The organism is Pseudomonas fluorescens (assembly GCF_902497895.1).
Taxonomy (GTDB): domain Bacteria; phylum Pseudomonadota; class Gammaproteobacteria; order Pseudomonadales; family Pseudomonadaceae; genus Aquipseudomonas; species Aquipseudomonas fluorescens_BP.
The window spans coordinates 57,672-115,342 of the sequence record NZ_CABVHQ010000010.1 but is presented as its reverse complement, the minus strand read 5'-3'; the positions used below and the strand labels follow the sequence as shown (position 1 = coordinate 115,342).

The 57,671-nt window shown below is 59.7% G+C and carries 53 protein-coding genes and 1 tRNA gene (1 of these 54 only partly in view); 44 read left to right on the top strand and 10 right to left on the bottom strand.

Annotated elements, in window-relative coordinates; all coding sequences use genetic code 11:
* Positions 1-108: 108 nt before the first annotated feature.
* Positions 109-193: transfer RNA gene (locus F8N21_RS07740), tRNA-Leu, on the bottom strand.
* A gap of 108 nt (positions 194-301) precedes the next feature.
* Between F8N21_RS07740 and queA the strand changes: the two genes are divergently transcribed.
* From queA to F8N21_RS07710, 6 genes are all read left to right on the top strand, one after another.
* Entirely contained in the window at positions 302-1,366 is a 1,065-nt protein-coding gene (queA, locus tag F8N21_RS07735; RefSeq protein ID WP_150641560.1) for a tRNA preQ1(34) S-adenosylmethionine ribosyltransferase-isomerase QueA, read from the top strand.
* Positions 1,367-1,371: 5 nt separating this feature from the next.
* Positions 1,372-2,487, top strand: coding sequence for a tRNA guanosine(34) transglycosylase Tgt (tgt, locus tag F8N21_RS07730; protein WP_150641570.1), 1,116 nt, complete (start codon positions 1,372-1,374; stop codon positions 2,485-2,487).
* A gap of 42 nt (positions 2,488-2,529) precedes the next feature.
* On the top strand, positions 2,530-2,865 hold the full coding sequence (gene yajC / locus F8N21_RS07725; protein WP_150641559.1) for a preprotein translocase subunit YajC: 336 nt from the start codon (positions 2,530-2,532) through the stop codon (positions 2,863-2,865).
* A 62-nt stretch (positions 2,866-2,927) separates the two neighbouring features.
* Complete coding sequence (gene secD, locus F8N21_RS07720) at positions 2,928-4,796, top strand: protein translocase subunit SecD (RefSeq protein WP_150641558.1); 1,869 nt, start codon at positions 2,928-2,930, stop codon at positions 4,794-4,796.
* 9 nt (positions 4,797-4,805) lie between these two features.
* Positions 4,806-5,720 carry a protein translocase subunit SecF gene (secF, locus tag F8N21_RS07715; RefSeq protein ID WP_150641557.1) on the top strand — a complete coding sequence of 305 codons (915 nt, stop codon included), beginning with the start codon at positions 4,806-4,808 and terminating at the stop codon, positions 5,718-5,720.
* A 122-nt stretch (positions 5,721-5,842) separates the two neighbouring features.
* Complete coding sequence (locus tag F8N21_RS07710) at positions 5,843-6,391, top strand: glycine zipper 2TM domain-containing protein (RefSeq protein ID WP_150641556.1); 549 nt, start codon at positions 5,843-5,845, stop codon at positions 6,389-6,391.
* Between the two features lie 304 nt (positions 6,392-6,695).
* Here F8N21_RS07710 and suhB read toward each other — a convergent pair whose 3' ends face one another.
* A complete protein-coding gene (gene suhB, locus F8N21_RS07700) occupies positions 6,696-7,511 on the bottom strand; it encodes an inositol-phosphate phosphatase (protein WP_150641554.1) in 816 nt (271 codons plus the stop codon).
* A gap of 145 nt (positions 7,512-7,656) precedes the next feature.
* On the opposite strand from suhB, the gene trmJ reads away from it, so the two are divergent.
* The 21 genes from trmJ (at position 7,657) to F8N21_RS07595 (ending at position 26,839) form a co-directional block, all read left to right on the top strand.
* The gene (gene trmJ, locus F8N21_RS07695; protein WP_150641553.1) at positions 7,657-8,427 is read left to right on the top strand and encodes a tRNA (cytosine(32)/uridine(32)-2'-O)-methyltransferase TrmJ; all 771 of its coding nucleotides are present in this window, start codon (positions 7,657-7,659) and stop codon (positions 8,425-8,427) included.
* A 2-nt stretch (positions 8,428-8,429) separates the two neighbouring features.
* On the top strand, positions 8,430-9,194 hold the full coding sequence (cysE, locus tag F8N21_RS07690) for a serine O-acetyltransferase (protein WP_150641552.1): 765 nt from the start codon (positions 8,430-8,432) through the stop codon (positions 9,192-9,194).
* Positions 9,195-9,452: 258 nt separating this feature from the next.
* Complete coding sequence (gene iscR / locus F8N21_RS07685) at positions 9,453-9,944, top strand: Fe-S cluster assembly transcriptional regulator IscR (protein WP_150641551.1); 492 nt, start codon at positions 9,453-9,455, stop codon at positions 9,942-9,944.
* A gap of 51 nt (positions 9,945-9,995) precedes the next feature.
* Complete coding sequence (locus tag F8N21_RS07680) at positions 9,996-11,210, top strand: IscS subfamily cysteine desulfurase (protein WP_150641550.1); 1,215 nt, start codon at positions 9,996-9,998, stop codon at positions 11,208-11,210.
* Between the two features lie 78 nt (positions 11,211-11,288).
* A complete protein-coding gene (iscU, locus tag F8N21_RS07675; protein ID WP_003443374.1) occupies positions 11,289-11,675 on the top strand; it encodes a Fe-S cluster assembly scaffold IscU in 387 nt (128 codons plus the stop codon).
* A 34-nt stretch (positions 11,676-11,709) separates the two neighbouring features.
* Entirely contained in the window at positions 11,710-12,033 is a 324-nt protein-coding gene (iscA, locus tag F8N21_RS07670; RefSeq protein WP_150641549.1) for an iron-sulfur cluster assembly protein IscA, read from the top strand.
* An 8-nt stretch (positions 12,034-12,041) separates the two neighbouring features.
* The gene (hscB, locus tag F8N21_RS07665; RefSeq protein ID WP_150641548.1) at positions 12,042-12,563 is read left to right on the top strand and encodes a co-chaperone HscB; all 522 of its coding nucleotides are present in this window, start codon (positions 12,042-12,044) and stop codon (positions 12,561-12,563) included.
* A 51-nt stretch (positions 12,564-12,614) separates the two neighbouring features.
* A complete protein-coding gene (gene hscA, locus F8N21_RS07660) occupies positions 12,615-14,477 on the top strand; it encodes a Fe-S protein assembly chaperone HscA (protein ID WP_150641547.1) in 1,863 nt (620 codons plus the stop codon).
* A gap of 3 nt (positions 14,478-14,480) precedes the next feature.
* Positions 14,481-14,822: an ISC system 2Fe-2S type ferredoxin gene (gene fdx, locus F8N21_RS07655; RefSeq protein WP_150641546.1), complete on the top strand. Its 342-nt coding sequence runs from the start codon at positions 14,481-14,483 to the stop codon at positions 14,820-14,822.
* A gap of 14 nt (positions 14,823-14,836) precedes the next feature.
* Complete coding sequence (gene iscX, locus F8N21_RS07650) at positions 14,837-15,037, top strand: Fe-S cluster assembly protein IscX (RefSeq protein ID WP_150641545.1); 201 nt, start codon at positions 14,837-14,839, stop codon at positions 15,035-15,037.
* Between the two features lie 214 nt (positions 15,038-15,251).
* Positions 15,252-15,683, top strand: coding sequence for a nucleoside-diphosphate kinase (gene ndk / locus F8N21_RS07645; protein WP_150641544.1), 432 nt, complete (start codon positions 15,252-15,254; stop codon positions 15,681-15,683).
* Between the two features lie 23 nt (positions 15,684-15,706).
* Positions 15,707-16,855, top strand: coding sequence for a 23S rRNA (adenine(2503)-C(2))-methyltransferase RlmN (gene rlmN / locus F8N21_RS07640; protein ID WP_150641543.1), 1,149 nt, complete (start codon positions 15,707-15,709; stop codon positions 16,853-16,855).
* A 12-nt stretch (positions 16,856-16,867) separates the two neighbouring features.
* On the top strand, positions 16,868-17,626 hold the full coding sequence (gene pilW, locus F8N21_RS07635) for a type IV pilus biogenesis/stability protein PilW (RefSeq protein WP_150641542.1): 759 nt from the start codon (positions 16,868-16,870) through the stop codon (positions 17,624-17,626).
* Positions 17,626-18,630 carry a helix-turn-helix domain-containing protein gene (locus F8N21_RS07630; protein ID WP_150641541.1) on the top strand — a complete coding sequence of 335 codons (1,005 nt, stop codon included), beginning with the start codon at positions 17,626-17,628 and terminating at the stop codon, positions 18,628-18,630. The genes pilW and F8N21_RS07630 overlap by 1 nt, the downstream gene beginning before the upstream one ends.
* 3 nt (positions 18,631-18,633) lie before the next feature.
* Complete coding sequence (gene ispG / locus F8N21_RS07625) at positions 18,634-19,743, top strand: flavodoxin-dependent (E)-4-hydroxy-3-methylbut-2-enyl-diphosphate synthase (RefSeq protein ID WP_150641540.1); 1,110 nt, start codon at positions 18,634-18,636, stop codon at positions 19,741-19,743.
* Positions 19,744-19,780: 37 nt separating this feature from the next.
* On the top strand, positions 19,781-21,070 hold the full coding sequence (hisS, locus tag F8N21_RS07620) for a histidine--tRNA ligase (protein WP_150641539.1): 1,290 nt from the start codon (positions 19,781-19,783) through the stop codon (positions 21,068-21,070).
* Between the two features lie 40 nt (positions 21,071-21,110).
* Entirely contained in the window at positions 21,111-21,752 is a 642-nt protein-coding gene (locus F8N21_RS07615) for a tetratricopeptide repeat protein (protein ID WP_150641538.1), read from the top strand.
* Complete coding sequence (gene bamB, locus F8N21_RS07610; RefSeq protein WP_150641537.1) at positions 21,745-22,896, top strand: outer membrane protein assembly factor BamB; 1,152 nt, start codon at positions 21,745-21,747, stop codon at positions 22,894-22,896. Before F8N21_RS07615 ends, bamB begins: the two co-directional genes overlap by 8 nt.
* Before the next feature lie 227 nt (positions 22,897-23,123).
* Positions 23,124-24,593, top strand: a complete 1,470-nt coding sequence (der, locus tag F8N21_RS07605; protein WP_150641536.1) for a ribosome biogenesis GTPase Der — start codon at positions 23,124-23,126, stop codon at positions 24,591-24,593.
* A gap of 318 nt (positions 24,594-24,911) precedes the next feature.
* Positions 24,912-26,060 carry a pyridoxal phosphate-dependent aminotransferase gene (locus tag F8N21_RS07600; protein ID WP_150641535.1) on the top strand — a complete coding sequence of 383 codons (1,149 nt, stop codon included), beginning with the start codon at positions 24,912-24,914 and terminating at the stop codon, positions 26,058-26,060.
* On the top strand, positions 26,048-26,839 hold the full coding sequence (locus F8N21_RS07595) for an amidohydrolase (protein ID WP_150641534.1): 792 nt from the start codon (positions 26,048-26,050) through the stop codon (positions 26,837-26,839). The genes F8N21_RS07600 and F8N21_RS07595 overlap by 13 nt, the downstream gene beginning before the upstream one ends.
* A gap of 331 nt (positions 26,840-27,170) precedes the next feature.
* Here the strand turns inward: F8N21_RS07595 and leuA are convergent, their stop codons facing one another.
* From leuA to F8N21_RS07570, 4 genes are all read right to left on the bottom strand, one after another.
* On the bottom strand, positions 27,171-28,844 hold the full coding sequence (leuA, locus tag F8N21_RS07590) for a 2-isopropylmalate synthase (RefSeq protein WP_150641533.1): 1,674 nt from the start codon (positions 28,842-28,844) through the stop codon (positions 27,171-27,173).
* A 486-nt stretch (positions 28,845-29,330) separates the two neighbouring features.
* The gene (locus F8N21_RS07580) at positions 29,331-30,152 is read right to left on the bottom strand and encodes a M23 family metallopeptidase (protein ID WP_150641532.1); all 822 of its coding nucleotides are present in this window, start codon (positions 30,150-30,152) and stop codon (positions 29,331-29,333) included.
* A gap of 3 nt (positions 30,153-30,155) precedes the next feature.
* Positions 30,156-31,535, bottom strand: a complete 1,380-nt coding sequence (gene xseA / locus F8N21_RS07575; RefSeq protein WP_150641569.1) for an exodeoxyribonuclease VII large subunit — start codon at positions 31,533-31,535, stop codon at positions 30,156-30,158.
* A 365-nt stretch (positions 31,536-31,900) separates the two neighbouring features.
* The gene (locus tag F8N21_RS07570; RefSeq protein ID WP_150641531.1) at positions 31,901-32,833 is read right to left on the bottom strand and encodes a LysR family transcriptional regulator; all 933 of its coding nucleotides are present in this window, start codon (positions 32,831-32,833) and stop codon (positions 31,901-31,903) included.
* Between the two features lie 102 nt (positions 32,834-32,935).
* On the opposite strand from F8N21_RS07570, the gene F8N21_RS07565 reads away from it, so the two are divergent.
* From F8N21_RS07565 to F8N21_RS07545, 5 genes are all read left to right on the top strand, one after another.
* Positions 32,936-33,703 (top strand): sulfite exporter TauE/SafE family protein, encoded by a 768-nt coding sequence (locus tag F8N21_RS07565; protein ID WP_150641530.1) that lies wholly within the window; start codon positions 32,936-32,938, stop codon positions 33,701-33,703.
* A gap of 79 nt (positions 33,704-33,782) precedes the next feature.
* The gene (locus tag F8N21_RS07560; RefSeq protein ID WP_150641529.1) at positions 33,783-34,331 is read left to right on the top strand and encodes a sugar ABC transporter ATPase; all 549 of its coding nucleotides are present in this window, start codon (positions 33,783-33,785) and stop codon (positions 34,329-34,331) included.
* Positions 34,332-34,514: 183 nt separating this feature from the next.
* Positions 34,515-35,984, top strand: a complete 1,470-nt coding sequence (guaB, locus tag F8N21_RS07555; protein ID WP_150641528.1) for an IMP dehydrogenase — start codon at positions 34,515-34,517, stop codon at positions 35,982-35,984.
* Between the two features lie 104 nt (positions 35,985-36,088).
* Positions 36,089-37,666: a glutamine-hydrolyzing GMP synthase gene (gene guaA, locus F8N21_RS07550; protein ID WP_150641527.1), complete on the top strand. Its 1,578-nt coding sequence runs from the start codon at positions 36,089-36,091 to the stop codon at positions 37,664-37,666.
* Between the two features lie 497 nt (positions 37,667-38,163).
* Positions 38,164-38,682, top strand: coding sequence for a helix-turn-helix transcriptional regulator (locus F8N21_RS07545; RefSeq protein WP_150641526.1), 519 nt, complete (start codon positions 38,164-38,166; stop codon positions 38,680-38,682).
* Between the two features lie 10 nt (positions 38,683-38,692).
* Here the strand turns inward: F8N21_RS07545 and treR are convergent, their stop codons facing one another.
* The gene (treR, locus tag F8N21_RS07540; RefSeq protein ID WP_150641525.1) at positions 38,693-39,397 is read right to left on the bottom strand and encodes a trehalose operon repressor; all 705 of its coding nucleotides are present in this window, start codon (positions 39,395-39,397) and stop codon (positions 38,693-38,695) included.
* Between the two features lie 205 nt (positions 39,398-39,602).
* Between treR and treP the strand changes: the two genes are divergently transcribed.
* From treP to F8N21_RS07515, 5 genes are all read left to right on the top strand, one after another.
* Positions 39,603-41,045: a PTS system trehalose-specific EIIBC component gene (gene treP / locus F8N21_RS07535; RefSeq protein WP_150641524.1), complete on the top strand. Its 1,443-nt coding sequence runs from the start codon at positions 39,603-39,605 to the stop codon at positions 41,043-41,045.
* A gap of 152 nt (positions 41,046-41,197) precedes the next feature.
* A complete protein-coding gene (treC, locus tag F8N21_RS07530; RefSeq protein WP_150641523.1) occupies positions 41,198-42,844 on the top strand; it encodes an alpha,alpha-phosphotrehalase in 1,647 nt (548 codons plus the stop codon).
* A 155-nt stretch (positions 42,845-42,999) separates the two neighbouring features.
* A complete protein-coding gene (locus tag F8N21_RS07525) occupies positions 43,000-44,223 on the top strand; it encodes a maltoporin (protein ID WP_150641522.1) in 1,224 nt (407 codons plus the stop codon).
* A gap of 189 nt (positions 44,224-44,412) precedes the next feature.
* Positions 44,413-46,950 (top strand): phosphoenolpyruvate--protein phosphotransferase, encoded by a 2,538-nt coding sequence (ptsP, locus tag F8N21_RS07520; protein ID WP_150641521.1) that lies wholly within the window; start codon positions 44,413-44,415, stop codon positions 46,948-46,950.
* Positions 46,951-46,952: 2 nt separating this feature from the next.
* Positions 46,953-47,249 (top strand): PTS transporter subunit EIIB, encoded by a 297-nt coding sequence (locus F8N21_RS07515; protein ID WP_150641520.1) that lies wholly within the window; start codon positions 46,953-46,955, stop codon positions 47,247-47,249.
* 69 nt (positions 47,250-47,318) lie between these two features.
* On the opposite strand, the gene F8N21_RS07510 is transcribed toward F8N21_RS07515, so the two are convergent.
* From F8N21_RS07510 to F8N21_RS07500, 3 genes are read right to left on the bottom strand one after another with little or no spacing between them, the layout of a single operon-like run.
* Positions 47,319-47,732, bottom strand: a complete 414-nt coding sequence (locus F8N21_RS07510) for a DNA polymerase III subunit chi (protein WP_150641519.1) — start codon at positions 47,730-47,732, stop codon at positions 47,319-47,321.
* Between the two features lie 7 nt (positions 47,733-47,739).
* A complete protein-coding gene (locus F8N21_RS07505; RefSeq protein WP_150641518.1) occupies positions 47,740-48,168 on the bottom strand; it encodes a DNA polymerase III subunit chi in 429 nt (142 codons plus the stop codon).
* Between the two features lie 60 nt (positions 48,169-48,228).
* Positions 48,229-49,719, bottom strand: coding sequence for a leucyl aminopeptidase (locus F8N21_RS07500; RefSeq protein WP_150641517.1), 1,491 nt, complete (start codon positions 49,717-49,719; stop codon positions 48,229-48,231).
* A gap of 316 nt (positions 49,720-50,035) precedes the next feature.
* On the opposite strand from F8N21_RS07500, the gene lptF reads away from it, so the two are divergent.
* The 7 genes from lptF to recO all read left to right on the top strand — a co-directional run.
* Positions 50,036-51,157 carry an LPS export ABC transporter permease LptF gene (gene lptF / locus F8N21_RS07495; RefSeq protein ID WP_150641516.1) on the top strand — a complete coding sequence of 374 codons (1,122 nt, stop codon included), beginning with the start codon at positions 50,036-50,038 and terminating at the stop codon, positions 51,155-51,157.
* Positions 51,150-52,211 carry an LPS export ABC transporter permease LptG gene (lptG, locus tag F8N21_RS07490; RefSeq protein WP_150641515.1) on the top strand — a complete coding sequence of 354 codons (1,062 nt, stop codon included), beginning with the start codon at positions 51,150-51,152 and terminating at the stop codon, positions 52,209-52,211. The genes lptF and lptG overlap by 8 nt, the downstream gene beginning before the upstream one ends.
* Positions 52,212-52,492: 281 nt before the next feature.
* Positions 52,493-54,292: a translation elongation factor 4 gene (lepA, locus tag F8N21_RS07485; protein ID WP_150641514.1), complete on the top strand. Its 1,800-nt coding sequence runs from the start codon at positions 52,493-52,495 to the stop codon at positions 54,290-54,292.
* 5 nt (positions 54,293-54,297) lie between these two features.
* Complete coding sequence (gene lepB / locus F8N21_RS07480; protein ID WP_150641513.1) at positions 54,298-55,152, top strand: signal peptidase I; 855 nt, start codon at positions 54,298-54,300, stop codon at positions 55,150-55,152.
* A gap of 229 nt (positions 55,153-55,381) precedes the next feature.
* The gene (rnc, locus tag F8N21_RS07475) at positions 55,382-56,071 is read left to right on the top strand and encodes a ribonuclease III (protein WP_150641512.1); all 690 of its coding nucleotides are present in this window, start codon (positions 55,382-55,384) and stop codon (positions 56,069-56,071) included.
* A complete protein-coding gene (gene era / locus F8N21_RS07470) occupies positions 56,064-56,966 on the top strand; it encodes a GTPase Era (RefSeq protein ID WP_150641511.1) in 903 nt (300 codons plus the stop codon). Before rnc ends, era begins: the two co-directional genes overlap by 8 nt.
* 227 nt (positions 56,967-57,193) lie before the next feature.
* A protein-coding gene (recO, locus tag F8N21_RS07465) for a DNA repair protein RecO (RefSeq protein ID WP_150641510.1) crosses the window boundary here: on the top strand, positions 57,194-57,671 show its 5' portion. 212 nt of this gene lie beyond the right edge of the window; the window shows 478 of its 690 coding nt (coding positions 1-478); it begins with the start codon at positions 57,194-57,196; its stop codon lies beyond the right edge, outside the window.

Below are 57,671 nucleotides of genomic sequence, written 5' to 3'. Positions count from 1 at the left end.
CTACAGGGGGACGTGTGCGTGGTGTCATTGGGGTGCGCGCAGGGCAGGGAGGAACACTTTTCTGCGGGCATAAAAAAAGGCCTTGCAATGCAAGGCCTTTCTTAATTTTGGTGCCCCGAGGGAGACTCGAACTCCCACTTCTTTCGAAAACGGATTTTGAATCCGCCGCGTCTACCAATTCCGCCATCAGGGCTCAATGGCGGCGAAGTATAGAGATGAGATTACCGTTGGTCAATCACGTTTCATGGTCAATTTTGACTATTTCCGCTAAACTTCCCGGCCCTGCTAGACGAACCCCATCATGCGCGTTGCTGACTTTACCTTCGAGCTCCCTGATTCCTTGATCGCTCGCCATCCTTTGGCTGAGCGGCGTGGCAGTCGCCTGTTGACCCTGGATGGGGTTAGCGGCGCCCTGGCACACCGTCAATTCACTGATTTGCTTGAGCTTTTGCGCCCGGGCGATTTGATGGTGTTTAACAATACCCGGGTGATTCCGGCGCGGCTGTTTGGCCAGAAGGCTTCCGGCGGCAAGCTGGAAATCCTGGTCGAGCGGGTGCTCGACAGTCATCGCGTGCTGGCCCATGTGCGTTCCAGCAAGTCGCCCAAGCCAGGTTCGAAGATCCTGATCGACGGCGGGGGCGAGGCCCGGATGCTGGCGCGCCATGATGCATTGTTCGAGCTGGAGTTTGCCGAGGAAGTGCTGCCGCTGCTCGATCGCGTCGGGCATATGCCGTTGCCTCCTTATATAGACCGCCCGGATGAAGGCTCGGACCGCGAGCGTTATCAGACGGTGTATGCCGCGCGTTTGGGTGCGGTGGCGGCGCCGACTGCCGGGCTGCATTTCGATCAGCCGCTGATGGAGGCGATTGCCGCCAAGGGCGTCGAGACGGCGTTTGTGACCTTGCACGTTGGCGCCGGGACGTTCCAGCCGGTGCGCGTCGAGCGTCTCGAAGATCACCACATGCACAACGAATGGCTGGAAGTCAGCCAGGAAGTGGTGGATGCGGTGGCGGCCTGCCGGGCCCGTGGCGGGCGGGTGGTGGCGGTCGGCACCACCAGCGTGCGTTCGCTGGAAAGCGCGGCCCGCGATGGCGTGCTCAAGCCGTTCAGCGGCGATACCGATATCTTTATTTTCCCGGGCCGGCCGTTCCATGTGGTCGATGCCCTGGTGACCAACTTCCATTTGCCTGAATCCACATTGTTAATGCTGGTTTCGGCGTTCGCCGGTTATCCCGAAACCATGGCTGCCTATGCCGCGGCCGTCGAGCATGGGTACCGCTTTTTCAGCTACGGTGATGCGATGTTCATCACCCGTAACCCCGCGCCAACTGCCCCCAAGGGTTTGGCCCCTGAGGATCATGCATGAGTCGTATGTCTTTTGAGTTGCTCGCCACTGATGGCAAGGCTCGTCGTGGTCGTCTGACCTTTCCCCGCGGTACTGTTGAAACCCCAGCGTTCATGCCGGTCGGCACTTACGGCACGGTCAAGGGCATGCTGCCGCGGGATATCACCGCCACCGGCGCCGAGATTATCCTGGGCAACACCTTTCACCTGTGGCTGCGCCCTGGCACGGAAGTGATCAAGAAGCACGGCGACCTGCATGATTTCATGCAGTGGAAAGGCCCGATTCTGACCGACTCCGGTGGTTTTCAGGTGTTCAGCCTGGGCGCCATGCGCAAGATCAAGGAGGAGGGCGTGACCTTCGCCTCGCCGGTCGATGGCGCGAAAGTCTTCATGGGCCCGGAAGAGTCGATGCAGGTCCAGCGCGACCTGGGCTCGGACATCGTGATGATTTTCGACGAGTGCACCCCGTACCCGGCCGATGAAGACGTGGCGCGAGTGTCCATGGAGCTGTCGTTGCGCTGGGCCCAGCGTTCGAAGAATGCCCATGGCGAGAATACCGCCGCACTGTTCGGTATCGTTCAGGGCGGGATGCACCAGGACCTGCGCATGCGCTCCCTCGAAGGCCTCGACCAGATCGGCTTCGATGGTCTGGCGATCGGCGGCCTGTCGGTGGGCGAGCCCAAGCACGAGATGATCAAGGTGCTGGATTACCTGCCGGGCCTGATGCCTGCTGACAAACCTCGTTACCTTATGGGCGTTGGCAAACCGGAAGATCTGGTGGAGGGTGTGCGCCGCGGTGTGGACATGTTCGATTGCGTGATGCCAACCCGCAATGCCCGCAATGGGCATCTATTCATCGATACCGGTGTGCTGAAGATCCGTAACGCGTTCCATCGCCATGATGATTCGCCGCTGGATCCGACCTGTGATTGCTACACCTGCCAGAACTTCTCCCGCGCTTATCTGCATCATCTGGACAAATGCGGCGAAATGCTGGGTAGCATGTTGAATACCATCCATAATTTGCGCCATTACCAGGTGCTTATGGCTGGTTTGCGCGAGTCTATTCAACAGGGTACATTGGCCGCCTTTGTCGATGCCTTTTATGCCAAACGCGGATTGCCTGTTCCGCCTTTGGACTGAGTTTTCTGACCCTAAGATTCAATATTGCAACTGGAGTGCTAAATGAGCTTTTTTATCTCTAATGCCATGGCTGATGCCGCTGCACCTGCTGCCGGCCCAATGGGCGGTGGTTTTGAGTGGATTTTCCTGGTCGGCTTCCTGGTCATCTTCTACCTGATGATCTGGCGTCCACAGGCCAAGCGCGCCAAAGATCAAAAAGCGCTGCTGGGTAACCTGCAAAAAGGTGACGAAGTTGTGACCACTGGCGGTATCGCCGGCAAGATCACCAAAGTGGCCGATGACTTCGTGGTTCTCGAAGTTTCCGACCAGGTAGAGCTGAAGTTCCAGAAAGGCGCTATCGCCGCCACGCTGCCAAAAGGCACGCTCAAAGCGATCTAAGTTCCAACTTTTACCAATCGACGGGGCGCGCAAGGCGCCCCGCGTCATAAGCGGGCGGCGTGATGCTGAACAAATACCCTCTGTGGAAATACATACTGATCCTGGCTGTGCTGGCGATCGGCTCTATTTATTCCGCTCCCAATTTATACCCTGACGATCCGGCCATTCAGATCAGTGGTGCAAGTACTGCGCTGCAGGTCACTCAGGCTGATCTGGATCGGGCGAGCAAAGCGCTCTCCGACGCCGGGATCAACGTCAAGGCTGCCAGTCTGGCGGAGAAAGGCAAGGGCGGTTTGTTGCGTCTGATCAAGCAGGAAGATCAACTTCCGGCCAAAGACGTAGTGCGCAAGACCCTGGGCGATGACTATGTCGTTGCGCTGAACCTGGCACAAACCACTCCACAATGGCTGCGCAGCCTTGGCGCGCACCCGATGAAGCTGGGTCTGGACTTGTCCGGTGGTGTGCACTTCCTGCTGGAAGTGGACATGGATAAAGCCCTCGATGCCCGCCTGAAAGTCTACGAAGGCGACGTCAAGAGCCTGTTGCGCAAAGAGAAACTGCGCTATCGCAGCCTGCCGCAACTCGAAGGTGCCATTCAGCTGGGCTTCACTGATGAGCCTGCCCGCGAACAGGCCCGTGCACTGATCCGCAAGAATTTCAACGATTTCGAAGTGACACCTGCCGACCTCAACGGTCAACCGGTGCTGCGTCTGGCGATGACCCCGGCCAAGCTGGCGGAAATCCGTGAATACTCCATCAAGCAGAACTTGACCACGGTACGTAACCGCGTCAACGAGCTGGGTGTTGCCGAACCTATCGTTCAGCGTCAGGGTGCCAACCGTATCGTGGTTGAGCTGCCGGGCGTGCAGGACACCGCTGAAGCCAAGCGGATCCTCGGCAAGACTGCCAACCTTGAATTCCGTCTGGCCGCCGATGCAGGTGCTTCCAAAGCCAGTTCCGAGTCGTTCGAGTTCCGTGAGGGCGGTCGTCCGCCTGCGCAGATCGAGCGTGGCCTGATCATCACCGGTGACCAGGTGACTGACGCTCAGGCCGGTTTCGATGAGCAAGGTCGTCCGCAGGTGAACATCAAGCTTGATGGCCACGGCGGCGAGCTGATGAGTCGTTCGACTCGCAGCAACGTCGGTCGCAGCATGGCGGTGATCTTCATCGAGCAACGGCCGATCACCACCTACACCAGGCAGGTGGTCAACGGTGTCGAGAAAGACGTGCCGGTGCAGACCTTCAAGGAAGAGAAGAAGATCATCAGCCTGGCGACCATCCAGTCGCCACTGGGTAGCCAGTTCCGCATTACCGGCCTGACTGGTCAGGGCGAGTCTTCCGAGCTGGCCCTGCTGCTGCGTGCCGGTGGTCTGGCGGCGCCGATGTACTTCGCTGAAGAGCGCACCATCGGCCCGAGCCTGGGTGCCGACAACATCGTCAAGGGTATCGATGCTTCCCTGTGGGGCATGCTGTTCGTTTCGCTGTTCATCATCGCCATCTACCGCTTCTTCGGCATCATTGCCACGGTTGCGCTGGCGGTGAACATGGTGATGCTGCTGGCCCTGATGTCCTTGCTGGGTGCGACGCTGACCCTGCCAGGTATCGCCGGTATCGTGCTGACCATGGGTATGGCGGTCGACGCCAACGTACTGATCTTCTCGCGGATACGTGAAGAGATCGCTGCCGGCATGTCCGTGCAGCGGGCAATCAACGAAGGCTTCGGCCGGGCTTTTACCGCGATTCTCGATTCCAACCTGACCACCTTGTTGGTCGGCGGGATTCTCTTTGCCATGGGCACCGGCCCGGTCAAAGGTTTTGCGGTGACCATGTCCCTCGGGATCTTTACCTCGATGTTCACGGCCATCATGGTGACCCGCGCGATGGTCAACCTGATCTTCGGCGGTCGGGACTTCAAGAAGTTGTGGATTTAAGGGGCTGCCATGTTACGTACAATCAACTTCATGGGCGTTCGCAACATTGCGTTCGGCATCACATTGCTGCTTACCGCGCTGGCGTTGTTCAGCTGGTTCCATAAGGGCATTAACTACGGTCTGGACTTCACCGGCGGTACGCTCATCGAGCTGACCTACGAGCGTCCGGCCGATGTCTCCAAGGTGCGTGCCCAGCTGGCTGAGGCCGGTTACAGCGACGCCATCGTGCAGAGCTTTGGCGCGACGACCGATCTGCTGGTGCGCATGCCTGGCGAGGACCCGCAACTGGGTCATCAGGTCGCTGAAGCGCTGCAGAAGGTCGGCGGCGACAATCCGGCCGTGGTCAAGCGCGTCGAGTTCGTCGGCCCGCAGGTGGGTGAAGAGCTGCGCGACCAGGGCGGCCTCGGGATGCTGATGGCGCTGGGCGGTATCATGATCTACCTGGCTTTCCGCTTTCAGTGGAAGTTCGCGGTCGGTGCCATCGTCTCGCTGATCCACGACGTGGTGGTGACCCTGGGTATCCTGTCGTTCTTCCAGATCACCTTCGACCTGACGGTGCTGGCGGCGGTATTGGCGATCATCGGTTACTCGCTGAACGACACTATCGTGGTATTCGACCGGGTTCGTGAGAACTTCCGGGTCCTGCGCAAGGCGACCTTGATCGACAACATCAACATCTCGACCACGCAAACCCTGCTGCGGACCATGGCGACCTCGATCTCCACCTTGCTGGCGATCGCGGCGCTGCTGTTCTTCGGCGGCGACAACCTGTTCGGCTTCTCCATTGCGCTGTTCGTCGGTGTGATGGCGGGTACCTACTCGTCGATCTACATCGCCAACGTGGTGCTGATCTGGCTGAACCTGAGCACTGAGGATCTGATTCCTCCGGCCGCCACTGACAAGGAAGTGGACGACCGCCCATAACGGCAAACGTCGCTTCTGGCTTTACCCGAAAAGGCGCGAGTATTGAACTCGCGCCTTTTTTTGTGCTCCAAGGCTGGGAGAAGCGCGGGCCTGTCCCGCATGTGATGGTCAGGAGGTTCATGATGAACAAGTCGATGCTCGTTGGTGCTGTGCTGGGTGCTGTCGGCGTTACCGCCGGGGGTGCTGTTGCCACCTATAACCTGGTTAAAAGCGGCCCTGAGTATGCGCAAGTGCTGGCAGTCGAGCCGGTCAAGACCCAGATCAAAACCCCGCGTGAGGTCTGCAAGGACGTCGCCGTGACCCGGCAGGCGCCGGTGAAGGATCAACACCAGATCGCCGGTACGGTGGTCGGTGCGCTGGCTGGCGGTCTTCTGGGTAACCAGATTGGCGGCGGCACCGGCAAGAAGATTGCAACCGTAGCGGGCGCAGTTGGCGGCGGTTATGCCGGCAACAAGGTCCAGGAAGGCATGCAGAATCGTGATACCTACACCACGACTCAGACGCGGTGTAACACTGTGAATGACATCAGCGACAAGGTTGTAGGTTACGACGTACGTTATTCGCTGGATGGCAAGGAAGGCAAAGTGCGCATGGATCGTGATCCAGGCAACCAGATTCCGGTCAACAAAGAAGGCCAGCTGGTACTGGGTCAGGGCGAACCTGCTCAATGATGAGTTGAGTTTCAGACTCAAAAAAAGCACCCGGCTGGGTGCTTTTTTTGTGTCTGAGATTTGTGTGGCGCCACCAATCCTCCTGTAGGAGCTGCCGCAGGCTGCGATCTTTTGATCTTGATCTTGTGGGAGCGAGCTTGCTCGCGATAGCAGACTGTCAGGCAACATCGATATCGAATGTGAGGCCCTCATCGCGAGCAAGCTCGCTCCCACAGTTGATGGGTGGTGGTTTCGGGGTAGGGCCTGGCTCAAATCCCGGCCATAAAAAAAGCACCCCGCAGGGTGCTTTTTTGGGGCTGCTCGCTTAGCGTTTCAGCGAGGCCGGCAGGTGCGGCTGGATGGCCGTCAGGACTGCTTTGAAGCATTTGGTGTTGCCGGCAACGACGTGGCCTTTTTCAAGGAAGTCGTGACCGCCGGTGAAGTCGCTCACCAGGCCGCCCGCTTCCTGGATCAGCAGGGCGCCTGCAGCCATGTCCCACTCGGACAGGCCCGATTCCCAGAATGCGTCGTAGCGACCGGCGGCCACGTAGGCCAGGTCGAGGCTGGCGGCACCGGCGCGGCGGATGCCGGCGGTCTGGCCAACCAGGCTGCGGAACATGCCCAGGTAGTTTTCCAGGTTGTCCATCTGGTCGTCACGGAACGGGAAGCCGGTACCCAGCAGCGCGCCTTCAAGGCTGGTGCGACCGCTGACACGCAGGCGACGACCGTTGAGCTGAGCGCCGCGACCACGGCTGGCGGTGAATTCTTCCTGGCGAACCGGGTCCAGAACCACTGCGTGTTCCAGGCGGCCACGGTATTTGCAGGCGATGCTGACCGCGAAGTGCGGGACGCCGCGCAGGAAGTTGGTGGTGCCGTCCAGTGGGTCGATGATCCACAGGTAATCTACGCCATCGCCACTGCCGGCGTGCATGCCGGTTTCTTCGCCAAGGATGCCGTGAGTCGGGTAAGCCTTGCGCAGCGCGTCGATGATTTTCTGTTCGGCAGCGCGATCAACTTCGGACACGTAGTCCTTGGCGTCTTTTTCGTCGACCTTGATGGTATCCAGGCGCTCGATGGAGCGGAAAATCAATTCACTGGCGCTGCGGGCGGCGCGCAGCGCGATATTCAGCATGGGCTGCATGGATGTGTCACCTAAGGTTGTTAAAGAAAGCCGAGCATTCTAGCAGAAACTTTCTACAGATGAAGGTCGACGTTCGCTTTCGTAGCTTAACTTCCGGATGGTCTGTAAGATTTGCTCCCCTTTCCCGTGTCCGAGAGCCCCTCCCGTGCTGCAAAACATTCGTGTCGTCCTGGTCAATACCAGCCATCCCGGGAACATCGGCGGGGCTGCGCGTGCCATGAAGAACATGGGCCTGTCGCGGCTGGTGCTGGTCGAACCGCGGTTTTTCCCGCATCACGAGGCCGATGCCCGGGCTTCCGGTGCCGGCGATATCCTGGCCAACGCCCAGGTCGTCGCCACCCTGGAAGATGCCCTGGTCGGCTGCAATCTGGTGTTGGGCACCAGTGCCCGTGACCGGCGCATCCCCTGGCCACTGCTCGATCCACGCGAGTGCGGGGTGAAGGTGGTGGAGGAAGCCGCGCAAGGCGCCGAGATTGCCCTGGTGTTTGGCCGTGAAGACTCCGGCCTGACCAATGACGAGTTGCAGCGATGTCATTATCACGTGCACATCCCGTCAGACCCTGAGTTCAGCTCGCTGAACCTCGGGGCGGCGGTGCAGGTGTTGAGTTATGAAGTGCGCATGTCCTGGCTGGCGGCCGAAGGTCAGCCGAGCAAGGTCGAGAAGGATGAAGTGGCGTCGACCAAGAGCGGCGAGCTGGCGACCATGGATGAGCTGGAGCGATTCTATGAGCACCTGGAGCAGACCCTGGTGGCCATCGAGTTCCTTGATCCGGAAAAACCACGGCACTTGATGGCGCGCCTGCGCCGGTTGTACGGACGCAGCTCGGTCAGCCGGGCGGAAATGAATATATTGCGTGGCATCCTCACGGAAACCCAGAAAGCGGCCCGTGGCGAGCTTCTAAAGCGGAAGGATTAATGATGTTCGAGCGTTTGCGTGAAGATATCCAGAGTGTTTTCCATCGTGATCCGGCGGCGCGTAACGCTTTCGAAGTGCTGACCTGCTATCCGGGCATGCACGCCATCTGGATCCATCGCCTGTCGTCGGCCTTGTGGGGCATGGGCTGGAAGTGGCTGGCGCGGGTCGTGTCGAACCTGGGCCGCTGGCTGACCGGGATCGAGATTCATCCGGGGGCCAAGGTCGGTCGACGCTTCTTTATTGACCATGGCATGGGCATCGTGATCGGTGAAACCGCCGAGATCGGCGATGACGTCACCCTTTATCAGGGCGTGACCCTGGGTGGTACCAGCTGGAACAAGGGCAAGCGCCACCCGACGCTGGAAGATGGCGTGGTGGTGGGGGCGGGCGCCAAGGTGCTGGGACCGTTCACGGTCGGGGCCGGGGCCAAGGTCGGTTCCAATGCGGTGGTGACCAAGGCTGTGCCCGCGGGTGCGACGGTGGTCGGGATTCCGGGGCGGATCATCATGAAGTCCGACGATGAGCTGCACGCCAAGCGCAAGGCGATGGCGGAGAAAATCGGCTTCGATGCTTATGGGGTCGGCGAAGACATGCCGGACCCGGTGGCGCGGGCCATTGGCCAGTTGCTCGATCACTTGCAGGCAGTGGACGGGCGCCTGGAAGGGATGTGCGGCGCGCTGAAGGATCTGGGTAGCAGCTACTGCGCCAAGGAACTGCCCGAACTGCGCGAAGAAGACTTTGACTGTGTGAAAGGCAAGGATCTGTAGGAGCTGCCGAAGGCTGCGATCTTTTGATCTGCAAAGGGCGGTGGCGATCCCGAAAAGATCGCAGCCTGCGGCAGCTCCTACGGATTGGGTTTGCAGATGGGCACCGCGTTGAGCGGTGTGCCATTGCGCCGCAGACCCTGATATCATTCGCGCGCTAATTTGCAGGTAAACCCGAGTAAAACACTAGGTCTTATAGTTGACTTAAATACTCGGGAATTGCATACTCGCCCCCATTCCGAAACTCCGTGGTACCTGCCCATGAGACTGACTACCAAAGGCCGATACGCCGTAACCGCCATGCTCGACCTGGCGTTGCACGCGCAAAACGGGCCGGTGTCCCTGGCCGATATCTCCGAGCGCCAAGGCATTTCCCTGTCCTACCTCGAACAGCTCTTCGCCAAGTTGCGCCGCAGCAATCTGGTGTCCAGCGTTCGCGGTCCTGGTGGCGGTTATCAGCTATCTCGGGACATGCAGGGGATCCAGGTCGCTCAGGTGATCGATGCGGTGAACGAGTCTGTCGATGCCACCCGTTGCCAGGGACTTGGCGATTGCCATGCCGGCGACACGTGCCTGACCCACCACTTGTGGTGCGATCTCAGCCTGCAGATCCATGATTTTCTGAGCGGTATCAGCTTGGCTGACCTTGTGACTCGCCGTGAGGTGCAAGAAGTAGCCCAGCGTCAGGACCAGCGCCGTAGCAACAGCAAGGCGCCGCGTCTGGACAAGATTGAAGCGTCTGCCGTCGAATAACAGCCATTAGAGCTAGCGGCAAGCCAGCCAGCCTGATTTAGGAGATAGTCCATGAAGTTGCCGATTTACCTTGATTACTCTGCGACCACCCCGGTTGATCCGCGTGTAGCGCAAAAAATGAGTGAATGCCTGCTGGTCGACGGAAACTTCGGTAACCCGGCGTCCCGTTCCCACGTGTTCGGCTGGAAAGCCGAAGAGTCCGTGGAAAATGCGCGTCGCCAGGTCGCTGATCTGGTCAACGCCGACCCGCGTGAAATCGTCTGGACCTCCGGTGCCACCGAGTCCGACAACCTGGCAATCAAGGGTGTTGCGCATTTCTATGCCACCAAAGGCAAACACCTGATCACCACCAAGATTGAGCACAAGGCTGTCCTCGACACCATGCGCCAACTGGAGCGTGAAGGCTTCGAAGTGACCTACCTCGAGCCTCGCACCGATGGTCTGGTCACGCCTGAGATGATTGAAGCCGCCCTGCGCGACGACACCATCCTGGTGTCGGTCATGCACGTGAACAACGAAATCGGCACCATCAACGACATCGCAGCCATCGGCGAACTGACCCGTTCCAAAGGGATCCTGTTCCACGTCGATGCCGCGCAGTCCACTGGCAAGGTCGAGATCGACCTGCAGAAGCTGAAAGTCGACCTGATGTCCTTCTCGGCCCACAAAACCTACGGCCCTAAAGGCATCGGCGCCCTGTACGTGAGCCGCAAGCCGCGTGTTCGCATCGAAGCGACCATGCATGGCGGCGGTCACGAACGTGGCATGCGTTCCGGCACCCTGGCGACTCACCAGATCGTCGGCATGGGCGAAGCCTTCCGCGTGGCCAAGGAAGACATGGCTAGCGAGAATGTCCGGATCAAAGCCCTGAGCGACCGTTTCTTCAAGCAGGTCGAAGGCCTGGAAGAGCTGTACATCAACGGCAGCATGACTTCCCGCGTACCGCACAACCTGAACCTGAGCTTCAACTACGTTGAAGGCGAGTCGCTGATCATGGCACTCAAGGATCTGGCGGTTTCCTCGGGTTCGGCCTGCACCTCGGCGTCCCTGGAGCCTTCGTACGTACTGCGCGCCCTGGGCCGCAACGACGAACTGGCACACAGCTCGATTCGCTTCACCTTCGGCCGCTTCACCACCGAAGAAGAAATCGACTACGCCGCGCAGAAAGTCTGCGAGGCCGTTACCAAGCTGCGCACTCTGTCGCCGCTGTGGGACATGTACAAAGACGGCATCGACATCTCGAAAATCGAGTGGGCGGCGCACTGAATTCAAGTCGCCGAATACAAGCCCCGTGAAATATCGGGGCTTCAAGAGCGACTCTCTGATGAGTGAGGAATAAGAACCATGGCTTACAGCGAAAAGGTCATCGACCACTACGAAAACCCGCGCAACGTCGGCAAGATGGACGCGGAAGACCCTGATGTCGGCACCGGCATGGTCGGCGCTCCGGCGTGCGGCGACGTCATGCGCCTGCAAATCAAGGTCAACGAGCAAGGCATCATCGAAGACGCCAAGTTCAAGACCTACGGTTGCGGTTCGGCGATCGCCTCCAGCTCCCTGGCGACCGAGTGGATGAAAGGCAAGACTCTGGATGAAGCAGAGACCATCAAGAACACTCAGCTGGCTGAAGAACTGGCCCTGCCGCCAGTGAAAATTCACTGCTCCGTACTGGCTGAAGACGCTATCAAAGCGGCCGTTCGCGATTACAAGCAGAAGAAAGGCTTGATCTGACTTTCAAGATTTGGCGACGAGTAAGGAGTCTCCGATGGCTATCAGCATGACAGAAGCGGCTGCTCAACACGTGCGACGCTCCCTCAACGGGCGCGGCAAAGGTGAGGGGATTCGTCTGGGTGTTCGCACCACAGGCTGTTCCGGCCTTGCCTACGTGCTGGAGTTTGTCGACGAGGTGGTTGCAGAGGATCAGGTGTTCGTCAGTCACGGCGAGAAAGTGATCATCGACCCGAAAAGCCTGGCTTACCTGGACGGCACCGAACTCGATTTCGTCAAGGAAGGGTTGAACGAAGGCTTCAAGTTCAACAACCCCAACGTACGCGGTGAATGTGGCTGCGGCGAAAGCTTCAATATCTGAGGCTGCTCGTGGGTACTCCTTGTCATTTCGCTTTATTTGAACTGCGGCCGAGCTTCCGTCTGGATCTCGAGCAGTTGGCCACGCGCTACCGTGAGTTGGCGCGCGGTGTTCATCCGGACCGCTTTGCAGACGCTTCCGAGCGCGAGCAGCGGCTGGCGCTAGAGCACTCCGCGAGCCTCAACGAGGCCTACCAGACGCTCAAGAATCCCCCGAAGCGTGCACGTTATTTGCTCGCCTTGGGCGGTCACGAGCTGCCGCTGGAGGTCACGGTGCATGATCCGGAGTTTCTTCTGCAGCAGATGGAGTTGCGTGAAGAGCTCGAAGACCTGCAAGACAGCGCCGACCTCGCCGGTATTGCTGTGTTCAAGCGCCGCCTGAAGGTCGCTCAGGATGCACTGAACGAAAGCTTCGCAGCCTGTTGGGATGACGCAGCGCAACGTGAGCAGGCCGAACGCCTGATGCGGCGCATGCAGTTCCTCGACAAGCTCACCTACGAAGTGCGCCAGTTAGAAGAGCGCCTCGACGATTAACCCAGTGCCGCTCCGGTCGCACGCCTGATATACAGATAAGTCCTGATAACGATGGCCCTACTGCAGATCGCCGAACCCGGCCAAAGTCCTCAACCGCACCAGCGTCGTCTGGCTGTGGGGATCGACTTGGGCACTACCAATTCGCTGGTCGCTGCATTGCGCAGTGGTCTTTCCGAGCCTCTGGCCGACGCTGACGGGCAGGTCATTCTGCCGTCCGCGGTGCGCTATCACGCTGATCGCGTCGAAGTCGGCATGTCCGCCAGGCTGGCTGCCGCTACCGATCCTTTGAACACCGTGCTGTCGGTCAAGCGCTTGATGGGTCGTGGTCTGTCCGACGTCAAGCAGCTGGGTGACCAACTGCCCTACCGCTTTGTCGGTGGCCAGTCGCACATGCCGTTCATCGACACCATTCAGGGCCCGAAAAGCCCGGTCGAAGTCTCCGCCGATATCCTCAGGGTGCTGCGTCAGCGCGCCGAAGAGGCCCTGGGTGGCGAACTGGTCGGTGCGGTGATTACCGTTCCGGCCTATTTCGACGATGCTCAGCGTCAGGCCACCAAGGATGCGGCCAAACTGGCCGGTCTGAACGTGCTGCGTTTGCTCAATGAGCCGACCGCCGCCGCCGTGGCTTACGGTCTGGATCAACACGCCGAAGGCCTGGTTGCCATTTATGACCTGGGCGGCGGCACCTTCGATATTTCGATTCTGCGCCTGACCGGCGGTGTGTTTGAAGTCCTGGCTACCGGCGGCGACAGTGCCCTGGGCGGCGATGACTTCGACCACGCGATTGCTGGCTGGATCATCGAGAGTGCCGGTCTGTCGGCCGACCTCGATCCGGGTGCGCAACGCCATCTGCTGCAAACCGCTTGCGCGGCCAAAGAAGCCCTGACCAATGCTCCGGCCGTTGAAGTCGCTTATGGCGACTGGAAAGCCGAGCTGACCCGTGAAGCCTTCGATGCGCTGATCGAGCCGATGGTCGCTCGCAGTCTGAAAGCCTGCCGCCGCGCTGTACGTGACTCCGGCATCGAGCTGGAAGAAGTGCATGCCGTGGTCATGGTCGGTGGCTCGACTCGCGTGCCTCGCGTTCGCCAGGCGGTCGCTGAAGCCTTCGGTCGCGAACCGCTGACCGAGATCGATCCGGATCAAGTGGTGGCCATTGGCGCTGCGATCCAGGCCGATACCCTGGCCGGCAACAAGCGCGATGGCGACGAACTGCTGCTGCTCGATGTGATTCCGTTGTCCCTCGGCCTGGAAACCATGGGCGGCCTGATGGAGAAGGTGATTCCGCGCAACACCACTATCCCCGTCGCTCGCGCCCAGGACTTCACGACTTACAAGGATGGCCAGTCGGCCATGGCGATCCACGTGCTGCAAGGCGAGCGTGAGCTGATCAGCGACTGCCGTTCCCTGGCACGCTTTGAATTGCGCGGTATTCCGGCCATGGTCGCGGGTGCGGCGAAGATTCGCGTGACCTTCCAGGTCGATGCCGATGGTCTGCTCAGTGTCGCGGCCCGGGAACTGGGTTCGGGCGTGGAGGCCAGCATTCAGGTCAAGCCGTCCTACGGCCTGACCGACGGCGAAATCGCCAAGATGCTCAAGGATTCGTTCCAGCATGCCAACGACGACAAGGTCGCCCGTGTGCTGCGCGAGCAACAGGTCGATGCGCAGCGCCTGATCGAAGCAGTGCAGGGCGCCCTCGATGTCGACGGCGAACGCCTGCTCGATGCCGAGGAGCGCATGGTCATCGAACTGCAGATGCAGGAACTGACCGAATTGATGAAAGGTACCGATGGTTACGCCATCGAGCAGCAGACCAAGCGTCTGTCGCAAGTGACCGATGCCTTTGCTGCCCGCCGCCTGGACTCGACGGTGAAAGCCGCTCTGGCGGGGCGCAACCTGAATGAAATCGAGGAATAATTGATGCCGCAGATCATTTTTCTGCCACACGCCGAGCATTGCCCGGACGGTATGGTTGTAGAGGCTGAGACTGGCAAATCCATTCTCGAAGTGGCCCATGACAACCATATCGAGATCGAGAGCGCCTGCGGCGGCGTCTGTGCCTGCACTACCTGTCACTGCATCATTCGCGAAGGTTTTGACTCGCTGAATGAGGCCGATGACCTGGAAGAGGACTATCTTGATCGGGCCTGGGGGCTGGAGGCGCAGTCGCGCCTGACCTGTCAGGCTGTGGTCGGGACTGAGGACCTGACCATCGAAATTCCGAAATACTCGCTCAACCATGCGGCCGAAGCGCCGCACTGATTCAAGGAATCGTCATGAGTCTTAAATGGGTTGATGTGCTGGAAATCGCGATCCAGCTGGCTGAAAGCAAGCCGGATGTGGATCCGCTGTCGGTCAACTTCGTCGATCTGCACCGCTGGGTGCTTGAGTTGCCGGAGTTCAGTGACGATCCCAAGCGTGGCGGCGAGAAAGTTCTCGAAGCCATTCAGACTGCCTGGATCGAAGAAGCAGCGTAGGAGCTGAGTAGGAGCTGACGAGCGAAGCGAGGCTGCGATTTGTTCCAATGCCACTTGAATCTCAAGCGCAAGACCAGGATCAAAAGATCGCAGCCTTCGGCAGCTCCTACAGAGGGCAGAGGTCGCGACTTGTAAGCAGTTAGGAAATCCCCCTAAACCCGCGTATAATTCGCGGGTTTAATTTTTCACAAATTATCGTTTCTGGAGTTACATCATGGCTGTTCAACGTACTTTCTCCATCATCAAGCCTGACGCCGTTGCAAAAGGCGTTGCTGACCAGATCGTTGCCCGTTTCGAAGAAGCAGGCCTGAAAGTTGTTGCTTCCGAGCAGAAGCAACTGACCAAAGAAGAAGCTGAAGGCTTCTACGCTGAGCACAGTGCTCGTGGTTTCTTCGGTGACCTGGTTGCATTCATGATCTCCGGCCCGGTTGTTGTTCAGGTTCTGGAAGGCGAAGACGCTATCGCCAAGAACCGCGAGCTGATGGGCGCTACCAACCCTAAAGAAGCTGCTGCCGGCACCATCCGTGCTGACTTCGCTGAGTCCATCGACGCCAACGCTGTACACGGTTCCGACTCGGAAGCTGCTGCTGCACGTGAAATCGCTTTCTTTTTCCCTGCTGTTGAAGCAGTCGCTCAAAAGGCCTGAGGCCGCTGAGTGAGGATGAATCCATGACTACATCGACTGGCAAAACTAACCTGTTGGGTCTGACTCAGCTGGAAATGGAAAAATTCTTCGACTCAATCGGGGAGAAGCGCTTCCGTGCCGGTCAGGTAATGAAGTGGATTCACCACCTTGGCGTCGATGATTTCGACGTCATGACGAACGTCAGCAAGGCCTTGCGCGAAAAGCTCAAGGTCGTTGCTGAAATTCGTGGTCCGGAAGTCGTCAGCGAGGACATTTCCACCGACGGCACCCGTAAATGGGTGGTGCGCGTGGCGTCCGGCAGCTGCGTCGAGACCGTTTACATTCCCCAGGGCAAACGCGGCACCTTGTGCGTTTCGTCCCAGGCAGGCTGTGCCCTGGATTGCAGTTTCTGCTCCACCGGCAAGCAAGGTTTCAATAGCAACCTCAGCGCCGCCGAAGTCATCGGCCAGGTGTGGATTGCCAATAAATCGTTCGGCAGCATCCCGGCGACCGCCGACCGTGCCATCACCAACGTGGTGATGATGGGCATGGGTGAGCCGCTGCTGAACTTCGACAACGTCGTGGCCGCCATGCATCTGATGATGGATGACCTGGGTTATGGCATCTCCAAGCGTCGGGTGACTCTGTCCACCTCTGGCGTGGTGCCGATGATCGATGAGCTGGCCAAGCACATCGACGTTTCCCTGGCGTTGTCGCTGCACGCACCCAACGATGCGCTGCGTAACCAGTTGGTCCCGATCAACAAGAAATACCCGCTGAAGATGCTCCTCGAGTCGTGCCAGCGCTATATGGCGACCCTGGGTGAGAAGCGCGTGCTGACCATCGAATACACCTTGCTCAAAGACATCAATGACAAGGTCGAGCACGCCGTGGAAATGATCGAGTTGCTCAAGAACATCCCGTGCAAGATCAACCTGATCCCGTTCAACCCGTTTCCCCATTCCGGTTACGAGCGCCCGAGCAACAACGCGATTCGCCGTTTCCAGGATCAACTGCATCATGCAGGCTTCAATGTCACCGTGCGCACCACTCGCGGTGAAGACATCGACGCCGCGTGTGGCCAATTGGTAGGGCAGGTGCTGGATCGCACCCGTCGCAGCGAACGTTATATCGCCGTGCGTGAGTTGAACGCCGAGTCCGATATACCGCAAAGCGCTGCGAATCGTACCTGAGAGAGGAGCTCAATGACCTTGCGCGTCGCGCTGCTTGTGCTATTCGCCAGTCTGTTGACTGGCTGTGTTCTGTCGGGTGATTTCAACCCGCTGAAAACGAGCAAGGGCCGGGACGAGGCGCGTGGGGCTTACGTGCAGCTGGGTTTGGGCTATTTGCAACAGGGCATGACCGAGCGGGCGAAAGTCCCGCTCAAGAAAGCCCTCGACCTGGATGATTCGGATCCGGATGCCAATGCGGCGCTGGGGCTGGTGTTTCAGGCCGAAATGGAGCCGGAGCTTGCCGACCAGCACTTTCGCCAGGCGTTGTCCGGACGGCCCGGCGATGCGCGTATCCTGAACAACTACGGCAGTTTTCTTTTCGAAGAAAAGCGTTACACAGAAGCTTACGAACGCTTTGAACAAGCCGCCGCCGATACCCTTTATCCTGAGCGTTCGCGGGTTTTCGAGAACCTGGGCATGACCGCCTCGAAGCTCGGTCAGCGTGAACTGGCTCAAAAGCAGCTGGAAAAAGCCCTGCGCCTGAACCGTCAACAACCTCGCGCGCTGCTGGAAATGGCTGAGTTGTCCTTCGAAGACAGGCATTATGTGCCCGCACGCGACTACTACGATCGTTTTAGCCTGCTGGCCGAGCAAAATGCACGTAGTCTATTGCTCGGCGTTCGGCTGGCCAAAGTGTTCGAAGATCGCGACAAGGCCGCAAGTTACGGCCTGCAATTAAAACGACTCTATCCCGGTTCGCCGGAATATCAGCAATACCTGTCGGAGCAATGATGAAAGCGGCGCATCCCGAAGTTGTAGCAGCGACTCGCGTAAACCCCGGTGAGACCTTGCGTCAGGCCCGCGAAAGCAATGGCTGGTCCCTGGCGGAAGTGGCTTTGAAGCTCAATCTTACCGTGGCTTCATTGAGCAACCTTGAGACCGGCGCTTTCGACAAGCTGCCAGGGCACACCTTTGCCCGTGGCTACATTCGTGCTTATGCCAAATTGCTCGGCATGGACCAGACCGCGCTGGTCCAGAACTTCGACCACTACACCGGTACCGACTCCCAGGGCAGTGCCGTGCACAGTCTGGGACGTATCGAAGAGCCGGTACGGGTTTCCCATACCATCCTGCGTATTGTCAGCCTGCTGTTGCTGATTGCAGTGATCGGTGGCGGCTTTATCTGGTGGCAGGATCAGACCTCGCTGCGGCCCAAGGAGCTGATCGGCCTCAACCAGGAGCATGTCGAAGTCGAAGGTGCCGACGGCACCACGCAGATCCACCCGATCGACGAGCCGGAAGACCAGGCCGTTGTCGAAGGCCAGAGCGAAGGCCAGACCAGTCTCGCACTGCCTGGCCAGTCGCCGGCCGAAGCCCAGGCCGATGCGACTGAATCGACTACCGAGACTCCAGCAGGAGCGCCAGTCGCTCCGGCTCCAGGCGTCCCAGTTCCATTAACTCCCGTCGCACCTATCGCTGCTGCTCCTGCCACTGCGGCAGCGGTTGTGGCGACGCCGGTTGCAACCGCTCCGGTAGCGACCACGCCAGCCGCCGGTGCCGGAAAGGTTCGACTGCAGTTCGTTGCTGACTGCTGGACCCAGGTTTCCGATGCCAGCGGCAAAGTGCTGTTGAGCGGTCTCAAGCGCAAGGGCGAAAACGTCGAAGTCAGCGGCAAGCCACCCTTTTCGGTACGCCTGGGTTATGCCCGTGGCGTACAGATCAGCTACAACGGGCAGGCGGTCGACATCGCTCCGTTCACCAGTGGCGAGACCGCTCGCCTGAAGTTAGGTCAATAAGTCATGCACGGCGAATCTCCAATCAAACGTCGCGAGTCCCGCAAGATCTGGGTCGGCTCGGTACCGGTGGGCGGCGATGCGCCGATCGCCGTGCAGAGCATGACCAACAGCGACACCAATGATGTCGCGGCCACCGTCGCCCAGATCAACCGTCTGGAAGCCGCGGGTGTCGATATCGTGCGCATTTCGGTGCCCGATATGGACGCTGCCGAAGCCTTCGGCCGGATCAAGCAACTGGTCAAGGTGCCTTTGGTTGCCGATATCCATTTCGACTACAAGATCGCTCTGCGCGTGGCCGAACTGGGCGTCGATTGCCTGCGGATCAACCCGGGCAACATCGGTCGCGAAGACCGGGTGCGCGCCGTGGTCGATGCCGCCCGTGACCGCGGGATCCCGATCCGCATCGGGGTCAACGCCGGTTCCCTGGAAAAAGACCTGCAGAAGAAATACGGCGAGCCGACTCCGGCGGCGCTGGTGGAGTCTGCACTGCGTCACGTCGAACACCTTGAACGCCTGAATTTCAAGGACTTCAAGGTCAGCGTAAAGGCCTCCGACGTGTTCATGGCCGTCGAAGCCTATCGCCTGCTGGCCAAGGAGATCGTTCAGCCGCTGCACCTGGGCATCACCGAAGCCGGTGGTTTGCGTTCAGGCACGGTGAAATCTGCCGTGGGCCTCGGTATGCTGCTGGCCGACGGGATTGGCGATACTATTCGCATCTCGTTGGCGGCCGATCCGGTCGAGGAAGTGAAAGTCGGCTACGACATTCTCAAATCCCTGCACTTGCGGTCCCGTGGTATCAACTTCATCGCCTGCCCAAGCTGTTCGCGGCAGAACTTCGATGTGGTGAAAACCATGAATGAACTGGAAATGCGCCTGGAAGATCTGCTGGTGCCGCTGGATGTCGCGGTGATCGGTTGCGTAGTGAACGGTCCGGGTGAAGCCAAAGAGGCGCATATCGGCCTGACCGGTGGTACGCCGAACCTGATTTATATCGACGGTAAACCGGCGCAGAAATTGACGAATGACAATCTGGTGGATGAGCTGGAAAGGCTGATCCGCCAGAAAGCGGCCGAAAAGGTCGAAGCCGACGCAGCGCTGATCGCTCGCGGCTGAGCCCGACTAAAGAGCCGAACGAATTTAAGGATTTTAAGTGAGCAAGTCTTTGCAAGCCATTCGTGGCATGAACGACATCCTGCCCGAGCAGACTCCCCTGTGGCGTCATTTCGAAGGTACCGTCTCGCGTCTGCTGGATAACTATGGTTACAAGCAGATCCGTATGCCGATCGTTGAGTTCACCGAGCTGTTCAAACGCTCCATCGGTGAAGTGACCGACATCGTCGAAAAAGAGATGTACACCTTCGCCGACCGCAACGGCGATTCCCTGACCTTGCGCCCTGAAGGCACCGCGGCCTGCGTGCGCGCAGTGCTCGAGCACGGCATCACCGGTGGCGGCCAGGTGCAGAAACTCTGGTACATCGGCCCGATGTTCCGCCACGAGCGTCCGCAGAAAGGCCGTTATCGCCAGTTCCACCAGATCGGTTGCGAAGTCTTCAACCTCGACGGTCCGGACATCGATGCCGAGCTGATCGTGTTGACCTGGCGCCTCTGGGGCGAGCTGGGCATCCGTGACGCGGTCAAGCTCGAGCTCAACAGCCTGGGCACCAGCGAGTCCCGCGGTCGTTATCGCGAGGCACTGGTGGAGTACCTCTCGGCTCGCCTCGATCAATTGGACGAAGACAGCCAGCGCCGGTTGAAAACCAACCCGTTGCGCGTGCTCGATACCAAGAACGCCGAGACTCAAGCCGTGCTGGCAGACGCGCCGAAAATGGCCGATTACCTGGACGAAGAATCCCGCGTGCACTTCGAGGGCCTCAAGGCTCGCCTGGATGCTGCCGATATTCCGTATGTGCTCAACCCGAAGCTGGTGCGCGGGCTGGATTACTACAGCAAGACCGTTTTCGAGTGGGTCACCGATCAACTGGGCGCCCAGGGCACGGTATGTGCCGGTGGCCGTTACGACGGCCTGGTCGAGCAGATGGGCGGCAAGCCGACCCCGGGCGTTGGTTTCGCCATGGGTATCGAGCGTCTGGTACTGCTGTTGGAAACCCTGGAAAAGATCCCGGAAGAAATCTCCCGCCAGGTCGATGTCTACCTCTGTGCCTTCGGTGAAGCGGCCGAAATCGCCGCCCTGACCTTGAGCGAGCAGGTACGCGATCAATTGCCGAACCTGCGCCTGCAGATCAATGCCGGCGCCGGCAGCTTCAAAAGCCAGTTCAAGAAAGCCGACAAGAGCGGTGCGCTGTATGCACTGATTCTCGGTGACGACGAATTGTCCCGGCAAGTGGTGGGTTTCAAACCGCTGCGTGGCCAGGGCGAACAACAAAGCATCGCCTGGGACGCGCTTGCTGCGCACCTGGCCACCTGCGTCGTGCAGGGTTGAAGCTGTCAAACAGCCGATTTAGCGAATAAGGAGTATTGGGGTGTCGAGTAGCGAAGATGAACAGCTGGCGGATTTGAAGGACTGGTGGACGCGTAACGGCAAACCTCTGCTCACTGGCGGCCTGTTGGCGCTGGTTATCGTGTTCGGCTGGCAGGCGTTTCAGAAGTATCAGAGCAATCAGTCGCAAGGCGCCTCGATGCTCTATCAGCAACTGCTGGAAACGACCCTGACCCCAGACGGCAAGCCTGACCCCGCCCGTGTTGCGGACCTGGCCGGCAAGTTGAACAACGAGTTCGGCGGCACCGCCTACGCCCAGTATGGCAGCCTGTTCGTGGCGAAAGTCGCGGTCGAGACCGGCAAGCTGGATGACGCGGTGAAGGAGCTCAAGGCCGTGGCCGACAAACCGGCCAACCCGACCCTGGGTGAAGTCGCCCGTCAGCGCCTGGCTCAGGTGCTGGCTGCACAGAACAAGGCCGACGAAGCCCTGAAGCTGCTCGAAGGCGATACCGACAAGGCATTCCTGGCCACTCGTGAAGAGCTCAAGGGTGATCTGCTGGTCCAGTTGGGTCGTACCGACGAAGCCTATGCTGCGTACCAAAAGGCCAAGGCTGCGTTGTCCGATGAGGCGGCGGTCGGTGGTTTACAAATCAAGCTGGACGACCTGGCCAAAGGGGATGCGTGACGTGATCCGTTGGAAACATGCAGCATTGCTGACTCTGGCCGTTCTGGCCGCGGGTTGCAGCAGCAACAGCAAAAAAGAATTGCCACCGGCTGAGCTGGTCGACTTCAAGGAAGAAGTGGTCCTGCAAAAGCAGTGGAGTCGTTCGGTCGGTGACGGCCAGGGCAAGACCTTCAACATGTTGGTGCCGGCGATTGATGGCGACACCCTCTATGCGGGCGATGTCACCGGCGTGATCATGGCGCTGGATCGCAGTAACGGCGACGTCAAATGGAAGAAAGATCTCGAACTGCCTGTTTCCGGCGCCGTTGGTGTGGGTTACGGTCTGGTCATGATCGGTACGCTGAAAGGCGAAGTGGTAGCGCTGGATTCGAGCAGCGGTGAAGAGAAATGGCGCGCTCGCGTGACCAGTGAAGTGCTCGCACCGCCTGCCACCAACGGTGACGTGGTGGTGATTCAGACTCAGGATGACCGTCTGATCGGCCTCGACGCCGCCACTGGCAATCAACGCTGGCTCTACGACAGCACTCCGGCGGTCCTGACTCTGCGCGGCACCAGTGCGCCGATCGTTACCAGCCGCCTGGCGGTTGCCGGCTTGTCGACCGGTAAAGTGGTCGCACTGGATATTTCCAACGGTGTGCCGGTCTGGGAACAACGCGTTGCCATTCCGCAAGGTCGTTCGGAGCTGGATCGTGTGGTCGACATCGACGGTGGCCTGCTGCTGTCCGGCAGCACCCTGTATGTCGCCAGCTATCAAGGTCGCGTTGCGGCCCTGGATCTGGAAAGCGGTCGCCCGCTCTGGCAGCGTGATGCTTCCAGCTATGCCGGCGTTGCTCAAGGTTTTGGCAGCGTTTACGTGAGCCTGGCTTCGGGCACCATGGAGGGTGTCGACGAGCGTTCGACCACAGCATTGTGGACCAACGACTCGCTGGCGCGCCGTCAGCTCTCGGCACCGGAAGTGTTTTCCAGCTACGTGGCAGTCGGTGACATGGAAGGCTACCTGCACCTGTTGAGCCAGGTGGATGGCCGTTTCGTCGGTCGTGAGCGCATCGACAGCGATGGCCTGCGTGCCCGTCCGCTGGTAGTGGGTGATACGATTTATGTGTATGGCAACAGTGGCAAGCTGGAAGCCCTGACCATCAAGTAATGCTTTGACTATGCTTGGGGTGACCCCCCAAGCCGCATTGTTGTAGGAGCGAGCTTGCTCGCGATGGACGTTAACGATGACGCGTGTTTGCTGGATGAACGCGGCGCCTTTCGGTTTTTCTCGAGCAATCGAGCGTCGACCGGCAGCTCCTACAGTGCTGCCCCGAGCACCAGCCGCTGCCCAGCAGCGGCTTTTGTATTTTCTGAAATAACGCAGTGGAGAGCCGCATGGTTCCCGTAATCGCCCTGGTGGGTCGACCGAACGTCGGCAAGTCCACCTTGTTCAACCGCCTGACCAGGACCCGTGACGCCATTGTCGGCGACCTGTCCGGTCTGACCCGTGATCGCCAGTACGGTGAGGCAAAGTGGCAAGGGCGTTCCTACATTCTGGTCGACACCGGTGGTATCTCCGGTGACGAACATGGCATGGACGAAAAAATGGCCGAGCAGTCGCTGCTGGCCATTGAAGAAGCCGATGTCGTCCTGTTCCTGGTAGACGCCCGCGCCGGTTTCACCGCTGCCGATCAAATGATTGGCGAGCATTTGCGCAAGCGCAACAAGCGTTCCTATGTGGTCGCCAACAAGGTCGACAACATCGACCCTGAGCTGGCCCGCGCCGAGTTCAGCCCTCTGGGCATGGGCGACGCGATTCCGATCGCCGGTGCCCACGGTCGCGGCATCACGCAGATGCTGGAAATCTGCCTGCGCGATTTCCCGAAAGATGAGGAAGAACCGGAAGAAGGCGAAGAAGAAATCGTTGCCGAAGGTCAGGAAGCCAAGCGCATTCCAGGCCCGAGCGAAAAAGACGGTATCAAGATCGCCATCATCGGTCGTCCGAACGTCGGCAAGTCGACCCTGGTCAACCGTATGCTCGGTGAAGACCGGGTTATCGTGTATGACGAACCCGGCACCACCCGCGACAGCATCTACATTCCCTTCGAGCGTAACGAAGAGAAGTACACGCTGATTGACACCGCCGGTGTGCGCAAGCGCGGCAAGATCCACGAGGAAGTTGAAAAGTTCTCGGTGGTGAAAACCCTGCAGGCGATCAAAGACGCCAACGTGGTGGTCTTCGTCATGGACGCCCGCGAAGGCGTGGTCGATCACGACCTCAACCTGCTGGGCTTCGTCCTGGAAGCCGGTCGTGCCCTGGTTATCGCACTGAACAAGTGGGATGGCATGACGCCTGGCGAACGCGAGTTCGTGAAGATCGAGCTGCAACGTCGGCTGTTCTTCGTTGACTTCGCCGACATCCACTTCATCTCGGCCTTGCACGGCACGGGGGTGGGTAACCTGTACCAGTCGGTGCAGAACTCGTTCAAGTCCGCGGTCACCCGCTGGCCGACCAACCGCCTGACCCAGATCCTTGAAGATGCGGTCGGCGAGCACGCGCCACCGATGGTCAACAACCGTCGGATCAAGCTGCGTTATGCCCACTTGGGTGGTGCCAACCCGCCGATCATCGTGATCCACGGTAACCAGGTGGAAAAGGTTCCGAAATCCTACGTCCGTTACCTGGAAAACACTTACCGCCGCGTCTTGAAACTGGTCGGCACGCCGATCCGTATCGAATTCAAAGGTGGCGAGAACCCGTACGAAGGCCTGAAGAACACGCTCACCGACCGCCAGGTCAACAAGAAGCGTCGTTTGATGACTCACCACAAGAAAGCCGAGAAGAAGCGTAAAGACAAACGCTGATTCTCGAGCCTGCCCGCCTTTTCCGGGCGGGCTCTTTGTGGCGAGGGGGCTTGTCGGAACGCCGCATCGCCCCGTTCGGCCGCGCAGCGGTCGTAAAACCAGCCGATGTGTTCCTCCTGAAAACACCTCGGTTGCAGATTTTAGGGCCGCTTCGCGACCCAGCGCGGGCAAGCCCGCTTGCCACAAGTCATCGGCAAGATCAGAAGTATGTGCATTACCAGAAGGGCGCCCATGGCGCCCTTTTTCGTGCCTGCCGTTTGGGCTATCCTCGGGCTCTCCCGTGCCGTCGTAGAGCCGGGTGTCAGCAGGGAACCACCGATGATCACCAGCAAGCTGCCGAATGTCGGCACTACCATCTTCACTCGTATGTCGCAGCTCGCGGTGGAAACCGGCGCGCTCAACCTGTCCCAGGGCTTCCCCGATTTCGACGGCCCGCAGGCCCTGCGTGATGCCGTAGGCCGGCACATCGCCAGCGGCCACAACCAATATTCACCGATGACCGGCCTGCCAGCGTTGCGCCAGCAGGTCGCGGCCAAGATCGCCCGCAGCTATGGCTGCACGGTGGATGCCGACACGGAAGTGACCATCACCCCCGGCGCGACTCAGGCAATTTTCTGCGCCGTTCAAGCGCTGATCCATCCCGGTGATGAAGTCATAGTGTTCGACCCGTGCTACGACAGTTATGAGCCCTCGGTGGAACTTGCTGGCGGCCGTTGCGTGCATGTGCAGCTGGGCCTGAATGATTTCGCCATCGACTGGCAGAAGCTCGCTGAAGCACTGAGCCCGCGTACGCGGATGATCATCCTCAACTCGCCGCACAATCCCAGTGGCGCACTGATCAGTCGGGCCGAGCTCGACCAACTGGCAGACTTGATCCGCGATCGCGACATCTACCTGATCAGCGACGAGGTCTACGAGCACCTGGTGTTCGACGGCGTGCCCCACGCCAGCGTGCTGGCCCACGAAGAGCTGTATCAGCGGGCCTTTGTGGTCAGTTCGTTTGGCAAGACTTACCACGTCACGGGCTGGAAAACCGGCTACGTGGTCGCACCGCCGGCGCTCACCGCCGAGCTGCGTAAAGTGCATCAGTACGTGAGCTTCTGCGGCGTGACGCCCCTGCAATATGCCTTGGCCGACTTCATGGCCGAGCACCCTGAACATGTCGAGGAACTGCCGGCGTTCTATCAGGCCAAGCGCGATCTGTTCTGCGATTTGCTGATGCCTTCACGATTCAGTTTCACGCGGGTCGCCGGCACCTACTTCCAGTTGGTCGACTACTCGCAGATTCGCCCGGACCTCAATGACGTCGACATGGCGCTATGGATGACCCGCGAGCACGGGGTGGCGACGATTCCGGTCTCGGTGTTCTACCAGAGCCCGCCGCCAGGGCAGCGTCTGGTGCGCCTGTGTTTTGCCAAACGCGAGGAGACGCTGCGTGAAGCAGCGGAGAAATTATGCGTGATCTGAGTGCACTGCCGAACCTTAACGTTGCACTGATCCAGACGACGCTGGCCTGGCATGACCGTCAGGCCAACTTCGAGCATTTCGAGCAGCTGCTGGAACAAGCCCGGGGCGCAGACCTGGTCATCCTGCCGGAGATGTTCACCACCGGTTTTTCCATGGAGTCCGAAACCCTGGCCGAGCCGGAAAACGGTCCCACCAGCAAGTGGTTGCGCAGCCAGGCGAAAAAACTCGATGCGGTGATTACCGGCACTGTGATCGTCCAGGCCGCCGATGGCAGCCATCGCAATCGCTTGCTGTGGGCGCGTCCCGACGGCGAAGTCTGGCACTACGACAAGCGCCACCTGTTCCGTATGGCCGGTGAGCACAACCACTTCACTCCGGGCGAGCGCCAGGTGCAGTTCGAACTCAAAGGCTGGCGGATCCGGCCGTTGATTTGCTATGACCTGCGCTTCCCGGTGTGGAGCCGCGATGCTCAGGACACCGATTTGCTGCTGTATACCGCCAACTGGCCTGGCGCGCGGCGTCAGCACTGGAATCGCCTGTTGCCGGCGCGCGCAATCGAAAACCTCTGCTATGTGGCGGCGGTGAATCGGGTAGGCACCGACGGCAAGGGCTTCGCCTATACCGGCGACAGCCAGGTCCTGGATTTCCAGGGTGAAACCCTGCTGAGTGCCGGTGAGGCAGATGGGGTGTTTCAGGTGGTTCTGGATGTGGCGGAACTGGCGGCTTATCGCAAGCGCTTCCCGGCTAATCTGGATGCCGATACCTTTGAATTCACCTGATACTCTCGTTGCCTGACCTGCCGCCATCGCGAGCAGGCTCGCTCCCACCGTAGATTGTGTGAACGCAAAATTATGGGTTCACCCAAAATCCAATGCGGGAGCGACGGTGCGGCGATCAGACCTGCTCGCGATGGGGCATGACAGGCAACACAAAAATAGTTCAGCTGAGATCGGGGGCTCAGCGAAAAGATCGCAGCCTTCGGCAGCTCCTACGCTGGAATGCGATCCCTGTAGGAGCTGCCGAAGGCTGCGATCTTTTGATCTTCAAAATGGCTAAAACAAAAAAGGCTCCGAGGCATCACCCCGGGGCCTTTTGTATTTCAACGACTGGTTATGCCGCTTCTTGGGCTTGTGTCTGGCTCAGGGAGCGGTTCAGCGCGCTGAACAGGGCCTTGAAGCTGGCGGTGGTGATGTTTTCGTCGATGCCCACGCCGTGGACCGCACGTTCGCCATTGACCCGCAGTTCAATGTAGGCCGCAGCCTTGGCATTGGTGCCCGCGCCGATCGCGTGTTCGTTGTAGTCCATGATCTCCACGGCAATCGGCAGACCGGCTACCAGCGCTTCCAGGGCGCCATTGCCCTTGCCGCGCCAGTGCTGGGTTTCGCCGTCGCAGTGAACCTCGACGTCGACCGCGCTGTTGCCGTTCTCTTCCTGCAAGCGGTGACTGACCAGCGCATAAGGCAGGTTGGCCTGCAAGTATTCGCTGTGCAGCAAGGAGTGGATCTGCTGGGCCGTCATTTCCAGGCCCAGGCGATCGGTTTCACGCTGTACCACCTGGCTGAACTCGATCTGCATGCGACGCGGCAAGTTGATGCCGTATTCCTGTTCCAGCAGGTAAGCGATACCGCCTTTGCCCGACTGGCTGTTCACGCGGATCACCGCCTCGTAGCTGCGACCGATGTCGGCCGGGTCGATCGGCAAGTACGGCACTTCCCATAAGGCGTCCGGTTTCTGTTGCGCGAAGCCTTTGCGGATGGCGTCTTGGTGCGAGCCGGAGAACGCGGTGTGAACCAGGTCGCCGACGTACGGGTGACGCGGGTGTACCGGGATCTGGTTGCACTCTTCAACGACTTTGCGCACGCCGTCGATATCCGAGAAGTCCAGTTCAGGGTGGATGCCCTGGGTGTAGAGGTTCAACGCCACGGTGACCAGGTCGACGTTACCGGTGCGCTCGCCGTTGCCGAACAGGCAGCCTTCGACACGGTCGGCGCCGGCCATCAGGCCCAACTCGGTGGCGGCAACGCCAGTGCCACGGTCGTTGTGGGTGTGCAGGCTGATTATCACGCTGTCACGACGGTTGATGTGACGACCGAACCACTCGATCTGGTCGGCATAGATGTTCGGCGTCGCGCATTCGACGGTGGCCGGCAGGTTGAGGATCATTTTGTGCTCGGGCGTCGGGTTCCAGACCTCGATCACCGCGTCGCAGACTTCCTTGGCGAATTCCACTTCGGTGGCGCTGAAGGTCTCGGGCGAGTACTCGAAAGTCCACTCGGTGTCCGGCTGCTTGGCGGCATATTTGACGAACAGCTTGGCGGCGTCGACGGCAATCGCCTTGACCCCGGCCTTGTCCTGATTGAAGACAATCTTGCGGAAGGACGGGCTGGTGGCGTTGTACAGGTGAACGATGGCTTTTTTCGCGCCGCGCAGGGATTCGAAGGTGCGCTCGATCAAGTCTTCACGACCCTGGGTCAACACCTGGATGGTGGTGTCGTCCGGGATGTGGCCGCCTTCGATCAAGGTACGGACGAAGTCGAAGTCGGTTTGCGAAGCGGCAGGGAAGGAGGCTTCGATCTCTTTCACACCTACGGCGACCAGGGTTTTCCAGAAGCGCAGCTTCTTGACTGCGTCCATCGGCTCGATCAGCGACTGGTTGCCGTCGCGCAGGTCGGAGCTGCACCAGATCGGCGCGGCGGTGATGGTTTTCGAAGGCCAGGTGCGGTCCGGGATATCAATGGTCGCAAATGCGCGGTACTTCGAGGACGGGTCTTTGAGCATGGTCATCAGGAAATCCCTATGGTGTTGGCCGAAAAGAGGCGGCCTGCCGTTGAATCATTTTCTATTGATGTAGCTGGGGGCGAGGCACCGCGATTCACCCTGGCAGTCGTGCACTGACGAGGCAGAGGCTGCGGTGTTGGCGTCGCTGAATGAGGGTGTGAGAGGTTTTCATGTCTTCAACCCTAACCATTGGGATGAAGGATGGCAAGCAGGTGAAAAAAATTGAGATAATTTCTGATTTTTTGCGGTAATTCGAGATTTTGTAGCGCAGGATTGTGTTTGGTGTTGGTTAAATTGCGCTGATGTACAAAGGTTAGCAATTGAGTTTTTAAGTGTTTGCCAGGCTTTGTTGCGATGTTGGTTTTGGGATTGCCATCGCGAGCAAGCTCGCTCCCACATTAGATAGATGGCGGACACAAAATGTGTGTTCGCATGCGATCAACTGTGGGAGCGAGCTTGCTCGCGATAGGGCCCTTTGCCTCACCACACCTCTCAGGGCTGGAACGCCCCAATAAAAATCGCCGGATCAACTCGGGCATCATTCAGGCTGATGTTCCAGTGCATATGCGGCCCGGTCGCCCGCCCCGTGGAGCCGACTTTGCCCACCACTGCGCCACGGGCCAATTGCTGGCCGACCTTCACGTCGATTTTCGACATATGGCAAAACATGCTGATAAAGCCCTGGCCGTGGTCGACGAACACCGTGTTGCCATTGAAGAAGTAATTGCCGAGCAAGATCACCTTGCCGGCGGCCGGGGTCTTGATCGGAGTGCCGGCGGGTACCGCGAAGTCCAGACCAGCGTGGGGATTGCGTTCTTCGCCGTTAAAGAACCGGCGCACGCCAAACTTGCTGGAAAGCGGCCCGTTGACCGGTTTGTCCAGCAGCAGGTTGCTCGGGGTGTTCGGACTGAAGCTGCGGTAGGCGCTGATCTGTTCGGTCAATTCAGCGTCGATGCGCTTGAGGTCCTCCGGGTTCGGATTGACCTGACGCTGGTTTTTCAAGGTGATGCGCTGTTCCGGGTATTGCTTGGTGCCGACGGTGAAACTCAGGTTGCGCCCGCCTGCATTGATTTGCTGGCTGCCGGGTTTGACGGTCAAGGGCACGCCAACAATCGCCAGCCAGTTGTTCTGTTCCTTGACCACCAGCAGCGGTTTTCCCTGATAGCTGGCCTTGGGGGCTTGAGCCGAAGTGCCGAGATCGACCACCGCCACGCCACCGGGCACCGGTTTGTTCAGCAGGCGGGTGATGTAACTGTCGGCATGGGCATTGAGGGTCAGGCACAGCAACAGCAGGGTGCAAAGAAAACGCGGCATGGATCAATCCAGTAAAGAAAGGGTGACAGGCGTCAGGTGGTTGTCTTCGACGCGCACCTGCAATTCGCCTTCGCCGAGTCTGGCCTTCAGACGCTGGCCGGGATGGGTCTGGGCGGCACTGCGAATGGCCTGGCCGCGTTCGTCCAGCAGGATGCTGTAACCACGACCGAGGGTCGCCAGCGGACTGACCACATGCAGGGTTTGCATCTGGCTCTGCAGCTGCAGGCGACGCGCCTTCAGACCTTCGCGCATCGCCCGGGGCAAGCGTTCGGCGAGGCTGTCGAGGCGCTGGCGCAGCAGCGCCAGCTGGCGCCCGGGATGCTGCCCGGCGAGTCGGGTTTCCAGGCGGATCAAGCGCTCGCGGCGGGTATTGAGGCTGCGCTCGAAAGCGCGGCGCATGCGCATGTCCAGATCGTCCAGGCGTTGCGCTTGCTGGCGCAGGCGTTCTCCGGGATGACGCAAGCGTCGCGCCATGCCTTCCAGGCGCAGGCGGTCACGCATCAGTCGGTCGCGGATGCGCATCACCAGACGGCGGTGCAGGCTTTCGACCCGGTGTTGCAGATCGCTGGAGTCCGGCGCGAGCAATTCGGCGGCAGCGGAGGGCGTCGGTGCGCGGACGTCGGCGACGAAGTCACTGATCGATACATCGGTTTCATGGCCGACGGCGCTGACGATCGGCGTGACACAGGCATCCACCGCACGGGCGACGGCTTCTTCGTTGAAGCACCAGAGGTCCTCCAGCGAGCCACCGCCGCGCGCCAGGATCAGCGCGTCAAAGCCACGGGCATCGGCCAGTTTCAGGGCGCGGACGATCTGTGCCGTGGCTTCGCGGCCTTGTACGGCAGTCGGGATCAGGGTCAATCGGACGTGCGGCGCGCGGCGGTTGAAGACACTGATGATGTCGCGGATCACCGCGCCGGTCGGCGAACTGATGATACCGATACGTTGCGGATGGGCGGGCAACGGCACTTTGCGCTCAGCGCTGAACAGGCCCTCGGCGCTGAGTTTTTCCTTCAGCGCATCGAATGCCAGACGCAGCGCGCCATCACCGGCCGGCTCCACGGTGTCGAGAATCAGTTGATAGTCGCCACGGCCTTCGAACAGCGACACCTTGCCGCGCACCTTCACCGCCAGGCCATCTTTCAATACCTGGCGAACGCGCGCAGCATTCTGCCGGAACAGCGCACAACGCACTTGGGCGCCGCTGTCCTTGAGGGTGAAGTACACATGGCCGGAAGCCGGGCGGGCGAGGTTGGAAATTTCGCCTTCGACCCAGATGTTACTGAACACATCTTCCAGCAACACCCGCGCACGGCCGTTGAGCTGGCTGACAGTCAGGACTTCGCGGTCTAGGCCGAGTCTTGCAAAGGGGTCTTTAATCATGGGGCGCATGATAAAGGCATTTGACCGACAATCTCCATGGCTGATCGCTGCCCTATGCACCGTGTGTGGGGTGCTCCAATGCCGGTCGGTTAATTGGCATTTTTGCGAGGAGCGCTTCCGATTGTTCGCCAGGCTCAAGAACCACCCCTCACCCCAGCCCTCTCCCCACGGGGGAGAGGGGGTTGATCTTGGGTGTCTGCCGAGTTGCAGCGACCTGTGAAACCGGGTCGATTATGGATTCAACGAATTTCGATCAGGTCGCAGCACATCTTCAGAAACCCACATTCTGCTCCCTCTCCCCCGTGGGGAGAGGGCTGGGGTGAGGGGTGGATTCCGGATCAGGGCGCAGCATCCAGGGGGTTCCCTTAACGGACCGGCATTGGGGCAGGCCCGCTCCCATGGTGTAAGTTGCTGCTGAAGTGTTGGACGAATTGCTCCACCAGCGGTGTCGGATGTTGGCGGTAGGCGAGCGCGATGGTGCTTTGGCAGTCTGGGTCGGCCAAGGGCAGGAAATGAATGTTCGCCGGGGCGATGTCTTGCATCGACTCAGGGAGCAGGGCAATACCAAAACCGGCCTGAATCAATTGCAGTTGCGTGGTCTTGCGCGACACTACGCGTGCAGCCTTGGGAAAAAAGCCCTGGCGCATGCACAACTCTGCGGACAAATAGCTGAGTCCACCCCGTTGCGGATGGGGGATGGAGATAAATGGCTGGTCCTTTAAGAGAGCGAGGTCGATGCCTTGCTCAGGTGTATTCATTGTCAAGGGATGGTCGGGCGGTACTGCAAGCAAGAGCCGCTCGCTATAGAGCGGCACAATCTGTACCCCGTCGCGCTGGCGCAATACCGGCAAGCGCAACAGGCCGATGTCCAGCCGACCCTCGGCCAGCTCTTCAATTTGTACGTCGGAAGAGAGTTTCACTATGTCCATGGACACGCCGGAACAGTGCTCCAGATAACCACTGATGCCTTGCAGCAGGCGTCCGCTCATTGGCACTGTGCTGGAGTGGCTCAGGCGCAAGGTGCCGAGTTGGCCGTTGCCCACCTGTGTCGCCATTTCGCTGGCCTTGTTCAATTCGCTCAAGAGGTTTCTGGCTCTTGGATAAAAGGCCTCGCCGGCAGCTGTCAGGTGCGGTTGGCGAGCGGTACGTTCGAACAGAGGCGTTTGTAGTTGGCCCTCGAGCTCCTTGATTTGTCGACTCAGGGCCGATTGCGCAACGAACAAACGCTCGGCAGCAGCACTGAAGCTGCCGGACTCGGCGATCTCGACGAAATAACGTAGCTGGCGGGTTGAGATCATGAGTCATGCCTTTTCGAGATAAGTTGGCGGCTATGAAGATATTAGTCGCAAGGCTCGCCACTCTCTAAAGTCATTCTGAAAAAGACCAAGGATGTCGTACCCATGAGTGTTGTCGCACTGTTGAATCAATGGCCGTTCGGCGCCGTGGATTGGCTGCTGATCGAGCTGGGCGTTGCCCTGGCCTATATCGTGTTCGGCGTCGCCGGTTTTGGTACGGCGCTGGTGGCGGGGCCGATTCTGATTTTGTTTTTACCGCTCTCGAAGATCGTGCCGCTGCTGGTGTTGCTGGATTTTGTCGCGGCGTTCGGCAACTGGCTGCCGTCGCGGCGAGAGGTGGCCAGGCCGGAGTTATTGCGCTTGCTGCCGTGCATGGCACTGGGCTGCACCTTGGGGGTGATTTTCCTGCTCAACCTCAAGTCCGATGTATTGCTGTTATTGATGGGGCTGTTTATCAGCGCTTATGCGATTTACAGCCTGGCGGTGAAAATTCGTCCCACCCAGCTGGCTGCTGGTTGGGCGATTCCGATGGGTACGGTGGGCGGCTTGTTTGGCGCGCTGTTTGGCAGCGGCGGCTTTTTATATGCAATCTATTTGAACAGCCGCTTGCCCAAGGACGCGGCGCGGGCGACCCAGAGTGCGTTGATCAGTTGCAGCACCGTGGTGCGTTTGAGCCTGTTTCTGCTCGCGGGGGTGTATGCCGAGCTACCCTTATTATTACTGGCCTTGTGTTTGCTGCCGGCAATGGCGCTGGGCCTGTGGATCGGCCGCCGCTTGATCATGAAGCTGTCCCGTGAGGCGTTTGTGCGCTTGGTGACCTGGCTGGTACTGGCCAGCGGGATTGCCTTGATCAGCCGTTATCTGAGTACTTGACCTGATCGTGTCAGGGATTAAGCTGCCGGCCCTCGGATCCCACAAGGTGGATCATTCAGAACTGCTCCAGGCCCCACCCATGAATTCCCAAAGCATTATCGTCCCGAAAATTTCCACACTGCCGGTGCATGAACCCCGGGCACGGGCGATCGTGCGTTGGCTGGTGCGCAAGAACATTATCGAAGCAGAACTGACTACCTGCGGTCGCACCGGCAACCGCATGGCCCATGCCATTGCGCCGGGGGCACGCGAAGTGGTGTTGTACCCGCAGGCGTTGCCTTACGGTGAGCCGGTCAATGGCCTGGAGATCATCACCAAGCGCTGCATCTATACGCCGGCCAAGGGGTTTCTCGAAGAAGCCGGCTGCGCCAAGTGCCGCAAGGAGGTCGGTGAGGCGCTGTTTGAAAGCCTGGAAGACTGGATGCCGGGGCGCACCGATAACTTCACCTGCCCGGAATGCGGGCATGAAGATGACATCAATGGCTTTCTATTCCTGCAGGAATGCGGATTTTCCAACCTGGGATTCATTTTCAACAATTGGGCCGAGGCCGGGTTCAAGCAGAGCTTTATCGACGAATTCGCCGATTGGCTCGATCAACCGGTGAGTTGGATAAAAGTCGAACTGTAAACGCAGGACTAAATGTAGGACAAAGAGCAGCAGCTCACGTATGTCCCTTCAGCAGATCCCGGATATTCGTGCCGCAAACCCGTATATCAGCTGCGTCGATAATAGACAGAGTTTTACATTGAACCCGAGGGGGTGTCTGACTATAATGGCGCGCTTCCATTTTCCCGCTCGGGAGCCCCCGCGATGCTGCGTATCAGCCAAGAAGCTCTGACATTCGACGACATTCTCCTAGTGCCCGGTTATTCCGAGGTACTTCCTAACGAAGTCAGTCTCAAGACCCGCCTAACCCGTGGCATCGAGCTGAATATTCCTCTGGTTTCCGCTGCCATGGATACCGTCACTGAAGCCCGGCTGGCCATTGCCATGGCTCAGGAAGGCGGCATTGGCATCATCCACAAGAACATGACCATCGAGCAGCAAGCTGCCGAAGTGCGCAAGGTCAAGCGCTACGAGGCCGGCGTGGTCAAGGACCCGATCACCATCGAGGCCGAAGCCACCGTCCGTGAGCTGTTCGAACTGACCCGCCAGCACAACATCTCCGGCGTTCCGGTGTTGCACAATGGCGATCTGGTCGGCATCGTCACTTCCCGTGACGTGCGTTTCGAAAATCGTCTGGAAGCCACTGTCCGCGAAGTGATGACGCCTAAAGAGCGTCTGGTCACGGTCAAGGAAGGCGCCGACAAGAACGACGTTCGCGAGTTGTTGCACAAACACCGCATCGAACGCGTGCTGATCGTCGACGACAAATTTGCCCTCAAAGGCATGATGACCGTCAACGACATCGAAAAAGCCAAGGCCTATCCGCTGGCCAGCAAGGACGACCAGGGTCGTCTGCGTGTCGGCGCTGCGGTCGGTACCGGTAAAGACACCGGTGACCGCGTCGCTGCCCTGGTCAATGCCGGTGTTGACGTGGTGGTAGTCGATACCGCCCACGGCCACTCCAAGGGCGTGATCGACCGCGTTCGCTGGGTCAAGGAAAACTTCCCGCAAGTGCAGGTCATCGGCGGCAACATCGCCACCGGCGCTGCGGCCAAGGCCCTGGCTGAAGCCGGCGCCGACGCCGTCAAGGTCGGTATCGGCCCAGGCTCGATCTGCACCACGCGCATCGTTGCCGGTGTCGGCGTGCCGCAAATCAGCGCCATCGCCAACGTCGCCGCAGCCCTTGAAGGCACCGGCGTGCCGTTGATCGCCGACGGCGGCATCCGGTTCTCCGGTGACCTGTCCAAGGCCATCGTGGCCGGTGCGTCCTGCGTGATGATGGGCTCGATGTTCGCCGGTACCGAAGAAGCTCCGGGCGAGATCGAACTGTTCCAGGGCCGTTCGTACAAGGCTTACCGTGGCATGGGTTCGCTGGGTGCCATGTCTCAGGCCCAGGGTTCTTCCGATCGCTACTTCCAGGACTCCTCCGCGGGTGCCGAGAAGCTGGTGCCGGAAGGTATCGAGGGGCGTGTTCCGTACAAGGGCAGCCTGAGCGCGATCATCCATCAGCTGATGGGTGGCTTGCGTTCTTCGATGGGTTATACCGGCAGTGCCGACATCGAAGAAATGCGCACCAAGCCTGAATTCGTGCGCATCACCGGCGCCGGCATGGCTGAATCCCACGTCCACGACGTGCAGATCACCAAAGAAGCTCCAAACTATCGCGTAGGTTGATAGTGATCGCCTTCAGGTTCTGACCCGAAGGCGATTGATGACTTTAGTAACCGGGGCTGTTTTCTTCAGCCCCGTGTCGTTTCTGAAATTAGACGAGAATGACCATGGCCCTCGACATTCACGCCCACCGCATCCTGATCCTCGACTTCGGTTCCCAGTACACCCAGCTGATCGCCCGTCGCGTGCGTGAAATCGGTGTTTACTGCGAACTGCATCCGTTCGACATGGACGACGAAGCGATTCGCGAATTCGCCCCGCGCGGGATCATCCTTGCTGGCGGCCCCGAGTCCGTGCACGCAGCCGACAGTCCACGCGCGCCGCAAGCCGTCTGGGACCTCGGTGTTCCGGTGTTCGGCATCTGCTACGGCATGCAGACCATGGCTGAACAGCTGGGCGGTCGTGTGCAAGGTTCGGATCTGCGTGAGTTCGGTTACGCCCGCGTCGACGTGGTCGGCAAGAGCCGCGTACTCGACGGCATCGAAGACCATGTCGATGCCGATGGCGTCTTCGGTCTTGATGTGTGGATGAGCCACGGCGACAAAGTCACCGAGATCCCGGCAGGTTTCCACATTCTGGCCAGCACCCCGAGCTGCCCGATCGCCGGCATGGCCGACGATACCCGTGGCTACTACGGCGTGCAGTTCCACCCGGAAGTGACCCACACCAAGCAGGGCGGGCGCATCCTCTCGCGCTTCATCCTCGACATCTGCGGCTGCGAAGCCCTGTGGACGCCGTCGCACATCGCTGACGACGCCATCGCCCACATTCGCGCCCAGGTCGGCACCGACAACGTATTGCTCGGCCTGTCCGGCGGCGTTGATTCCTCGGTAGTGGCTGCGCTGCTGCACAAGGCCATCGGCGACCAACTGACCTGCGTCTTCGTCGACAACGGTCTGCTGCGTCTGCACGAAGGTGAGCAGGTCATGGCGATGTTCGCCGAGAACATGGGCGTCAAAGTAATTCGCGCCAATGCCGCCGACCAGTTCCTCGATAACCTGGCCGGCGAGTCGGACCCGGAGAAGAAGCGCAAGATCATCGGCCGTACCTTCATCGACGTGTTCGATGCCGAATCCTGCAAGCTCGACAACATCAAGTACCTGGCCCAGGGCACCATCTACCCGGACGTGATCGAGTCGGCTGGCGCCAAAAGCGGCAAGGCCCACGTGATCAAGTCCCACCACAACGTGGGTGGCCTGCCGGAAGAAATGAACCTCAAGCTGGTTGAACCCCTGCGCGAGCTGTTCAAGGACGAAGTCCGTCGTCTGGGCCTGGAACTCGGCCTGCCGTACGACATGGTCTACCGCCACCCGTTCCCGGGCCCGGGCCTGGGTGTGCGGATCCTGGGTGAAGTGAAGAAGGAATACGCCGACCTGCTGCGTCGCGCTGACCACATCTTCATTGAAGAACTGCGCAAGGCCGACTGGTACCACAAGGTCAGCCAGGCCTTCGTGGTGTTCCAGCCGGTGAAATCGGTGGGTGTGGTCGGTGATGGCCGTCGTTACGCCTGGGTCGTGGCCCTGCGTGCGGTGGAAACCGTCGACTTCATGACCGCCCGCTGGGCGCACCTGCCGTACGAGCTGCTGGAAACCGTCAGCGGCCGGATCATCAATGAAATCGAAGGCATCTCCCGCGTCACCTACGACGTGTCGAGCAAGCCGCCAGCGACCATTGAGTGGGAGTGATCCAGACCGCCTCGTCGGCCTGTGATCTGCGCGTGTAAACAGCGGCGATCGACACCTTGGTGTCGATCGCCGCTGGCGTTTCAGCTGTTGTAAAAACCCTTCGCAATACCCTGAAAGACATGGGCCAAGCCCCAATGCCGGTCAGTTAAGGCGGTACGCGAACCGTAGCAGCTGGCGAAGCCTGCGTTCGGCTGCGCAGCAGTCGTAAAATCAAGCGCCGCGGTATTCCCAGACACACCGTGGAAGCAGGTTTTACGACTGCTTCGCAGCCGAACGCAGCCTTCGGCAGCTGCTACGGGGAAATGTGCGGAGCCAGAAACTCCTTAACTGACTGGCATTGGGCCAAGCCTACTGTCAGCCTCGTCTGTACTCCAGATAATCTTCCAGCCTCCGAGCGGCTTTTGATTGTTTCTAGTTGTCAGTTGACAACCTTGTGATTCTTGACGAGACTGGAAGCTATGGAGGGCTCGTGCACCTCACTCAAAAAAGAAATCGAAATGGACTACATTTTCACCCTCAAGTATCAGCTCGCGCAGTGCGATTGCGATCCTGACGAGTTGGTCGAGCGGTTATACGCAGCAGGCTGCGATGATGCGTTGATCGGTGTCGGATTGCCGGGCCGGCTGGCGTTGGAATTCACCCGCGAGGCCGCGACGGCCGAAACGGCGCTGAGGAGCGCGCTGATGGACGTCAAACGCATCGTTCCTGACGCTCGTTTGGTGGAGGTAGCGCCGGACTTCGTCGGCCTGACGGATATTGCCGAGATCATCGGCGTTTCGCGGCAGAACATGCGCAAACTGATGCTGACTCATTGCACCAGCTTCCCGTTGGCCGTGCATGAAGGCAAGACATCGGTCTGGCATCTGGCTGAGGTATTGAGCTGGCTGGATGCAAAGGGCGGCTACCGCCTTGAACAACCAGTGATCGACGTCGCCCGGATCGCGCAAAGCGTCAATCTCGTCAAGGAATCCCGCCGGGGTGTCGCCTTGGGCGCCGAGTGGCGGGCGCTGGTTTGACGTATCCCTCTCAGCGCCGCGCCACGTCCGAGAAGTAGAACTTGTCCAGGGTATGCCGCGACTCGGTGTACTCGAACTGCCTACCGTCCTGCAGAAAGGTCTGGTTGCTGACCACGATCACATGGCTTTGGCCGTCGAGGTCCAGGTGCTGCTGGTCATCCTTGCCCCGTGGTACGGCTTCGATGGTCCGCTGGGCATAGCTGATCTGCAGCTGCAGGGTCTGTTCGATAAAGGCATAGATCGAGTGTTCGGCGATCTCGCGGTCCAGCCCCGGAATCAGTTCGGCGACGAAGTGGTTGATGTCGAGGATCACCCGTTTACCGTCGATTCTTCGCACCCGTTTGATCCGCGTGATCAAGCTGCCTTCTGGCGCCTGGATGTGTTCAAGCAGGGCGCCTTCGAGGGGGATCTGACTGAACTCCACGACCTCGGTCCTGACGTCGTTGCCCAGCCTTGGGTAGGTTTCCTGAAAGCTGACAATCCCGCCTAATTGGAATTCGATCGGTGCCGGTGACAGGACGAACGTGCCTTTGCCGTGGACTTTCTGTGCGAAGCCGCGTTCCTGAAGTTGCTCGATAGCTTTGCGCACGGTACCGCGGCTGGCCTGGTAGCTGTCCATCAATTCGGTTTCGGAGGGCAACCTGGCGCCGCGTTCCAGACGTTCGGTGGTGATGCTGGCAAGCAGATCGGTGTAGATCTGGTTGTACTTACTCATGGGGATGGCTCTGTGCCGCTGTGCTCAAGGCTTGGAACCATAAGGGCAGGGCTGGGGTTTGTCCATTTATGGCTGAGCATAAAAATTATTTCGCAACTCGTCTGTACGAGTTGTTGCTTTAACTCGTACAGACGAGTACTTTTCGTTTCGGCGTGCTGCCAATAACACTCTCCAATAACAAGAAGCTAAAACGGAAGAAAAGAGCATGAGCCACGACTACCCGACTATCGCCGACGAGATCCTGCAGAGTCTCGGCGGTACAGACAACCTCGAGCAGGCTGCGCACTGTGTGACCCGCCTGCGCCTGGCGCTGAAAGACCGGAGCCTGGTCGACAACGCCACCCTGAACCAGATCGACCTGGTCAAAGGCTCGTTCTTCACCGGCGGTCTGCTGCAAATCGTCATCGGCCCCGGTGAAGTGGAGAAGGTCTACGCAGCATTGCGTCAGCTGACCGGTCTTGCGGCCTCGACCATCGCCGACGTCAAACAGAAAAGCGCCGAAAAGATCAATCCCATGCAGCGCCTGGTGCGGGTGTTCTCCGATGTGTTCATGCCGATCCTGCCGGCGCTGATCATTGCCGGCCTGCTGATGGGCATCAACAACCTGATGGGCGCCAAGGGCATGTTCATCGAAGGCCGGACCCTGCTGGAGGCCTATCCGAACCTGGACGGTGTCTGGAGTCTGATCAACCTGATGGCCAACACCTCGTTCGTGTTCCTCCCGGCATTGGTCGGCTGGTCGGCGGCCAAGCGTTTTGGTGGCAGTGAAATCCTCGGCATCGTGCTTGGCCTGATGCTGGTTCACCCGGATTTGCTCAACGCCTGGAACTACGGCAAGGCGGTCGCTGGCCTCGACGGTCAGAGCCTGCCGTACTTCGAGATCCTCGGACTGTTCCAGATCGAGAAGGTCGGTTATCAGGGGCAGATCCTGCCGATTCTGCTGGCGGCCTGGGTCATGAGCACTATCGAGAAATGGTTGCGGGCGCGAGTGCCGAACGCCATTCAACTGCTGGTGGTGCCGATCACGACCATAGTGGTCACCGGTGTGTTGGCGCTGGCGGTGATTGGTCCGGTCACCCGGCACCTGGGGATCCTCATCACCGAAGGCGTGGTCCTGTTGTTCGATCTGGCGCCGATGGTCGGAGGGGCGATCTTCGGTCTGCTCTACGCGCCGCTGGTGATCACCGGCATGCATCACATGTTCCTCGCCGTGGACCTGCAGCTGATCTCGACCCAGGGCGGCACTTTTATCTGGCCGATGATCGTCATGTCCAACCTCGCCCAGGGCAGCGCCGCGCTGGCGGTGTTCACCATGACCCGCAATGCCCGGGATCGCAGCATGGCCTCGACCTCGGCGATTTCCGCCTACTTCGGCATTACCGAGCCGGCCATGTTCGGCGTCAACCTGCGCTACAAGTTTCCGTTCTACGCCGCCCTGATCGGTTCGGCGCTGGGCTGCATTTTCCTGTCCCTGAACAAGGTCCAGGCCTCGGCGATCGGCGTCGGCGGGCTGCCGGGTTTCATCTCGATCATTCCGCAATTCATCCCGATGTTCGTGATCGGCATGGTGATCGCATTGGTGGTGCCGTTTGTGCTGACCTGTGGCTTGAGCATGAAGATTGTGCGCCCCGGGTATCGAGTCGCCTGATAAATCGCTATCGCCCGTAGGAGCTGCCGCAGGCTGCGATCTTTTCCCTGGGGCTCACTTGAGTCTCAAGTGGAAGATCAAAAGATCGCAGCCTGCGGCAGCTCCTACGCCTCGCGATGAGGCCACCGCACAATTAATTGGAGAAACACGCCATGCAAGACTGGCAACGTTCGGTGATCTACCAGATCTACCCGAAGAGTTTTCACAGCCACGCAGGCAAAGCCACGGGCGATTTGCTCGGGGTGGTCGCCAAACTCGATTACCTGCACTGGCTCGGCGTCGACTGCCTGTGGATCACCCCGTTCCTGCGTTCTCCGCAACGCGATAACGGCTACGACATCAGTGACTATTACGCCATCGACCCGAGCTACGGGACCATGGCCGACTGCGAGTTGTTGATTGCCGAGGCGGGCAAACGCGGTATCAAGTTGATGCTCGATATCGTAGTCAATCACACCTCCATCGAGCATCAATGGTTCCAGCAGGCCCGCAGCAGTCTGGATAACCCGTACCGCGATTTCTATATCTGGCGCGATCAGCCGAACAACTGGGAGTCGAAGTTTGGCGGTTCGGCCTGGGAGTACGAGGCGCAAACCGGTCAGTACTACCTGCACCTGTTCGACCACACCCAGGCCGACCTGAACTGGGACAACCCGCTGGTGCGCGCCGAAGTCTTCAAGATGATGCGCTTCTGGCGTGACAAGGGCGTCGGCGGTTTTCGCCTGGACGTGATCAACCTGATCTCGAAACCGGCGGACTTCCTCGAAGATCACAGTGACGGTCGGCGCTTCTACACCGACGGTCCCAATGTGCATCAGTACTTGCAGGAAATGCACCGCGAAGTCTTCGAAGGTCATGACCTGATCAATGTCGGCGAGATGTCTTCCACCAGCCTTGAGCACTGCATTCGTTACTCGCGCGCTGAGTCGAAAGAACTGTCGATGACCTTCAATTTTCATCATTTGAAAGTCGATTACCCGAACCTGCAGAAGTGGATTCGTGCCGATTTCGACTTCCTCGACCTCAAGCGCATCCTTTCCGACTGGCAGACCGGCATGCAGGCCGGGGGGGGCTGGAATGCACTGTTCTGGTGTAACCACGATCAGCCACGGGTGGTCTCGCGGTTCGGTGATGACGGCGAACATAGGGTGGTCTCGGCGAAGATGCTCGGTACTGCGTTGCACTTCCTGCAGGGCACGCCGTTCGTGTACCAGGGTGAGGAGCTGGGCATGACCAATCCAGGGTTCGATCACATCGACCATTACCGCGATGTCGAGACCCTGAACATCTATCGGCTCAAGCGCGAGGCCGGAGAATCCGAGTCGGAAAACATGGCGGCGATCATGCAGAAATCCCGGGACAACGGCCGCACGCCAATGCACTGGAATGCTCAGCCACATGCCGGTTTCAGCACCACCGAACCCTGGATCGGGGTGCCGGAAAACGCGGCGCTGATCAACGTCGAACATCAGCTCCAGGACCCGGCTTCGGTGCTGCATCACTATCGCCAGCTGATCGCCTTGCGCCGCAGCGAGGCGTTGATCCAGGACGGTGTCTATCGCCAGCTGTTGCCCGCACACCCGCAAGTCTGGGCCTACCTGCGTGAAGGTCAGGGCGAGCGTCTGCTGGTGCTGAACAACTTCTATGGCACGACCTGCAAAGTCGAATTGCCGGAAGGGGTGATCAGCGACGCGATGGTGCAACGCCTGGTGATCAGCAACTACGTGGACTGCCCAACCCGCAATCGGCAGGTATTCCTGCGGCCTTATGAGTCATTCGTGCTGCATCTGACTGACTAGACAACGCATACCCCCCGGTAGGAGCTGCCGCAGGCTGCGATCTTTGATCTTCAGCGCGCTGACTGTCGCCAAAAGATCGCAGCCTGCGGCAGCTCCTACGGGGATCGTGCGCCTCAAATATGTGCAAAAACACAATAAAAATAATGGAGCGGCACTTGAAGACAATAATAAATCGCAGCCTTGCAGCAGCGTGTGCATGCCTGGTTTGGCCGTTTTCGGCCCAGGCACTGGAGTTCTCCGGGTACTTGCGCAGTGGTGTGGGGACCTCGGTCAACAGCAGTTCGCAGTCATGTTTTCAGTTGCCTGGCGCGCAGACGAAATATCGGCTGGGCAACGAATGCGAACAGTATGGGGAGCTGGAGTTGCGCCAGGATCTGTTCACCGCAGGCGACGGTTCGGTACTCAGCGTCGACGGTATGGCGTCGCTGTATAACCAGTACGACCGCAGCCTCACCTTCAACGGCGACAACGGCTCGGTGCGCATGCCGCAGCTGTACGCGCAGTGGTCGAAGATGCCCAGCCTCAACGGCGGCTCGTTGTGGGCCGGTCGGCGGTACTACAAGCGTAACGACATCCATATTTCCGATTTCTACTACTGGAACCAGAGCGCCACCGGCGGCGGTATCGAGGATGTGCTGATCGGCGATCTGAAGTACAGCTATGCCTTCTCGCGCAAGGACAACCTGTACCAGAAGGACTACATCAACCGCCACGACTTCAATGTCGGCGGGTTCAACACCAACCCCGGCGGCGAGCTGGAATTGGGCCTGAGCTACATCGACAAGCCGGACAGTCGCGACGCCCACCGTGGCTGGGCGATTACCACTCAGCACGTGCAGAGCGGCTTTCTCGGCGGCAAGAATAAACTGGCTTTTCAGTACGGCGAAGGCCCGGGCACCGGCCTTGGCTACACCGGCAATGTCCGGCTCGACGACAGCAACAAGAGCTACCGTCTGGTGGAGTTCTTCGACTGGCAGGTGACCCCGCGTTTCGGGGGACAGGTCGAGGCGGTCTATCAGAAAGACATTCGCCCGGATGGCAAGGATCAGAACTGGATCTCCCTCGGCATTCGCCCGGCCTATGCCCTCACGGAGCAGTTCAAGCTGGTCACCGAGCTGGGGCACGATCAGGTCGAGGCGCCGGACGGCACGCGCAAGCTGAGCAAGTTCACTTTTGCGCCGACCTGGTCACCCAAGGGTCCGGATTTCTGGGCGCGCCCGGAAGTGCGTCTGTACTACACCTATGCCAGCTGGAACCAGGCGGCGAAACGTGCGGCCAATCAATTGGCGGCGGGTTCGGCGTTGTCCGACACCGGGGCTTTCGGCACGGCGCGGCATGGTTCGAACGTCGGAATGCAGGTCGAGTATTGGTGGAAGTAACTGTGCCATACGAAAAACCCGTAGGCGCTGCGTAGGAACTACGTAGGAGCTGTGTAGGAGCTGTCGAGTGAAACGAGGCTGCGATCTTTCCCGGTCCACTTGAGCCCCAAGCGAAAGATCAAAAGATCGCAGCCTTCGGCAGCTCCTACGAACGATATTTCTATAGAGAATAAAACAGCAGGTGAAGTCATGCCCACAACCCAACATTTGCAACTGCTGGCGCCCCTGTCCGGGGTGCTGATGCCGCTTGATCAAGTGCCGGACCCGGTGTTCTCCAGTCGCCTGATCGGTGACGGGCTGTGCATCGATCCGACCTCGCAAACCCTCTGCGCACCCATGGCGGGCGTGATCAGCAATCTGCAGCGCAGTGGCCATGCGGTCAGCATCACCGACGACCGTGGGGTACAGGTGTTGATGCATATCGGTCTGGACACGGTGAACCTGGCGGGGAAGGGCTTCACACGGCTGGTGGAAGAGGGCCAGCGGGTCGAGGCCGGGCAGGCCTTGATCGAATTCGACGCCGACTACCTCGCCTTGCATGCCCGCAGCCTGCTGACCTTGATGCTGGTGGTCAGCGCCGAGCCCTTCAGTCTGCTGACGCCGGACACCGGATTAGTCGAAAGCGGGCAGCCGCTGTTGCGCTTGAATCTGGCCGAGCAGCCGGCAAATGCGGCGTCGGCGCCGGAAGGCGAAGCACTGTTCTCCCGGCAGATGATCTTGTCCAACCCGAACGGTTTGCATGCCCGTCCTGCAGCGGTATTCGCTCAGGCGGCGAAGGGCTTTGCGGCGAGTATTTGCCTGCATAAACAGCAGGCCAGTGCCAACGCCAAGTCCCTGGTGGCGATCATGGCGCTGCAGACCGTCCAGGGCGATGCCTTGCAGATCAGCGCGGTGGGCGAGGATGCCGAGTTGGCGATCAAGACCCTCGCCGAGTTGCTGGCAGCGGGCTGTGGTGAGGCGGTCGCGGCGCCGGTGGTGAGTGAGCCGGTTGCTGTTGTTGAAGCACCTTCGTTGAAGGTCTTGCGGGGAGTGTGTGCCTCGCCAGGCTCGGCGTTCGGGCGGGTGGTGCAGGTGGCCGAACAGAGTCTGGAAGTGGCTGAGTTCGGTGCCGATCAAGCCGTTGAACGCAGGCATCTGGAACGTGGTTTATTCCAGGCAACCCAAGCGCTGCAGGGGTTATGCGACAACGCCACAGGCGATGCGCAAGCGGAAATCTTCAAGGCCCATCAGCAGCTGCTGGAAGACCCAAGCCTGTTGGAACAGGCCTATGCCTTGATCGCTGAAGGGAAAAGCGCCGCGTTCGCCTGGCGCAACTCGACCGAGGCCACCGCCGAGCTGTTCAAAAAACTCGGTAGCGCGTTGCTGGCCGAACGCGCGGTGGACCTGGCGGATGTCGGTGAGCGGGTACTCAAACTGATTCTCGGCGTGCAGGACAGCGCCTGGGTTTTGCCGGAACAGGCGATTCTGATTGCCGAGCAACTGACCCCGTCGCAGACCGCCGGCCTCGATACCAGCAAAGTGCTGGGTTTTGCCACCGTGGGCGGCGGCGCCACCAGTCACGTGGCGATTCTTGCCCGGGCCTTTGGCTTGCCAGCGATTTGCGGGTTGCCGACCCAGGTGCTGTCACTGGCCAGCGGCACGCAAGTCTTGCTCGATGCCGACAACGGCGAATTGCAGCTGGACCCTGATCTGGCGGTTATCGAACAGCTGCAAGCCAAGCGTCAGCAGCAACGGCTACGGCATCAACGCGAACTCGAGCAGGCTGGGCTGGCGGCCTGTACCCGTGACGGCCATCACTTCGAGGTGACAGCCAACGTCGCCTCGCTGCCTGAGGTTGAGCAGGCCATGGCGCTGGGAGGCGAGGGGGTTGGTCTGTTGCGTTCGGAGTTCCTTTATCTGGAGCGCAACACCGCGCCAAGCCATGATGAGCAAGCCGCTACCTACAGCGCCATCGCCCGCGCGCTGGGACCGGAGCGCAATCTGGTGGTGCGCACTCTGGACGTCGGCGGCGATAAACCACTGACCTACGTGCCAATGGACAGCGAGGCCAATCCCTTCCTCGGCATGCGCGGGATTCGCCTGTGCCTGGAGCGTCCCGAGCTGTTGCGTGAACAGTTTCGGGCGATTCTGAGCTGCGCCGGGCTGGCCCGCTTGCACATCATGCTGCCGATGGTCAGCCAGTTGTCCGAACTGCGCCAGGCCCGGCAGATGCTCGAAGAGGAGGCACTGGCGCTGGGACTCAAGGCATTGCCCAAGCTCGGCATCATGATCGAGGTACCGGCAGCGGCATTGATGGCTGACCTGTTCGCCGCCGAAGTGGATTTCTTCTCCATAGGCACCAACGACCTGACCCAGTACACCCTGGCGATGGACCGCGATCATCCGCGGCTGGCCAGCCAGGCGGACAGTCTTCATCCGGCCGTGCTGCGGCTGATCGCCAGCACCGTGAAAGCCGCCCATGCCCACGGCAAGTGGGTCGGTGTGTGTGGCGCGCTGGCGTCCGAAGCGTTGGCGGTGCCGCTGTTGCTGGGGCTGGGCGTGGATGAACTGTCGGTCAGTGTGCCGTTGATTCCGTCGATCAAGGCAACGATCCGCGAAGTCGACCTGAGGGAGTGCCAGGCCATCGCGCAACAGGTCCTGAGCCTGGAAAGCGCCGAACAGGTACGTGAAGCCTTGCACCGGCATCAACAGACAGCAGTCGTCAGCTCATTGGTCCTGGAGAACTGAAAATGTTCGAGAAATTACAGCGTGCGTTCTGGAAAGCCCTGACCCCGGATCTGGTGGTGGATCAGCCCAAAGCGCTGGCGCAGCCTGTCGAGGCGCCATCCCTGGAGCCTGGCATTGTGGCGGCACTGGGAGGGTTGAATAACCTCAAGTCGCAACAACGCCTCGCCCTGACGCGAGTGCGGGTGGAGCTGCACGATCAGGCACAAATAGACCCGCTGGCCCTGCGTGCGGCCGGTGTGCCGGGAGTGATGGTATTGGCGGGAGGGGTGGTGCATTTGCTGGTGGGGTTGCCGGCGTAATCGAACCGGATGGCCAGAGGGCAAGCCCCCTGGCCACGACCAACCGGTGTCACGCGTTCCTTTGCCGATTCAGGCCAGGTACTGGTTCAACAACCGATCCATTCGCGCGTCGAGGCGGCGTTTGATTTCGGTTTCGATGTGTGGCGCGAAGTCGTCGATCACATCTTGCATGATCAATTGGGCGGCGGCGCGCAGTTCGCTGTCCAGGTGCAGGAGGGCATCGGGACCTTTGGCGGCGACCGGTGCCGGGGCCGGCTGTGGTGCTGCGACCGGTTCTGGCGCCGCTTGCACGGGTGTAGCTTCCAGGCTTTCGGCAGGCGGTTTGCCGCCCACCATGTCGTACAGCATGGGGATCTGCACTTCGTTGGTAACCATTTCGGTCAGCAGCGGTGGTTGCATGTTGTCATCGCCGAGCAGTTGGCGGATCGACTCAAGGTCATCCAGCAGATGCGCGGACTTTTGCTGCGGGTTTGGAGTGTCCATCGGGTGCTCAGAATCGCTGTAGGCGGTGATCTTGCAGAGGATAGCCCTGTTCGCGGTAGAAACGGAAACTCTCCCGCGCGGCCTGACGAATAACAGGGTCTTCGACCACCACTTCTGCCACACGGGCGAAGCGCTGGGCAAATGCCGGGACTTTCAGGTCCAGATTGACCAGCAGATCCGAATGTGGCCCGGGATCTTCGCCAATACCCAGGACAATCAGCCCGTCGGGTTCGCTTTCGGCCAGACCGTGGGGCACGAAGCTCTCGCCCTTGAAACGCCACAAGCGCGCATCGAGATCGTCACGCTGGGCCGCATCGCTGCAATGCAGGTAGATCCGGTGCCCCATGCGCCAGGCTTTTTCGCTGAGTTTGCAGGCGAAGTCCAGGCGCGCGGAGGGATCGGCGCTGGGCAGAATATAGAAGTCGACTTTGGTCATTGCGGGTCCTGACGCCCGGCCTGCGTCATTCGCAGATGACACAGGCCGGGGTCTTCAGTTTCAGGCTTTGGCGCGGTCCAGCAAATACTGGATCAGCAGAGGAACCGGACGGCCAGTGGCGCCCTTGTCCTTGCCGCCGCTGGTCCAGGCAGTCCCGGCGATGTCCAGATGCGCCCAGTTGTATTGCTTGGTGAAGCGCGACAGGAAGCAGGCAGCGGTGATGGCGCCGGCTTTCGGGCCGCCGATGTTGGCGATGTCGGCGAATGGGCTGTCCAGCTGTTCCTGGTACTCATCGAACAGCGGCAGTTGCCAGGCGCGATCGTCAGCTTGAACACCTGCGCTCAGCAGTTGCCCGATCAGCTCGTCGTTGTTGCCCAGCAGGCCGGAGGTGTGAGCCCCCAGCGCGACCACGCAAGCACCGGTCAGGGTGGCGATGTCGATCACTGCCTGTGGCTTGAAGCGTTCGGCGTAGGTCAGGGCATCGCACAGCACCAGACGGCCTTCGGCGTCGGTGTTGAGGATTTCCACGGTCTGCCCGCTCATGGTGGTGACGATGTCGCCCGGACGCGCCGCGCCGCCGCTCGGCATGTTCTCGGCACAGGCCAGGATGCACACCAGATTGATCGGCAGCTTCAGTTCGAGCACCGCATGCAGGGTGCCGAATACGCTGGCCGAGCCGCCCATGTCGTACTTCATCTCGTCCATGCCGGCGCCAGGTTTGAGGCTGATGCCACCGGTGTCGAAGGTGATGCCTTTACCGACCAGCACGTAAGGCTTCTCGGATTTCTTGCCGCCCTGGTAGTTCATGACGATCAGGCGAGGCGGCTGATCGCTGCCCTGGCCAACAGCGTAGAAAGCGCCCATGCCCAGGTCCTTGATTTTCTTCTCGTCGTGGATCTCGACTTTCAGGCCTTTGTGCGCCTTGCCGAGGTTTTTCGCCTGTTCGGCGAGGAAGCTCGGGTGGCAGATGTTCGGCGGCAGGTTACCCAGGTCGCGGGTGAACGCCATGCCGCCGGCGATGGCCTGGGCGTGGGTCACGGCGCGTTCGACTTCGGCTTGCGCGGCCTTGATGGTCAGCAGGGTGATTTTCTTCAGGCTGCGCGGTTCGGTTTTCTGGCTCTTGAACTGCTCGAAAAGGTACTCGCCGTCCACCAGGGTTTCGGCCAGCAGGCGGGTCTTGCCGTAGCTGTCACGGCCTATGACGATCACCTCGTCCAGGGCCAGTACCGCGTCACTGCCGCCCAGACCTTTGAGGGTATTGAGCAGGCCGCTGATGATTTTGCGGAACGGGCGATCACCCAGTTCGGCGTCTTTACCGATGCCAACCAGCAGCACGCGTTCGGCTTTGAGGTTCGGCAGGCTGTGCAACAACAGGCTCTGGCCGACTTTGCCAGCCAGGTCGCCGCGCTTGAGGACTGCGCTGATGGCGCCGCCGCTGAGTTCGTCGAGTTGTTTGGCAACTGTGCCGAGCGTGCGGCCTTCGCCGACGGCGACTACCAGAGTGGCGGTCTTCAACGTTTCTGGGCTAACGCTTTTTACAACCAGTTCCATGTCCGGGTCCCTGAATAAATGGTCAACGTGCACAGCTCAAAGGAGTGCGCTTGGCTTATCTATATAAAGCTTGTTTATCAAAGGCGCCGGTACGTGCCAGCGACAAAGCCGCCAGTTTGAACCTCGTCGCCCGAGGCTGACAACCCTCCCATGAGTTGAACTTCGCCGCTTTACGCGCCAGCTTGAGCGTGCGCAGTGACAGGCGCACCCAATCACAGGATAATGCGCCATCTTTTTTCGGCGGCTGCTTCGCGGGCCGGTTCGAATACGTTTGCTTGTTTGGCCGCCTTAGCCTGACAACCCTGGAGTGTCTGGTTTGATCGTCTTCCGTTATCTGTCCCGCGAAGTCCTGTTGACCTTGAGCGCTGTCAGCGCCGTACTGCTGGTCATCATCATGAGCGGACGTTTCATCAAGTACCTGGCGCAGGCTGCATCGGGTGCGCTGGACCCGGGTTCGCTGTTCCTGATCATGGGTTTTCGCCTGCCAGGCTTCCTGCAGCTGATTCTGCCGTTGGGGCTGTTTCTCGGCATTCTGCTGGCTTACGGCCGGCTGTACCTTGAAAGCGAAATGACCGTGCTTTCGGCTACCGGCATGAGCCAGCAGCGTTTGCTCGGCATGACCCTGTTCCCGGCCACGCTGGTGGCACTGGTGGTGGCCTGGTTGAGCCTGAGCCTAGCGCCGCAAGGGGCGAATCAGTCCCAAATGCTGATCAACAAGCAGGACGCGCTGACCGAGTTCGATACCCTGATACCGGGGCGCTTTCAGTCGTTGCGCGATGGCACTCGTGTGACCTACACCGAGCAGCTGTCCGATGACCGCGCCAATCTGGGCAATGTATTCATTTCGCAAAAAAATACTTCCACTGACAAAAGCAAGGATCGCGGCATCTCTGTGCTGGTTGCCCAGAGCGGACGCCAGGAAATCCAGGACGACGGTAACCGTTATCTGATCCTCGAGAACGGTTATCGCTATGACGGTACTCCGGGGCATGCCGACTACCGCGTCATCAAGTACGACACCTATGGTGTGCTGCTGCCCAAGCCGGATGTCAGTGATGAAGTGACTGCGCGTGGTGCGATGTCGACCCGGGAGTTGCTGGCCAGCGATGACCTGAGTTCGAACACCGAACTGCAATGGCGGATTTCCCTGCCGCTGCTGGTCTTTATCGTGACCCTGATGGCGGTGCCCCTGTCGCGGGTCAATCCACGCCAGGGTCGATTCCTCAAGCTGCTTCCGGCAATTCTTCTATATATGGCCTATCTCACCATCCTGATCGCCGCCCGTGGTGCGCTGGAAAAAGGCAAGATTCCAGTGGCGCTGGGTTTGTGGTGGGTGCACGCGATCTTCCTGTCCATCGGTCTCGGACTGCTCTTCTGGGAGCCGCTGCGCTTGAAGCTGGCGAGTCGCCGCAGTGCGCTGGAGGTGGCCCGTGGATAAGCTCGATCGCTACATCGGTAGCAGCGTGTTCGTGGCCATTGTCGCGGTACTGGGGATTATTCTCGGCCTGGCGTCATTGTTTGCGTTCATCGACGAGATGGGTGACGTCAGCGATACCTACACCTTGCTCGATGTCTTGAGTTTCGTGTTGCTGACGGCGCCGCGGCGGGTCTACGACATGTTGCCGATGGCCGCCTTGATCGGCTGTCTGATCGGTCTGGGCAGCCTGGCCAGTGCCAGTGAACTGACCATCATGCGCGCTGCCGGGGTGTCCATCGGTCGGATCGTCTGGGCGGTGATGAAGCCGATGATGGTGCTGATGCTGGCAGGCGTGCTGGTCGGCGAGTACGTTGCCCCGGCCACGGAAAACATTGCGCAGGCCAATCGCTCCCTGGCTCAGGGCGGCGGTGAAGCGCAAAGCGCCAAGCATGGTTTGTGGCACCGTCAGGGCGAGGAGTTCATTCACGTCAACTCGGTGCAACCCAATGGTCTGCTCTACGGTGTAACCCGCTATCGCTTCGACGATCAGCGCCACATGCAGTCCTCGAGTTTCGCCAAGCGTGCGAAGTTCGACGAAGACCATTGGATGCTGACCGATGTCACCACCACCCTGTTTCATGATGGCAGCACCGAAGTCGTTACCTTGCCTGAAGAGCGCTGGGAAGTGGCTTTGAGCCCGCAATTGCTCAGTACCGTGGTGATGGCGCCGGAATCGTTGTCGATCAGCGGCCTGTGGAGTTACATCCACTATCTGGCCGACCAGGGCTTGAACAATGGCCGCTACTGGTTGGCATTTTGGGTCAAGGTGTTGCAACCGCTGGTCACCGCCGCACTGGTGCTGATGGCTATTTCGTTCATTTTCGGCCCGTTGCGCTCGGTGACCCTCGGTCAGCGAGTGTTCACCGGCGTGCTGGTGGGTTTCACCTTCCGAATTGCCCAGGATTTGCTGGGGCCGTCGAGCCTGGTATTCGGTTTCTCGCCGCTATTTGCGGTGCTGGTACCGGCCGGAATCTGCGCCCTGGCCGGGATCTGGCTGTTGCGACGAGCCGGTTGATAGCGGGTTCGCCCTGCATTGGCTGGAGAAAAACGCCCCTGTCGAAAGGCCGGGGCGTTTTTTATTGTAGAGCGTGAAAGCTCCTGTGCAGCTGACCTGTAAACGGGGTTGGGTTTACGACTGCTACGCAGTCGAACGCAGGCTTCGCCAGCTGCTACACAGTAGAACGCAGGCTTCGCCAGCTGCTACACAGGCAAACGTGACGCTGGCACTGTGGATCAGGTACAATTCCCGGCTATTTTTCGGCGGGCTATGCCTGCAGCCTTTTTGAGTGTTGATCCGTGAGTGATTTGAGTCATATCCGCAATTTCTCCATCATCGCCCACATTGACCATGGCAAGTCGACGCTGGCCGATCGCTTCATCCAGATGTGCGGCGGCCTTGCCGAGCGCGAAATGGAAGCCCAGGTACTGGACTCCATGGACCTCGAGCGTGAGCGCGGGATCACCATCAAGGCCCATAGCGTTACCCTGTATTACACCGCCAGAGATGGCATCAAGTACCAGCTGAACTTCATTGACACCCCTGGCCACGTCGACTTCACCTATGAAGTCAGCCGGTCGCTGGCGGCCTGTGAAGGTGCGTTGCTGGTGGTCGATGCCGGTCAGGGTGTTGAAGCGCAATCGGTTGCCAACTGCTACACGGCGATCGAGCAGGGCCTGGAAGTCATGCCTGTCCTGAACAAGATCGACCTGCCTCAGGCCGATCCGGATCGCGTAAAGGAAGAAATCGAAAAAATCATCGGTATCGATGCCACCGACGCGGTCGAGTGCAGCGCCAAGACCGGTCAGGGCGTCGACGAAGTGCTCGAACGCCTGGTTCACACTATTCCTGCGCCAACCGGCAACATCGAAGATCCGCTGCAAGCGTTGATCATCGATTCTTGGTTCGACAACTACCTGGGCGTTGTTTCCCTGGTACGTGTGCGCCACGGCCGTGTGAGGAAGGGCGACAAGATCCTGGTCAAATCCACCGGCAAGATCCACCTGGTGGACAGCGTCGGTGTATTCAACCCGAAACATTCCGCTACCGTTGACCTGAAAGCCGGTGAAGTAGGCTTCATCATTGCCGGTATCAAGGACATTCACGGTGCACCGGTCGGTGACACCCTGACCTTGAGCTCCACGCCGGACGTCGACGTGCTGCCAGGCTTCAAACGCATTCAGCCGCAGGTTTACGCCGGTCTGTTCCCGGTCAGCTCCGACGACTTCGAAGATTTCCGTGAAGCCCTGCAAAAACTCACGCTCAACGACTCGTCCCTGCAGTACACCCCGGAAAGCTCCGACGCCCTGGGCTTCGGCTTCCGTTGCGGGTTCCTCGGCATGCTGCACATGGAAATCATCCAGGAGCGCCTGGAGCGCGAGTACGACCTGGACCTGATCACCACGGCGCCGACGGTTATTTTCGAGCTGTTGCTGAAAACCGGGGAAACGATTTACGTCGACAACCCGTCGAAGCTTCCGGACCTGTCCACGATCGAAGACATGCGCGAGCCGATCGTGCGGGCCAATATTCTTGTGCCGCAAGAGCACCTGGGTAACGTCATTACCCTGTGCATCGAAAAGCGTGGCATACAGCACGACATGCTGTTCCTCGGTACTCAGGTCCAGGTGACCTACGATCTGCCGATGAACGAAGTGGTCCTGGACTTCTTCGACCGTCTGAAGTCCACCAGCCGCGGCTATGCTTCGCTGGATTACCACTTCGACCGTTATCAATCGGCTAATCTGGTGAAACTGGATGTGTTGATCAATGGTGACAAAGTCGACGCCCTGGCGCTGATCGTGCACAAGGACAATGCGCACTACAAAGGTCGCCAGTTGACCGAGAAGATGAAAGAACTGATTCCGCGGCAGATGTTCGATGTGGCAATCCAGGCCGCCATTGGCGGGCAGATCATTGCGCGGACTTCCGTCAAGGCTCTCAGAAAGAACGTATTGGCCAAATGCTACGGCGGTGACGTTAGCCGTAAGCGCAAGCTGTTGGAAAAGCAGAAGGCCGGTAAAAAACGCATGAAGCAGGTCGGTAACGTGGAAATTCCACAAGAAGCCTTCCTTGCTGTGCTCAGGTTGGATAGTTAGGTCCTATGTCACTAAATTTCCCGCTGTTGCTGGTCATCGCCGTGTTCGTCTGCGGCCTGTTGGCGTTGCTCGATCTGGTTTTCCTGGCGCCGCGTCGGCGTGACGCCATTGCCTCCTATCAGGGCAGCGTCAGCCAGCCTGATGGGGTGGTAGTCGAAAAACTGAACAAAGAGCCGCTGCTGGTCGAATACGGCAAGTCGTTCTTCCCAGTGTTGTTCATCGTGCTGGTGCTGCGTTCGTTCCTGGTGGAACCGTTCCAGATTCCTTCCGGCTCGATGAAGCCGACCCTGGACGTTGGCGATTTCATTCTGGTGAACAAGTTTTCTTACGGGATCCGCCTGCCGGTGCTCGACAGGAAAGTCATCGAAGTCGGTGAGCCGCAGCGTGGCGATGTGATGGTGTTCCGCTACCCAAGCGACCCGAACGTCAACTACATCAAGCGTGTGGTCGGCCTGCCAGGTGACCAGATTCGCTATACCAGCGACAAGCGACTGTTCGTCAACGGCCAGTCGGTCGCTGAGCAGATGGTGGGTTCCGAGCCAGGTACGCTGGGCAGTGCCGAGCTCTACAAGGAAAAACTCGGCGCTGCCGAGCACCTGATCCGCAAGGAAATGACTCGCTACCGTTCGCCGCCGGACCGTCAGTGGGTTGTGCCCGCCGGGCATTACTTCATGATGGGCGACAATCGCGACAACTCGAACGACAGCCGCTACTGGGATGACCCAAGTATTCCCAAGGATCTGCTAGGCATGGTTCCCGACAAGAATATTGTCGGCAAGGCCTTCGCGGTCTGGATGAGCTGGCCCGAACCAAAACTCAGCCACCTGCCGAATTTCTCGCGGGTTGGCCTGATCAAGTAATCACCCACGGCGCTGTTGAACACAGCGCCGAATGCTTTTCTGGGTCTTGTGGAATGCTTCATGGCAACGGCTTGCACCGCGGTCGATGAGCTTTACAGGGAAATTGCCAAAAGCATGCAGTCAACGATATTCAGGATGTGGATTTGAACACAGCGTTAATTGTCGAGGGCCGTCGGTGCCTCGCCCCTAGGGTGGTGAAATTCGACCACGAACTCAGCGTGGGTAAACCGTGAGCGTCTCTTTAAGCCGTCTCGAGCGTCAGCTCGGCTATACCTTCAAAGACCAGGAACTGATGATCCTGGCCCTGACTCACCGCAGTTTTGCCGGGCGCAACAATGAGCGCCTGGAATTCCTCGGTGATGCCATTCTCAACTTCGTCGCTGGGGAAGCTTTGTTCGATCGCTTCCCGCTCGCCCGCGAAGGTCAGCTGTCGCGGTTGCGAGCACGGTTGGTAAAAGGCGAAACCCTGGCCGTACTGGCTCGCGGTTTTGATCTGGGCGAGTACCTGCGACTGGGTTCCGGCGAGTTGAAGAGCGGCGGCTTTCGTCGTGAATCGATCCTCGCGGACGCCCTGGAAGCCCTGATCGGCGCCATCTACCTGGATGCTGGCATGGACATGGCGCGTGAGCGCGTGCTGGCCTGGCTGGCGTCCGAGTTCGAAGGCCTGACGCTGGTCGACACCAACAAAGATCCAAAGACCCGACTGCAAGAATTCCTGCAGTCGCGTGCCTGCGACCTGCCGCGTTACGAAGTGGTGGATATCCAGGGTGAACCGCATTGCCGGACGTTCTTCGTCGAATGCGAAATCACCTTACTGAACGAAAAAAGCCGAGGTCAGGGTGTGAGTCGTCGTATTGCCGAACAGGTAGCGGCCGCTGCAGCACTGATTGCCCTGGGCGTGGAGAATGGCCATGACTGATTCAACTGCAACTCGCTGTGGCTATGTCGCCATCGTCGGCCGCCCCAACGTGGGCAAGTCCACGCTGCTGAACCATATTCTCGGGCAGAAGCTGGCAATCACTTCGCGCAAGCCGCAGACCACTCGCCACAACATGCTCGGGATCAAGACCGAAGGCACCGTTCAGGCAGTCTATGTCGACACCCCCGGCATGCACAAAGGCGGCGAGAAGGCGCTGAACCGTTACATGAACAAGACCGCTTCGGCGGCGTTGAAAGACGTCGACGTGGTGATCTTCGTGGTTGACCGCACCCGCTGGACCGACGAAGACCAGATGGTGCTCGAGCGCGTTCAGTACGTGCAAGGCCCGGTGATCGTGGCATTGAACAAGACCGATCGGATCGAAGACAAAGCCGAACTGATGCCGCACCTGAGCTGGTTGCAAGAGCAGTTGCCGAACGCGCAGATCATGCCGATCTCGGCACAGCACGGCCACAACCTCGAAGCGCTGGAGCGGGTGATCGCCGGGCACCTGCCGGAAAACGAGCACTTCTTCCCCGAAGACCAGATCACCGACCGCAGCAGCCGCTTCCTCGCTGCAGAGCTGGTGCGGGAAAAAATCATGCGCCAGATGGGCGCTGAACTGCCATACCAGATCACCGTGGAAATCGAAGAGTTCAAGCAGCAGGGGAAAACCCTGCACATTCATGCGCTGATCCTCGTCGAACGTGATGGCCAGAAGAAGATCATCATTGGTGAGAAGGGCGAGCGGATCAAACGCATCGGCACCGAGGCGCGCAAGGATATGGAGCTGCTGTTCGACTCCAAAATCATGCTCAACCTGTGGGTCAAGGTCAAAGGCGGCTGGTCCGACGACGAACGCGCCCTGCGTTCGCTGGGTTATGGCGACCTCTGATCGCTTAATCCCGGTTATACAAAGATCCAATGTGGGAGCGGGCTTGCTGTGGCGAGGGGGCTTGCCCCCGTTCGGCTGCGAAGCAGTCGTAAAACCATTCCGCGCGGCGTACCTGATATAGCGCGGTGGCTGGTTTTAGGGCCGCTTCGCGACCCAGCGCGGGCAAGCCCGCTCGCCACAAAAGCCCGATCGCCAGGGTAATCCCTCTTCAGAGATATCCAGATCTCATGTCCCCAACCCCACCCATCGCCCACCCCGCCTACGTGTTGCACAGCCGGGCCTATCGCGAAAACAGCGCGCTGGTGGACTTCCTCACGCCTCAAGGGCGGCTGCGGGCGGTATTGCGTAGCGCGCGGGGCAAGGCCGGGACTCTGGCGCGGCCGTTCGTTGCGCTGGAAGTCGAGTTCCGTGGGCGCGGCGAGCTGAAAAACGTCGGACGGATGGAAAGCGCCGGCGTTTCCAATTGGCTCAACGGAGAGGCGCTGTTCAGCGGCCTCTATCTCAACGAACTGCTGATTCGCCTGTTGCCGGCCGAAGATCCGCACCCGGCGGTTTTCGATCACTACGCCGCGACGTTGCTGGCCCTGGCCGAAGGCCGTCCGCTCGAGCCATTGCTGCGGGCGTTCGAATGGCGACTGCTGGATGACCTCGGTTACGGCTTCGCGCTGGAGGCCGATATCCATGGCGATCCCATCGCGGCGGATG

Bases quoted from the DNA above. Each gene is read 5' to 3' on its own strand.
- xseA (WP_150641569.1), bottom strand. From the start codon at position 31,535: ATGATTAAAGACCCCTTTGCAAGACTCGGCCTAGACCGCGAAGTCCTG.
- pilW (WP_150641542.1), top strand. From the start codon at position 16,868: ATGACCTTGCGCGTCGCGCTGCTTGTGCTATTCGCCAGTCTGTTGACT.
- der (WP_150641536.1), top strand. From the start codon at position 23,124: ATGGTTCCCGTAATCGCCCTGGTGGGTCGACCGAACGTCGGCAAGTCC.
- F8N21_RS07580 (WP_150641532.1), bottom strand. From the start codon at position 30,152: ATGCCGCGTTTTCTTTGCACCCTGCTGTTGCTGTGCCTGACCCTCAAT.
- yajC (WP_150641559.1), top strand. From the start codon at position 2,530: ATGAGCTTTTTTATCTCTAATGCCATGGCTGATGCCGCTGCACCTGCT.
- iscU (WP_003443374.1), top strand. From the start codon at position 11,289: ATGGCTTACAGCGAAAAGGTCATCGACCACTACGAAAACCCGCGCAAC.
- iscX (WP_150641545.1), top strand. From the start codon at position 14,837: ATGAGTCTTAAATGGGTTGATGTGCTGGAAATCGCGATCCAGCTGGCT.
- F8N21_RS07630 (WP_150641541.1), top strand. From the start codon at position 17,626: ATGAAAGCGGCGCATCCCGAAGTTGTAGCAGCGACTCGCGTAAACCCC.
- F8N21_RS07500 (WP_150641517.1), bottom strand. From the start codon at position 49,719: ATGGAACTGGTTGTAAAAAGCGTTAGCCCAGAAACGTTGAAGACCGCC.
- F8N21_RS07710 (WP_150641556.1), top strand. From the start codon at position 5,843: ATGAACAAGTCGATGCTCGTTGGTGCTGTGCTGGGTGCTGTCGGCGTT.
- F8N21_RS07570 (WP_150641531.1), bottom strand. From the start codon at position 32,833: ATGATCTCAACCCGCCAGCTACGTTATTTCGTCGAGATCGCCGAGTCC.
- secD (WP_150641558.1), top strand. From the start codon at position 2,928: ATGCTGAACAAATACCCTCTGTGGAAATACATACTGATCCTGGCTGTG.
- F8N21_RS07515 (WP_150641520.1), top strand. From the start codon at position 46,953: ATGTTCGAGAAATTACAGCGTGCGTTCTGGAAAGCCCTGACCCCGGAT.
- F8N21_RS07510 (WP_150641519.1), bottom strand. From the start codon at position 47,732: ATGGACACTCCAAACCCGCAGCAAAAGTCCGCGCATCTGCTGGATGAC.
- F8N21_RS07560 (WP_150641529.1), top strand. From the start codon at position 33,783: ATGAATTCCCAAAGCATTATCGTCCCGAAAATTTCCACACTGCCGGTG.
- lepB (WP_150641513.1), top strand. From the start codon at position 54,298: ATGTCACTAAATTTCCCGCTGTTGCTGGTCATCGCCGTGTTCGTCTGC.
- fdx (WP_150641546.1), top strand. From the start codon at position 14,481: ATGCCGCAGATCATTTTTCTGCCACACGCCGAGCATTGCCCGGACGGT.
- F8N21_RS07595 (WP_150641534.1), top strand. From the start codon at position 26,048: ATGCGTGATCTGAGTGCACTGCCGAACCTTAACGTTGCACTGATCCAG.
- F8N21_RS07565 (WP_150641530.1), top strand. From the start codon at position 32,936: ATGAGTGTTGTCGCACTGTTGAATCAATGGCCGTTCGGCGCCGTGGAT.
- F8N21_RS07680 (WP_150641550.1), top strand. From the start codon at position 9,996: ATGAAGTTGCCGATTTACCTTGATTACTCTGCGACCACCCCGGTTGAT.
- ispG (WP_150641540.1), top strand. From the start codon at position 18,634: ATGCACGGCGAATCTCCAATCAAACGTCGCGAGTCCCGCAAGATCTGG.
- treR (WP_150641525.1), bottom strand. From the start codon at position 39,397: ATGAGTAAGTACAACCAGATCTACACCGATCTGCTTGCCAGCATCACC.
- ptsP (WP_150641521.1), top strand. From the start codon at position 44,413: ATGCCCACAACCCAACATTTGCAACTGCTGGCGCCCCTGTCCGGGGTG.
- F8N21_RS07545 (WP_150641526.1), top strand. From the start codon at position 38,164: ATGGACTACATTTTCACCCTCAAGTATCAGCTCGCGCAGTGCGATTGC.
- leuA (WP_150641533.1), bottom strand. From the start codon at position 28,844: ATGACCATGCTCAAAGACCCGTCCTCGAAGTACCGCGCATTTGCGACC.
- bamB (WP_150641537.1), top strand. From the start codon at position 21,745: ATGCGTGACGTGATCCGTTGGAAACATGCAGCATTGCTGACTCTGGCC.
- era (WP_150641511.1), top strand. From the start codon at position 56,064: ATGACTGATTCAACTGCAACTCGCTGTGGCTATGTCGCCATCGTCGGC.
- iscR (WP_150641551.1), top strand. From the start codon at position 9,453: ATGAGACTGACTACCAAAGGCCGATACGCCGTAACCGCCATGCTCGAC.
- suhB (WP_150641554.1), bottom strand. From the start codon at position 7,511: ATGCAGCCCATGCTGAATATCGCGCTGCGCGCCGCCCGCAGCGCCAGT.
- ndk (WP_150641544.1), top strand. From the start codon at position 15,252: ATGGCTGTTCAACGTACTTTCTCCATCATCAAGCCTGACGCCGTTGCA.
- treP (WP_150641524.1), top strand. From the start codon at position 39,603: ATGAGCCACGACTACCCGACTATCGCCGACGAGATCCTGCAGAGTCTC.
- F8N21_RS07600 (WP_150641535.1), top strand. From the start codon at position 24,912: ATGATCACCAGCAAGCTGCCGAATGTCGGCACTACCATCTTCACTCGT.
- tgt (WP_150641570.1), top strand. From the start codon at position 1,372: ATGTCTTTTGAGTTGCTCGCCACTGATGGCAAGGCTCGTCGTGGTCGT.
- iscA (WP_150641549.1), top strand. From the start codon at position 11,710: ATGGCTATCAGCATGACAGAAGCGGCTGCTCAACACGTGCGACGCTCC.
- cysE (WP_150641552.1), top strand. From the start codon at position 8,430: ATGTTCGAGCGTTTGCGTGAAGATATCCAGAGTGTTTTCCATCGTGAT.
- F8N21_RS07505 (WP_150641518.1), bottom strand. From the start codon at position 48,168: ATGACCAAAGTCGACTTCTATATTCTGCCCAGCGCCGATCCCTCCGCG.
- rlmN (WP_150641543.1), top strand. From the start codon at position 15,707: ATGACTACATCGACTGGCAAAACTAACCTGTTGGGTCTGACTCAGCTG.
- queA (WP_150641560.1), top strand. From the start codon at position 302: ATGCGCGTTGCTGACTTTACCTTCGAGCTCCCTGATTCCTTGATCGCT.
- guaB (WP_150641528.1), top strand. From the start codon at position 34,515: ATGCTGCGTATCAGCCAAGAAGCTCTGACATTCGACGACATTCTCCTA.
- treC (WP_150641523.1), top strand. From the start codon at position 41,198: ATGCAAGACTGGCAACGTTCGGTGATCTACCAGATCTACCCGAAGAGT.
- secF (WP_150641557.1), top strand. From the start codon at position 4,806: ATGTTACGTACAATCAACTTCATGGGCGTTCGCAACATTGCGTTCGGC.
- guaA (WP_150641527.1), top strand. From the start codon at position 36,089: ATGGCCCTCGACATTCACGCCCACCGCATCCTGATCCTCGACTTCGGT.
- hscA (WP_150641547.1), top strand. From the start codon at position 12,615: ATGGCCCTACTGCAGATCGCCGAACCCGGCCAAAGTCCTCAACCGCAC.